The organism is Streptomyces sp. VTCC 41912, from assembly GCF_045799175.1.
GTDB lineage: Bacteria > Actinomycetota > Actinomycetes > Streptomycetales > Streptomycetaceae > Streptomyces > Streptomyces albulus_C.
The window spans coordinates 210,533-263,036 of sequence record NZ_JBJMAB010000005.1 but is presented as its reverse complement, the minus strand read 5'-3'; the positions used below and the strand labels follow the sequence as shown (position 1 = coordinate 263,036).

General features: G+C 69.1%; 63 protein-coding genes, 10 other RNA genes and 1 pseudogene (2 of these 74 cut by a window edge). 47 read left to right on the top strand and 27 right to left on the bottom strand.

All coding sequences use genetic code 11. The annotated features are described in order from the left end of the window. A protein-coding gene (locus tag ACJ6WD_RS10765) for a hypothetical protein (protein ID WP_366408047.1) crosses the window boundary here: on the bottom strand, nt 1-1,180 show its 5' portion. The gene continues 377 nt to the left of window position 1, outside the view; the window shows 1,180 of its 1,557 coding nt (coding positions 1-1,180); its start codon is at nt 1,178-1,180; its stop codon lies off the left edge, out of view. A gap of 131 nt (nt 1,181-1,311) precedes the next feature. Between ACJ6WD_RS10765 and ACJ6WD_RS10760 the strand changes: the two genes are divergently transcribed. Continuing rightward, nucleotides 1,312-1,779: a hypothetical protein gene (locus ACJ6WD_RS10760; RefSeq protein ID WP_407615654.1), complete on the top strand. Its 468-nt coding sequence runs from the start codon at nt 1,312-1,314 to the stop codon at nt 1,777-1,779. Nucleotides 1,780-1,826: 47 nt separating this feature from the next. Here ACJ6WD_RS10760 and ACJ6WD_RS10755 read toward each other — a convergent pair whose 3' ends face one another. The 11 genes from ACJ6WD_RS10755 to ACJ6WD_RS10705 all read right to left on the bottom strand — a co-directional run bounded on the left by ACJ6WD_RS10755 (nt 1,827) and on the right by ACJ6WD_RS10705 (nt 7,924). Then, nucleotides 1,827-2,075 (bottom strand): hypothetical protein, encoded by a 249-nt coding sequence (locus ACJ6WD_RS10755; protein ID WP_366408045.1) that lies wholly within the window; start codon nt 2,073-2,075, stop codon nt 1,827-1,829. A 369-nt stretch (nt 2,076-2,444) separates the two neighbouring features. Next, a complete protein-coding gene (locus ACJ6WD_RS10750) occupies nt 2,445-2,768 on the bottom strand; it encodes a KTSC domain-containing protein (protein WP_407615731.1) in 324 nt (107 codons plus the stop codon). Between the two features lie 419 nt (nt 2,769-3,187). Beyond that, a complete protein-coding gene (locus tag ACJ6WD_RS10745; protein WP_407615653.1) occupies nt 3,188-3,376 on the bottom strand; it encodes a hypothetical protein in 189 nt (62 codons plus the stop codon). Between the two features lie 11 nt (nt 3,377-3,387). Further along, complete coding sequence (locus ACJ6WD_RS10740) at nt 3,388-3,693, bottom strand: hypothetical protein (RefSeq protein WP_407615652.1); 306 nt, start codon at nt 3,691-3,693, stop codon at nt 3,388-3,390. Nucleotides 3,694-3,761: 68 nt separating this feature from the next. After that, nucleotides 3,762-4,220 (bottom strand): MazG nucleotide pyrophosphohydrolase domain-containing protein, encoded by a 459-nt coding sequence (locus tag ACJ6WD_RS10735; RefSeq protein WP_407615651.1) that lies wholly within the window; start codon nt 4,218-4,220, stop codon nt 3,762-3,764. Continuing rightward, nucleotides 4,213-4,425: a hypothetical protein gene (locus tag ACJ6WD_RS10730; protein WP_407615650.1), complete on the bottom strand. Its 213-nt coding sequence runs from the start codon at nt 4,423-4,425 to the stop codon at nt 4,213-4,215. The genes ACJ6WD_RS10735 and ACJ6WD_RS10730 overlap by 8 nt, the downstream gene beginning before the upstream one ends. Further along, the gene (locus ACJ6WD_RS10725; protein ID WP_407615649.1) at nt 4,415-5,182 is read right to left on the bottom strand and encodes an exonuclease domain-containing protein; all 768 of its coding nucleotides are present in this window, start codon (nt 5,180-5,182) and stop codon (nt 4,415-4,417) included. Before ACJ6WD_RS10725 ends, ACJ6WD_RS10730 begins: the two co-directional genes overlap by 11 nt. Then, a complete protein-coding gene (locus ACJ6WD_RS10720; protein ID WP_407615648.1) occupies nt 5,179-5,619 on the bottom strand; it encodes a hypothetical protein in 441 nt (146 codons plus the stop codon). Before ACJ6WD_RS10720 ends, ACJ6WD_RS10725 begins: the two co-directional genes overlap by 4 nt. A gap of 97 nt (nt 5,620-5,716) precedes the next feature. Further along, nucleotides 5,717-6,712 carry a tyrosine-type recombinase/integrase gene (locus ACJ6WD_RS10715; protein WP_407615647.1) on the bottom strand — a complete coding sequence of 332 codons (996 nt, stop codon included), beginning with the start codon at nt 6,710-6,712 and terminating at the stop codon, nt 5,717-5,719. Between the two features lie 166 nt (nt 6,713-6,878). Continuing rightward, a complete protein-coding gene (locus ACJ6WD_RS10710; protein ID WP_407615646.1) occupies nt 6,879-7,151 on the bottom strand; it encodes a hypothetical protein in 273 nt (90 codons plus the stop codon). Between the two features lie 152 nt (nt 7,152-7,303). Further along, nucleotides 7,304-7,924 (bottom strand): hypothetical protein, encoded by a 621-nt coding sequence (locus ACJ6WD_RS10705; protein WP_407615645.1) that lies wholly within the window; start codon nt 7,922-7,924, stop codon nt 7,304-7,306. Between the two features lie 3,195 nt (nt 7,925-11,119). On the opposite strand from ACJ6WD_RS10705, the gene ACJ6WD_RS10700 reads away from it, so the two are divergent. From ACJ6WD_RS10700 to ACJ6WD_RS10560, 29 genes are all read left to right on the top strand, one after another. Then, entirely contained in the window at nt 11,120-11,767 is a 648-nt protein-coding gene (locus tag ACJ6WD_RS10700) for a hypothetical protein (protein WP_407615644.1), read from the top strand. 101 nt (nt 11,768-11,868) lie between these two features. After that, entirely contained in the window at nt 11,869-12,126 is a 258-nt protein-coding gene (locus tag ACJ6WD_RS10695; protein WP_407615643.1) for a hypothetical protein, read from the top strand. Between the two features lie 6 nt (nt 12,127-12,132). Next, complete coding sequence (locus ACJ6WD_RS10690) at nt 12,133-12,378, top strand: hypothetical protein (protein ID WP_407615642.1); 246 nt, start codon at nt 12,133-12,135, stop codon at nt 12,376-12,378. A 7-nt stretch (nt 12,379-12,385) separates the two neighbouring features. Next, nucleotides 12,386-12,448, top strand: an RNA gene (locus ACJ6WD_RS10685) — hammerhead ribozyme type II. Between the two features lie 27 nt (nt 12,449-12,475). After that, complete coding sequence (locus ACJ6WD_RS10680) at nt 12,476-13,186, top strand: hypothetical protein (RefSeq protein WP_407615641.1); 711 nt, start codon at nt 12,476-12,478, stop codon at nt 13,184-13,186. 7 nt (nt 13,187-13,193) lie between these two features. Next, nucleotides 13,194-13,255: hammerhead ribozyme type II (locus tag ACJ6WD_RS10675), an RNA gene on the top strand. Nucleotides 13,256-13,282: 27 nt separating this feature from the next. Continuing rightward, the gene (locus ACJ6WD_RS10670; protein WP_407615640.1) at nt 13,283-14,239 is read left to right on the top strand and encodes a hypothetical protein; all 957 of its coding nucleotides are present in this window, start codon (nt 13,283-13,285) and stop codon (nt 14,237-14,239) included. Between the two features lie 5 nt (nt 14,240-14,244). Next, nucleotides 14,245-14,310, top strand: an RNA gene (locus tag ACJ6WD_RS10665) — hammerhead ribozyme type II. Between the two features lie 29 nt (nt 14,311-14,339). Beyond that, complete coding sequence (locus ACJ6WD_RS10660) at nt 14,340-14,969, top strand: hypothetical protein (protein ID WP_407615639.1); 630 nt, start codon at nt 14,340-14,342, stop codon at nt 14,967-14,969. 13 nt (nt 14,970-14,982) lie between these two features. Next, nucleotides 14,983-15,045: hammerhead ribozyme type II (locus ACJ6WD_RS10655), an RNA gene on the top strand. Nucleotides 15,046-15,071: 26 nt separating this feature from the next. Beyond that, nucleotides 15,072-15,452: a hypothetical protein gene (locus ACJ6WD_RS10650; RefSeq protein ID WP_407615638.1), complete on the top strand. Its 381-nt coding sequence runs from the start codon at nt 15,072-15,074 to the stop codon at nt 15,450-15,452. A 60-nt stretch (nt 15,453-15,512) separates the two neighbouring features. Next, an RNA gene (locus ACJ6WD_RS10645) (hammerhead ribozyme type II) lies at nt 15,513-15,575 on the top strand. Nucleotides 15,576-15,604: 29 nt separating this feature from the next. Then, nucleotides 15,605-16,345, top strand: coding sequence for a hypothetical protein (locus ACJ6WD_RS10640; RefSeq protein ID WP_407615637.1), 741 nt, complete (start codon nt 15,605-15,607; stop codon nt 16,343-16,345). A gap of 7 nt (nt 16,346-16,352) precedes the next feature. After that, an RNA gene (locus ACJ6WD_RS10635) (hammerhead ribozyme type II) lies at nt 16,353-16,418 on the top strand. Between the two features lie 31 nt (nt 16,419-16,449). After that, entirely contained in the window at nt 16,450-16,797 is a 348-nt protein-coding gene (locus ACJ6WD_RS10630) for a hypothetical protein (protein WP_407615636.1), read from the top strand. 9 nt (nt 16,798-16,806) lie between these two features. Beyond that, nucleotides 16,807-16,869: hammerhead ribozyme type II (locus tag ACJ6WD_RS10625), an RNA gene on the top strand. A 28-nt stretch (nt 16,870-16,897) separates the two neighbouring features. Next, nucleotides 16,898-17,467 carry a hypothetical protein gene (locus tag ACJ6WD_RS10620; RefSeq protein ID WP_407615635.1) on the top strand — a complete coding sequence of 190 codons (570 nt, stop codon included), beginning with the start codon at nt 16,898-16,900 and terminating at the stop codon, nt 17,465-17,467. A gap of 9 nt (nt 17,468-17,476) precedes the next feature. Continuing rightward, an RNA gene (locus ACJ6WD_RS10615) (hammerhead ribozyme type II) lies at nt 17,477-17,542 on the top strand. A 27-nt stretch (nt 17,543-17,569) separates the two neighbouring features. Then, nucleotides 17,570-18,493 carry a hypothetical protein gene (locus ACJ6WD_RS10610; RefSeq protein WP_407615634.1) on the top strand — a complete coding sequence of 308 codons (924 nt, stop codon included), beginning with the start codon at nt 17,570-17,572 and terminating at the stop codon, nt 18,491-18,493. Between the two features lie 7 nt (nt 18,494-18,500). Next, an RNA gene (locus ACJ6WD_RS10605) (hammerhead ribozyme type II) lies at nt 18,501-18,566 on the top strand. Nucleotides 18,567-18,591: 25 nt separating this feature from the next. Continuing rightward, nucleotides 18,592-19,086 (top strand): hypothetical protein, encoded by a 495-nt coding sequence (locus tag ACJ6WD_RS10600; RefSeq protein ID WP_407615633.1) that lies wholly within the window; start codon nt 18,592-18,594, stop codon nt 19,084-19,086. A 130-nt stretch (nt 19,087-19,216) separates the two neighbouring features. Next, nucleotides 19,217-19,281: hammerhead ribozyme type II (locus tag ACJ6WD_RS10595), an RNA gene on the top strand. Nucleotides 19,282-19,557: 276 nt separating this feature from the next. Beyond that, the gene (locus ACJ6WD_RS10590; protein ID WP_407615632.1) at nt 19,558-20,034 is read left to right on the top strand and encodes a hypothetical protein; all 477 of its coding nucleotides are present in this window, start codon (nt 19,558-19,560) and stop codon (nt 20,032-20,034) included. Nucleotides 20,035-20,355: 321 nt separating this feature from the next. Further along, nucleotides 20,356-20,691 (top strand): Lsr2 family protein, encoded by a 336-nt coding sequence (locus ACJ6WD_RS10585; RefSeq protein ID WP_407615631.1) that lies wholly within the window; start codon nt 20,356-20,358, stop codon nt 20,689-20,691. A 70-nt stretch (nt 20,692-20,761) separates the two neighbouring features. Then, nucleotides 20,762-21,799, top strand: a complete 1,038-nt coding sequence (locus ACJ6WD_RS10580; protein ID WP_407615630.1) for a hypothetical protein — start codon at nt 20,762-20,764, stop codon at nt 21,797-21,799. A 64-nt stretch (nt 21,800-21,863) separates the two neighbouring features. Continuing rightward, nucleotides 21,864-22,199 carry a hypothetical protein gene (locus tag ACJ6WD_RS10575; protein WP_407615629.1) on the top strand — a complete coding sequence of 112 codons (336 nt, stop codon included), beginning with the start codon at nt 21,864-21,866 and terminating at the stop codon, nt 22,197-22,199. A gap of 41 nt (nt 22,200-22,240) precedes the next feature. Then, nucleotides 22,241-22,672 carry a hypothetical protein gene (locus ACJ6WD_RS10570; protein ID WP_407615628.1) on the top strand — a complete coding sequence of 144 codons (432 nt, stop codon included), beginning with the start codon at nt 22,241-22,243 and terminating at the stop codon, nt 22,670-22,672. An 86-nt stretch (nt 22,673-22,758) separates the two neighbouring features. Continuing rightward, nucleotides 22,759-22,890 (top strand): hypothetical protein, encoded by a 132-nt coding sequence (locus ACJ6WD_RS10565; protein WP_407615627.1) that lies wholly within the window; start codon nt 22,759-22,761, stop codon nt 22,888-22,890. Further along, nucleotides 22,887-23,318, top strand: coding sequence for a recombinase family protein (locus tag ACJ6WD_RS10560; protein ID WP_407615626.1), 432 nt, complete (start codon nt 22,887-22,889; stop codon nt 23,316-23,318). The genes ACJ6WD_RS10565 and ACJ6WD_RS10560 overlap by 4 nt, the downstream gene beginning before the upstream one ends. Before the next feature lie 30 nt (nt 23,319-23,348). Here ACJ6WD_RS10560 and ACJ6WD_RS10555 read toward each other — a convergent pair whose 3' ends face one another. Beyond that, the gene (locus ACJ6WD_RS10555; RefSeq protein WP_407615625.1) at nt 23,349-24,722 is read right to left on the bottom strand and encodes an alpha/beta fold hydrolase; all 1,374 of its coding nucleotides are present in this window, start codon (nt 24,720-24,722) and stop codon (nt 23,349-23,351) included. A gap of 428 nt (nt 24,723-25,150) precedes the next feature. Between ACJ6WD_RS10555 and ACJ6WD_RS10550 the strand changes: the two genes are divergently transcribed. From ACJ6WD_RS10550 to ACJ6WD_RS10535, 4 genes are all read left to right on the top strand, one after another. Next, the gene (locus ACJ6WD_RS10550; protein ID WP_038523905.1) at nt 25,151-25,534 is read left to right on the top strand and encodes a hypothetical protein; all 384 of its coding nucleotides are present in this window, start codon (nt 25,151-25,153) and stop codon (nt 25,532-25,534) included. A gap of 9 nt (nt 25,535-25,543) precedes the next feature. Beyond that, complete coding sequence (locus ACJ6WD_RS10545) at nt 25,544-26,413, top strand: hypothetical protein (RefSeq protein WP_376557410.1); 870 nt, start codon at nt 25,544-25,546, stop codon at nt 26,411-26,413. A 70-nt stretch (nt 26,414-26,483) separates the two neighbouring features. Then, a complete protein-coding gene (locus ACJ6WD_RS10540) occupies nt 26,484-26,879 on the top strand; it encodes a roadblock/LC7 domain-containing protein (RefSeq protein WP_407615624.1) in 396 nt (131 codons plus the stop codon). Between the two features lie 134 nt (nt 26,880-27,013). Beyond that, entirely contained in the window at nt 27,014-27,388 is a 375-nt protein-coding gene (locus tag ACJ6WD_RS10535) for a hypothetical protein (protein WP_016578824.1), read from the top strand. Nucleotides 27,389-27,392: 4 nt separating this feature from the next. On the opposite strand, the gene ACJ6WD_RS10530 is transcribed toward ACJ6WD_RS10535, so the two are convergent. From ACJ6WD_RS10530 to ACJ6WD_RS10505, 6 genes are read right to left on the bottom strand one after another with little or no spacing between them, the layout of a single operon-like run. Further along, entirely contained in the window at nt 27,393-28,214 is an 822-nt protein-coding gene (locus ACJ6WD_RS10530; protein ID WP_233659051.1) for an urease accessory protein UreD, read from the bottom strand. After that, the gene (gene ureG, locus ACJ6WD_RS10525; RefSeq protein ID WP_016578826.1) at nt 28,211-28,906 is read right to left on the bottom strand and encodes an urease accessory protein UreG; all 696 of its coding nucleotides are present in this window, start codon (nt 28,904-28,906) and stop codon (nt 28,211-28,213) included. The genes ACJ6WD_RS10530 and ureG overlap by 4 nt, the downstream gene beginning before the upstream one ends. A gap of 58 nt (nt 28,907-28,964) precedes the next feature. Then, complete coding sequence (locus ACJ6WD_RS10520; protein ID WP_233659050.1) at nt 28,965-29,639, bottom strand: urease accessory protein UreF; 675 nt, start codon at nt 29,637-29,639, stop codon at nt 28,965-28,967. 33 nt (nt 29,640-29,672) lie between these two features. After that, nucleotides 29,673-31,394 (bottom strand): urease subunit alpha, encoded by a 1,722-nt coding sequence (locus tag ACJ6WD_RS10515; protein ID WP_331246514.1) that lies wholly within the window; start codon nt 31,392-31,394, stop codon nt 29,673-29,675. Next, nucleotides 31,387-31,698 carry an urease subunit beta gene (locus ACJ6WD_RS10510; protein ID WP_016572109.1) on the bottom strand — a complete coding sequence of 104 codons (312 nt, stop codon included), beginning with the start codon at nt 31,696-31,698 and terminating at the stop codon, nt 31,387-31,389. Before ACJ6WD_RS10510 ends, ACJ6WD_RS10515 begins: the two co-directional genes overlap by 8 nt. A 17-nt stretch (nt 31,699-31,715) precedes the next feature. Continuing rightward, nucleotides 31,716-32,018, bottom strand: a complete 303-nt coding sequence (locus ACJ6WD_RS10505; RefSeq protein WP_016572110.1) for an urease subunit gamma — start codon at nt 32,016-32,018, stop codon at nt 31,716-31,718. A 549-nt stretch (nt 32,019-32,567) separates the two neighbouring features. On the opposite strand from ACJ6WD_RS10505, the gene ACJ6WD_RS10500 reads away from it, so the two are divergent. After that, nucleotides 32,568-33,497 carry a M28 family metallopeptidase gene (locus ACJ6WD_RS10500; protein WP_233659079.1) on the top strand — a complete coding sequence of 310 codons (930 nt, stop codon included), beginning with the start codon at nt 32,568-32,570 and terminating at the stop codon, nt 33,495-33,497. Nucleotides 33,498-33,551: 54 nt separating this feature from the next. Here the strand turns inward: ACJ6WD_RS10500 and ACJ6WD_RS10495 are convergent, their stop codons facing one another. Beyond that, complete coding sequence (locus tag ACJ6WD_RS10495) at nt 33,552-33,866, bottom strand: type II toxin-antitoxin system Phd/YefM family antitoxin (RefSeq protein ID WP_016572112.1); 315 nt, start codon at nt 33,864-33,866, stop codon at nt 33,552-33,554. Nucleotides 33,867-33,924: 58 nt separating this feature from the next. On the opposite strand from ACJ6WD_RS10495, the gene ACJ6WD_RS10490 reads away from it, so the two are divergent. The 3 genes from ACJ6WD_RS10490 (at nt 33,925) to ACJ6WD_RS10480 (ending at nt 35,793) form a co-directional block, all read left to right on the top strand. Beyond that, on the top strand, nt 33,925-34,560 hold the full coding sequence (locus tag ACJ6WD_RS10490) for an ATP-dependent Clp protease proteolytic subunit (protein ID WP_331246515.1): 636 nt from the start codon (nt 33,925-33,927) through the stop codon (nt 34,558-34,560). A 6-nt stretch (nt 34,561-34,566) separates the two neighbouring features. Then, nucleotides 34,567-34,875 (top strand): hypothetical protein, encoded by a 309-nt coding sequence (locus ACJ6WD_RS10485; RefSeq protein WP_233659047.1) that lies wholly within the window; start codon nt 34,567-34,569, stop codon nt 34,873-34,875. Nucleotides 34,876-35,304: 429 nt separating this feature from the next. Continuing rightward, nucleotides 35,305-35,793 carry a C40 family peptidase gene (locus ACJ6WD_RS10480; protein ID WP_233659046.1) on the top strand — a complete coding sequence of 163 codons (489 nt, stop codon included), beginning with the start codon at nt 35,305-35,307 and terminating at the stop codon, nt 35,791-35,793. A gap of 13 nt (nt 35,794-35,806) precedes the next feature. On the opposite strand, the gene ACJ6WD_RS10475 is transcribed toward ACJ6WD_RS10480, so the two are convergent. Then, complete coding sequence (locus ACJ6WD_RS10475) at nt 35,807-36,253, bottom strand: ATP-binding protein (RefSeq protein ID WP_331246516.1); 447 nt, start codon at nt 36,251-36,253, stop codon at nt 35,807-35,809. A gap of 279 nt (nt 36,254-36,532) precedes the next feature. Next, entirely contained in the window at nt 36,533-37,726 is a 1,194-nt protein-coding gene (locus ACJ6WD_RS10470) for an 8-amino-7-oxononanoate synthase (RefSeq protein ID WP_331246517.1), read from the bottom strand. A 215-nt stretch (nt 37,727-37,941) separates the two neighbouring features. On the opposite strand from ACJ6WD_RS10470, the gene bioB reads away from it, so the two are divergent. The 3 genes from bioB to bioD all read left to right on the top strand — a co-directional run bounded on the left by bioB (nt 37,942) and on the right by bioD (nt 41,224). Next, nucleotides 37,942-39,093: a biotin synthase BioB gene (gene bioB, locus ACJ6WD_RS10465; RefSeq protein WP_376440745.1), complete on the top strand. Its 1,152-nt coding sequence runs from the start codon at nt 37,942-37,944 to the stop codon at nt 39,091-39,093. After that, entirely contained in the window at nt 39,086-40,390 is a 1,305-nt protein-coding gene (locus tag ACJ6WD_RS10460; RefSeq protein ID WP_233659042.1) for an adenosylmethionine--8-amino-7-oxononanoate transaminase, read from the top strand. The genes bioB and ACJ6WD_RS10460 overlap by 8 nt, the downstream gene beginning before the upstream one ends. Before the next feature lie 102 nt (nt 40,391-40,492). Beyond that, nucleotides 40,493-41,224 carry a dethiobiotin synthase gene (bioD, locus tag ACJ6WD_RS10455; protein WP_233659041.1) on the top strand — a complete coding sequence of 244 codons (732 nt, stop codon included), beginning with the start codon at nt 40,493-40,495 and terminating at the stop codon, nt 41,222-41,224. A gap of 105 nt (nt 41,225-41,329) precedes the next feature. Here the strand turns inward: bioD and ACJ6WD_RS10450 are convergent, their stop codons facing one another. From ACJ6WD_RS10450 to ACJ6WD_RS10440, 3 genes are read right to left on the bottom strand one after another with little or no spacing between them, the layout of a single operon-like run. After that, complete coding sequence (locus ACJ6WD_RS10450) at nt 41,330-41,701, bottom strand: hypothetical protein (protein ID WP_038523872.1); 372 nt, start codon at nt 41,699-41,701, stop codon at nt 41,330-41,332. Next, the gene (locus ACJ6WD_RS10445; RefSeq protein ID WP_037632307.1) at nt 41,698-41,985 is read right to left on the bottom strand and encodes a hypothetical protein; all 288 of its coding nucleotides are present in this window, start codon (nt 41,983-41,985) and stop codon (nt 41,698-41,700) included. Before ACJ6WD_RS10445 ends, ACJ6WD_RS10450 begins: the two co-directional genes overlap by 4 nt. Before the next feature lie 23 nt (nt 41,986-42,008). Then, complete coding sequence (locus tag ACJ6WD_RS10440; RefSeq protein ID WP_331246519.1) at nt 42,009-42,965, bottom strand: LysR family transcriptional regulator; 957 nt, start codon at nt 42,963-42,965, stop codon at nt 42,009-42,011. Between the two features lie 245 nt (nt 42,966-43,210). On the opposite strand from ACJ6WD_RS10440, the gene ACJ6WD_RS10435 reads away from it, so the two are divergent. Beyond that, nucleotides 43,211-44,692, top strand: coding sequence for an APC family permease (locus ACJ6WD_RS10435; protein WP_376440735.1), 1,482 nt, complete (start codon nt 43,211-43,213; stop codon nt 44,690-44,692). 9 nt (nt 44,693-44,701) lie between these two features. Here the strand turns inward: ACJ6WD_RS10435 and ACJ6WD_RS10430 are convergent. Beyond that, nucleotides 44,702-45,388 (bottom strand): annotated as a pseudogene (locus tag ACJ6WD_RS10430) (multidrug resistance efflux transporter family protein); the annotation flags it as partial. A 341-nt stretch (nt 45,389-45,729) separates the two neighbouring features. Between ACJ6WD_RS10430 and ACJ6WD_RS10425 the strand changes: the two are divergent. From ACJ6WD_RS10425 to ACJ6WD_RS10410, 4 genes are all read left to right on the top strand, one after another. Next, a complete protein-coding gene (locus ACJ6WD_RS10425; RefSeq protein ID WP_331246521.1) occupies nt 45,730-46,437 on the top strand; it encodes a GntR family transcriptional regulator in 708 nt (235 codons plus the stop codon). Between the two features lie 138 nt (nt 46,438-46,575). Next, the gene (gene phnA / locus ACJ6WD_RS10420; RefSeq protein WP_016577182.1) at nt 46,576-47,841 is read left to right on the top strand and encodes a phosphonoacetate hydrolase; all 1,266 of its coding nucleotides are present in this window, start codon (nt 46,576-46,578) and stop codon (nt 47,839-47,841) included. A 162-nt stretch (nt 47,842-48,003) separates the two neighbouring features. Further along, the gene (locus ACJ6WD_RS10415; protein WP_407615623.1) at nt 48,004-49,365 is read left to right on the top strand and encodes an MFS transporter; all 1,362 of its coding nucleotides are present in this window, start codon (nt 48,004-48,006) and stop codon (nt 49,363-49,365) included. 74 nt (nt 49,366-49,439) lie between these two features. Next, nucleotides 49,440-50,633, top strand: a complete 1,194-nt coding sequence (locus ACJ6WD_RS10410; protein WP_407615622.1) for a TIGR03364 family FAD-dependent oxidoreductase — start codon at nt 49,440-49,442, stop codon at nt 50,631-50,633. 68 nt (nt 50,634-50,701) lie between these two features. On the opposite strand, the gene ACJ6WD_RS10405 is transcribed toward ACJ6WD_RS10410, so the two are convergent. Further along, nucleotides 50,702-52,180 (bottom strand): aldehyde dehydrogenase family protein, encoded by a 1,479-nt coding sequence (locus ACJ6WD_RS10405; protein WP_407615621.1) that lies wholly within the window; start codon nt 52,178-52,180, stop codon nt 50,702-50,704. A 258-nt stretch (nt 52,181-52,438) separates the two neighbouring features. Between ACJ6WD_RS10405 and ACJ6WD_RS10400 the strand changes: the two genes are divergently transcribed. Further along, nucleotides 52,439-52,504, top strand: the beginning of a protein-coding gene (locus tag ACJ6WD_RS10400; RefSeq protein ID WP_407615620.1) for a phage tail protein. The gene runs 354 nt beyond the window's last position; only the first 66 of its 420 coding nucleotides appear in the window; it begins with the start codon at nt 52,439-52,441; its stop codon lies off the right edge, out of view.

Sequence of the window (52,504 nt, the reverse complement as noted above, 5' to 3'; positions counted from 1 at the left end):
CGTCGATGCCGATGGCGAGGACGCTGTAGTTCGCCAGCGCGTCACAGATGCGGTAATACTGCTCCTCCCATCCCAGGCCGGACAGATCGAACCAGTTCAGGATGCGGTGCTCGTACTGGCCAAACTCGTCCGGGTAGTCCCAGTTCACCCACACGACCGTGACGATCGTCGAGTCCTGCTTGCGGGCGGGGTCGATCCCGACGATGACCGGGGTCTTGTGCCAGGCCGGCACGAGCTGCATCGACTTGTCCCCCAGGTCCTCCATGCGCTCGGAGGTGGTGAACATGCCTCGGTCGAGGAGCCACTGGAGCCGGTAGGAGAGGCGGAACTCGTCACTGTCCTCACCGATGGTCAGCATCTCGCCGCGGATGTAGATGCCGTAGTCGGGGTGGGCCTTCGCGACGTCCTTCCAGGTGGCCTCGAAGTGATTCGCCCGTGCGCCCCGCTTGGTGGCGAACCGCTTGTTCTGCTGGATGATCTTGAAGAAGATCCCCTTGGTGTAGGTGGGGGTCCCGGTCAGGATCATGGAACCTCGGGTCGAGGCCAGCATGGGCGAGATGCTCTTGTTGACGACCTTCTCATCCGCCACCTGCGCTTCGTCGATCAGAACAACGTGGTACGTGCGGCCCTCGATCTGGGCCCTCGGATGGCAAGTCTGTCTGCGGACGAGGGAGCCGCACTTGACCAGGCGCAGCTCCTTGCCCTTGCCGACGACCTTTTCGTCGATCTCAGGGTCGGCCATCAGCTCCTGGGCGCGCTCAGAGCACAATCGGCTGACGATGCGGCCGTAGATGTTGTCGGCCATGTCCTCGACTGGCGCGAAGGCGCCGAGCCAGACGCCCTCACGGAAGCGGTCGAGCAGGTTGGGGAAGATCGGCGCGAGCCGCGGGAACATGATCAGCACGGCTGCGAGGGTGTTCGCGAGGGTCTCCGACTTCCCGGACTGGCGGGCCCAGCAGGCGGTGATCTTGGCTGTGTCGCCGAGGATCATCGACTCCAGAATCCGGCGCGCGAGCGGCACCTGGTAGTCGCGCAGCGGGTGCCCGCTCAACTCGTCGATGACGAGCAGCATCTTCTCGATGATGCGGTCGACGGTGTCCTGGGATATCTCAAGATTGGCAGGGAGCAGATGCTCCTCGTCTTCATCTGTCCGAACCCCATCTGCAACCGACAATGTCATGCATTACCCCACATTGCACCAATTGGTTTCAATCAGGGTAAGAAGTGACTTCGAGATTGTGTTAGCACCGAAAAGCACACCGCAGCGATACCATCGCTCCACATAACACACACATGCGCAGGGGGCGGCAGATGGGTATCAACTGGGGGGCTGAGGACGATTTCGCACAGGCCGTCACACAGCAGGCCGACCGAGTCAGGTCCGTGCCGGGGCACGGACTCACCGACGGTCAGGCGTACCTGGTGGCCGCCGGCAACGTCGTCGAGCGGCGCATCGTGCGCATCTACCGCCTCGCCGTCTGGTTCGTCACTGCGCTAACCATCTACGTCGGCGTCCAGACCTGGTACGCCTCGGGCAGTCTCGCGGACTCCCTCGCCCCCATGGCGCTCGTCATGCTGGTCTCGACCGCGCTCGCGTTCCGTCTGACCCGCCGCAGGCGCTGGGCGGGCTTCAGCGTCGGCCCTTATGCCCGAGAGGTCGAAGCGTCACTGCGCCGCGCTCAGGCCGGCGTTCATCTCCTGACGACCTCCGGCGTCATTGCCGGCGCCTGCCTGGTCCTCTCCATCGCCTGCACGGCATGGGCCATCCCCACCGCCTGACCCGCGCAGCACGAAGCCCCAGCCCGTGAAGGTGGGTTGGGGCTTCGTCACGCCGTGCGGCGCTCCTGAAGCTCGCGGACGATGACCGCAAGGGCGACCACTCCGTCCACGGCCTCGGCCAGGGCGTCCTCGCTCGGCTGCTTGCGGTGTCGGTACAACGCCGCGGCGATCGTCGAGCCGGAGACGTCGGCCGCGTCCAGCAACTCGACGGCCGGCAGCAGCTTGACCCGCCGCTCCGCTCTGTCCAGCAACCGATGCGCCGGCCACAGTCGCTCCAGCAGTCTTCGTAGCTTCATCCGTCCAGCCCCAGCATCTGTAGCAGCTCCCATTCCTCGTCCGCGTCCTCGCTCCTGCGGGCCACCTGCCGGCGGGCGAGGGCGAGGTCCTCGTCAGTCATCGCGGCCGGGGATGTACGGCGTCGGCGTACCCAGGACCGCCACCAGGGCGTGGTCCTCGCTGGGCAGCTTCTCAGCCCACCGGCCGTAGCTGATGCCTTTGCTGAAGGGGAGCCGGACGACACGTGCATCGCCTCTACGAAAGGGCTCGACCATCTCCTGGGTCCAGGTCCTGTAGGTGAACGGGAAACCTTTGAGGGTGCGAACGCAGCGTATAAAGAACGGGAGTCTGAGCATGCGCCGTACCCTAATGCCCTTTTCCGTAACGTGTTAGCGGATGCGCCGGTAGGGGTGACCTTCGAGAGCCTTATTGATGATATTCCGGCCTTCCGATCCCGTACGCCGGACGTTTTTCCACGTGTTCGGAGAGACTCGGTAGTACTCATATATTGGACCGCCGTGGCTTCCTCGCCCGTGTTCGCCGTTGCGGAATTCGACTCGGAGAGTGTGGCTTTTGGAGTCATAGCCAGCGGCCACAGTACGCGGCCGGTCGCGGTTGATCGTGTGGTTCGGCCAGGTACTGAACGTCAGGAGCTTGTCGGTGGTTCCGGTCGCCCGGAACTCTTCCAGTGCCGAGCGGGTCCTGGGGCGCATGTCCCGCTCGTCGTACGCCTGGAGGCGGTCGACCTGGCGCTTGGAGTACCGGCCGCCGCCGAGTGCCGGCTCGGGTAGCCCCCTGACCGGGGGCGGCTTCCAACCGCGGTTAGGCATCCTTGCCCCCTGGGTGCTGGACAGTCCATCCGACAGGGTGCTCCTGGCCCTCGGGGTCGATGTCGACCCCAGGATGGTGCGGGCAGAAGCGGCCGGCCTGGACGTGCCGGCCCTGCCACCACACACACGTCGAGACCTGCATCAGCGCCTCCCCGACGCTCGGGCGCAGTCCTCGCACAGGTGGATCTGGCTGTGGGCGCCCCCGCTGGTCGTGGACAAGGCCGCCACGCGATCGGGATGGTTGTCGCAGTGGTGACGCAGCTGGACTTGCTCCGGCTTGGCGGTGGACTTGCGGCTGGTGGTCATGCTGCTCCCTGATGGTTCACGATCTGGGTCTCGACGCGGGCGCCGAACTGCTGGGCGGCGCTGGTGGCATGGCGTGCCTTTATGACGGTCAGGCGCAGTGAGGCTGCTGCGCTCTTCATGCGAGCTGAGGCGTCCGCGTAGTCGATCGAGTTGTGCGGTGGACGCTTGGTGCTCCAGAAAGCCACGGTGCCCCCTTTCAGCCCTTGTGGCGGGGGTCGGCCCAGGTGTTGATGACGCGGTCCATGACGTCAGTGATACGGGTTGTCGCCGTGACCATTTCCTGCGCGGTCGTCGTCATCGACTCCGCGAGCGGGATGACTTGCTCCACGAGATCTCTCAGTCTCGCGTTCTCGTCGACCTCCCGGCGATAGGTCTTTCCAGGGACGACGACTTCACTGACGAAGATCGCGAAGACAAACGCAGCGAGCGGCCCCAGAATGAGCGGGTTGTCGAAAGTGACACCGCTGGTCGGGGCCGCTACTGCGATCAGTTGGTGAAGCATTCAGACCGCCTTCAGCGTCAAGGACTCATGCCCTCAATGCTAGGCGGGAGCAGTGGAATTGTGTTATCTCAGCACTTCTGGGCGAAGTAATTCGCGAGAATTTCTACACCGACGTCGTGCATGTTCGCCGGCTGGTAGTTCGCTCCCTTCAAGACCTTGCCGTCACCGCGGAGAACCGGTCGGCCATCCTCCCCTAGCTTCGACATGTTGCTGCGGTGAACCTCCTCGAACGCCTTGCCCAGAGGTATACCGAGCAAGTCAGCGCTACCAAAGACGACGTACGCCAAGTCCGACAGCTCCTTGGCCAGGTGCTCGAACTGCTCGACCGGGAAGTCCTTGCTGCCAGCCCGCTCCAGTGCGGCGCTGATGGCGTCGAGGACCTCCTCGCACTCCTCGCGGATCAGTGTGGCTCGGCGCCCCAGCAGCGCGCGGAGGCTCTCAGGGGTGGTGATGCTGTTGTCGACACCGAAGGCACGGTGGAACTGAGCGACCACGCCTTCGAAGTCGACCAGTGCGGTGTCAGCCATGGCCTTGCTCCTTGTTCCTTCGCCGTCGCAGGTAGGCGCCGAGCACTTCGTGCAGTTCGTGTACGTCCTCGTCGAGCATCTGGGCGTCGCAGTCACAACCGCGGATCCAGACACCACGTTTCTCGCTCACCAGGACGGCGTGGTGGCCGGCCTCGGCACGCAGCACCGCGCCCTCGACGAGCAACTCCATTGCGCTACGCGGCATTTGCCAGCACCTCCGGCAGGGGGATGATGGGCCAGGTGCCGTTGACGCTGGCGCCAGGGGTCCTGGCTCGGCGCAACCAGTTCTCGTAGCTCGCGGACTGGGCGGCAAACCACAGCTTCTGCTTGCCGTAAAGCTCGACGAGGTCTTGGCCGTGCACCTCGTGGTGGTAGGTGCTGCGGCCAAAGGCGCGGGGGTCGTCGGCCGTCCCCAGGATCACTTGTGTGACCTGGACGGCGGCCAGGGCGTCGGCGCCGGCCTCGTGCGCTCCGTCCAGCGTCACGCCGTAGTAATCGCAGAGAGCCGTCAACCGGCGCTTGCCTGGGCGGAAGGGGTCGACGCGGCGGTCCAGGACATAAGGGTCGAGGATGACAGCATCCTTGGCGGAAGCGATCATCTCCGAGATGGGAGTGACGTCGTAGCGCCGGCACTCGCGGTCGAGCAGCGTCAGGTCGTACGGGGCGTTCATGATGACCAGCGGGAAGCCCTCGCTCAGCGCGGCCCAGATGCGGCCAGCGATCTGGGCAGTTGCCCTGATGGGGTTCATGCCCTCCGCCTGGGCCATCTCCGTCGTGATCGTGTGGACCGCTGTCGCCTCAGCGGGGATTGGGATGCCGGGGTCGACGAGCCACTTCCGGGATCGGCGCAGCGAGCCGTGCAGGACCTCAACCCACGCACCCGTGACGATGCGGTCGGTCTCGACATCAATGCCTGTTGTCTCCAGGTCGAACCCGATGAATGTGTCCGGGAACTGGCTCACGCGACCTCCTGCATGGGAACGACAACTCCGGACTGAGTGGCATCCTGCTCGTGCAGCAGCCGGCGGTAGGCGCCGATGAGCGCGGGCATGGCCATGCGGGCGACGAGGTAGAAGGTCAGGTCTTCACCCTCCTCGTCGTCGAACAGTTCCAGGCCGCGGAACTCACGGACGTCGCCCGCCCGGAGCTGGCCGCCGTACAGCGGACCGCTGGCGTCGCAGACGCTCTGAAGGAAGTCCAGGTCCGACTCAGTCATCCGCTCCATCGGAGGCTCGTCCTCGTGCGGGATGTGGCAGTCGGCGCAGACCACCGAGCCATACTTCGTCCGTTCCCAGACGTGGTGCTGGGAGGGGGCGTCGATGGCCTTGGCCGAGCAGGTGCCCGACAGCGGGTAGTCGTCTCGGAAGAGCCGGATCGCATCCGGCGAGATCTCGGGCATGCTTTCTCCTCTCAAGGGGTGAGGGTGCGCTGAACGACAGCGCCGGCAGGTCCTCGTAGGCACGCATCAGGTTCGCCAGGAGCAGCCGGCGTGCCAGTTAGGCAACTACGAGTTCCGCGGCGGCGAGCACCTCGCGGAGGGCCTCGTCCACCAGCACCTCGACAGCCTCGTCCAGGACCACTTCGGCCTGGCGGCGGGTGGCGACGGCGCGGAGTTGTTTGTCCAGCGCGTAGGACGGGGACGCGTCGAGGTTGTTGCGGGCACGGTCGTACCGGCGAGTGGTGCGCGGATCCGCGTGGCCGGCCATGTCCTGGACTGACTCCAGCGACTTGCCGGTCTCCAGCGCCAGGGTGATGGCGGTGTGGCGGAGGTCGTGGGTGCGAATCTTGCGGACGCCGACTCGTCGGCACAGGCGCTGGATCATGTCCCAGATGCCCTGCCGTGTGATGCGGCGACCAGTGGAGGTGACGATCAGCGCCTTGCTGGTGCGGTCGCCGAGGTACGCCTTCAGGGCCGCCCAGGCGCTGGGCGGGATGACGATGGTCTGGGTGCGACCACCTTTGCGGGTGATGCGTAGGACCTTGTGGTCGCGTTCCTCGCCCAGGTCCTCGATGTCGGCGTTGACCAACTCACTGACGCGCATGCCGGTCAGGAGCAGGACGTGGACGACGGCGGAGCACCGGGGGCTGTACGCCTCGGCGCCGCGCAGGAGCTGCTCGGCCTCCTCGAACGTCAGGCCAGTGGCCTGGCTGATGGTGGAGGCGGGCTGGCGGTCAACAAGGGCGGCCGGATTGCGGAAGATGAAGTCCTCCAGCTCGGCCATGGCGTACTTGAAAAAGCCCGACACGACGGAGAGGTGGCGGTTCACCGAGCCGTTTCCGTAGTGGTCGAGGAGCCAGTTCTTGAAGGCGTCCATCTGGGCGCGCTTCTGGTTGAGGGGGTCGAGCCGGTACTCGGAGCACCAGGTGAGGTAGTGGCGCAGGTCGCGCCGGTACTCCTCGCGGGTGCGGCCGTTCTTGGTCAGCAGGAAGGCGCCGGCAACGGCGATCGGCTGTATGCGGCCGTTCTCCACCAGAGCGAGATGAGCGCTCATATCTGCCGTCCTTCACCGTTGTTGGGAAGGCCGTCCGCTTGGTGCCCACCAAGCAAGAAGGCCCGGATCGTCGCTCGTTGGCGTTACCCGACGCCTCGTGATTGAGCGACAAACCGAGCCTACTTGACGAACAACTTGTGGCACAAGTTGTTGTTCAAGTTGTTTCTCACGTGACCCAAACTTCGGTGGCGCTGACGATCTTCAGCCGACTGGCATCACCGTCCGCCGCCTTCAGGGCCGCCCTCAGCACCTCCGGCAACACCTTCACCTCAGTACGCGCACGGTCGTTGCGCGAGGCCCGCCGGATCGAGTCAGCACGATCCCGAAGCGACCTCCGCCGTCGGGCCGCATCCTCCTCACGCTCCAACTGGCGCCAGGAGTCCGCGCCGTGGCGGATCACTCTGTCGAACGCAGAAGCGTGGTCCGCGAAGTCGCCCACCTGAACATCTCCTCACATGCCGGCAAAACGCTTAGAGGGGCCAGCCTCGGCATCCCCGAGCGCTAGGCCCCTCTAGAGTTAGGTCGTCTCCTGATCCGGAAGGCCGCGTGCGCGGCACAGTCATAAGGTCACTGCCCTACCGCCGACTTCGGTCATGACAGCCCCAGGTCCTCACGCCGCAGCCGGGCGTACATCGTCATCAGCGACTGCGACGGCATGCCCGACTCCGGCATCATCACGATCAGACGCATGTCCTGCGGGGACAGCCGCGGGTCCTTCTGCTCGAACGCTGCATTGAGGTACTCACGCACCCTGACGGGAGTGATCTCCTCCCAGTCATCTCCGTTGAGCGCATCCTCGCGCCGTCGAACCTCCTTGAAAAGGTCCTCGACAGCGAAGCTGAGCTTGCCCTTGTCCTGGAGCGACTCAACCAGCTCACGCTCCTGCGGGTCCTTGAACAGCTCATCCCGCTCACGCAACTTACCGCGCAGGTAGTCACGGATTTGAGATGTTGTGAAGAGGTTGCCCTGATGGTCTTCGAAAAGCTTGTACAGGGCCACCTTCGCGGCCTCGGCGCGGGTGAACCACGGAGCGTTTGTCTCGTACCACTCCGTTTTGTGCTGGTCGCAGAGAAACAAATTCATTGCTCGCGCCCCGTTGATCATCACGTACGTCGGCGAGCCCTGGATCACCTTGCCGCAGACGATCTCGCGCCCGGACTCGTCGTGCCCAGTCACCCGGTTGCAATGCTTCGCGGCCGGCATCTCAGCCATGGCGCGCTCCTTCCCTGCCGCCCAAGCCCAGCGGCGCAATCATCAAGGTGACCCGCTCCTGGCGGACCTCACAAACATGCAGCGACGCCGTCACTATAAACCAGGAGTTGGTCAACTTGTGGGCCTACTTGTTTCACAAGACTAAGGGCTTTGAGTCACAAACCACTCACATGTTCGAATCAACGGGTTCGAACGCTCAGCACCGTCTCCCCCGTTCGCAGGTTGATAGACCATCGCAGCCGACCACTCTCAACGGCCTCCTCCAAAGCCTCGTCGACCGCTAGCTCACGCAGAGGCTCACGCGGGTCCGGAAGGGCTCCATCAAGGCAAATAACCTCGTCTGCCCGCACCAACGGCCACCGCCGGCTCACCTCATCGGCCTTCAGGACCGGGATCTCCCCCGAGCCCTCCATACGGGCGACCATCACCATGGCGCACACTCCCCGGGTCACGAACACGCTTCACGTGATCGAACGCTGCTGCTACGCCGCCACAAGTCAACATCCTGAGCGGCGGGTTCCACATCTATCACCGCCACAACTTGTTCACCATCTTGTGGTTCTTGTAATGGGTCACGCGCGAAAATGATCAACACATGCCGCACAAGGTGGATGTGACCGCCAGTAACAGGCTGCTGACATGGGAATATGCCACCGACAGTATTAAACAAGCCACCACACAGTGACGGCGGCGACAAGCAAGTAGACGAAGGGTTGCTGTGACGAGGGTCACTCCCTTAACGCGACCAGGTTACTCATCCGTGCGCCTGTCACCACCTGCGACTTCACACGACCCACACAGAGGTCTGACCCCTAGCTCCCTGACGGTCCCTCACCCTGCCCGCACCCGCTGGCGATACGCCTCGACCAGGCACCGGGATCAGCCCGCCGACGATCAGGTCCTCACGCAACGCAGCCTCGCCCGCGGCGACCCGGATCGGTATCCACTGGTGCCGGCCCGAGCCCAGAACCCCCTCCTGGTACTTCAGCAGCTCTACCGCCACCTCGACCTCCGCGTGGCACTCCTCGCGACTGACCGCTTCCCACGCCACACGGCAACCGCGAGCCACCCGGCCGCCGGCGAAGCGACCAGCGCCGGGTGCTCCAGGACGAACTCCTCTCGGGGCGCGAGCACCTCGACCACGCAGCTCGGCTCCTCGACATCGTCGACCACCACCGAGGTAGCACTCGTCCGTATCCGCGACTGGACGTACCACTGCCGGCCCTGCTCCTGGACTACTGCGCTCGATGTCTTCAGTGGCTTGTCCGCGGCCAGTTCGCCGAGCACTCCCCCCGCTGCGACGCATCGCTCACGCAGGGGAAAGTACGTCGCGGACGGCCGTCTGCGCCTCAACTCGACTTATTCGCCTATTCGTTGTGTGACCAAGGCCGCAATGACGCTCCGTGATAGCCGGCTTGCCTGCCCTTGCATGCCGAACCACTGCGAGGCTGCCGAGCGTGACCATCTAGGGCACTTCCGTGGCTCTCTGTCTACAAAAATGCGAAACCCGCCCCGATCACGCACGGCTACTGTCCGAATTGATCGACCTGGTGGCTACATGACTCATCAGGGGGCACTAACCGGCTTTGCCCATTTAAGGGTGGGGGTATCCGTTTCGCACCTTTGCGCACACGTGAATATTATGCTTACGGCTGCATATCATTCCACGCAGGCGCGCATGCCCGTTTCACCCCCTACATCGCTTATGGCGGCATGCGCACTAAAAGGGTTACTCCCAAATTCCCATTTGGGTACGCCCCCAACAGGGGAAACGTCGTCGGGTCAACTGAGAAAGTGTCACCAGGTCGCGCGTCAACCCTTTTGCAACACCTTTTTCTGCATAAAGTCGACAGTTACAGCCCGTGAACGGATACTGTCAACGCAGGGTTGCGGGGTCGTGGGGCCACCCCCTGACAAACGGACCATCAGATACGCAAAGAGTTACTCAACGTGTATATGCGCAGGTCACAGGCATGGGTCGGTCGTGGGGGCGCACTATACCAATGAGGCATCAGCTACTTAGGCTTACCTATGTCAGCAGTTACAGAGAGCCGGCATAGCAGAAAGTAGCGAAAGTGCCTTTCTTGGCTACCGAGTGTGCGCACGGCGCAGCATGGCACAACGTAGCTACCTACCCACTGTGCGTATAGGGAGGGTGCCGAGACTCCCCCTCCATCCCCCGAATCTCCCTGTGCGCCGCCGCGAGCCGCTATAGGCGCCAGTAGGTGGCGCGCATCGCACGTGAGCCGCTACGCGCCACCGTGAGCCGCTACGGGGTGCTGAGTGACGCCACTGTGGGCGTAGCGAGCATGAGCCCCCCGTGAGTCGCACCCGCACCCCTAGGTGCGCATGACGAAGGGAGCACGCTGCCCCTTCCCCCTAAGAGCTGTCGCGCACCAGCATCCCCGGATAGGCAAGAGGGACATTGCCGGCTGAAACGGGGCAAGCAAGTCAGCGACGAGGGTGGCAGGCAGGGTATGTGACGCGCGTCACAATAGTCGCATAAGCGCAGATCAAATGGGGCGCCAAGCGCCTGGCACGCCTTGCATGCCAACCGATTGGCACTAGGGGGTAGCGCCAGACGTCTGGCACCCCATAGAGTCTTCCTTGTCAGCAGGAAGGACCGCCGGAAACGGGGGGACTGACTGAGGGCAACGGCTCGGACGAAAGCCCTACGGGGTCGGTAGAAAGAAAGCCGTCGTTCCTTGAGAACTCAACAGTGGATATAGACGCACGGGAACGGTAACAACGTTTCTGCGAGGGGAATGAGAATTCCCCACTATCGGTCAACGAGCCGATAGGGCGCGCAAGCAACAGGGGTGCTGTTTGCCTACTGTCGCCGAACCCTTAGAGGGGTGGACCTATTGCGCGTGGCTGAACGTCCGGTCGCTTTGTCAGGGCTGGAGACAGACAGTCAGTTGAAACGTGGTGGCAAGAGCAGTAAGAGGTACCGCCACCGTTACCCGTAGCGTCACTCTCTCTCATATCGCGCCGGATTTATCTGCGCGCGATTCGGGGAGCGTTGCTCTCACAGGGCGCTCCCCCACCCTCTCTGTTTGGTCCGTTTACCAACGGACAATGCAATCTCATGCACTACGGTGCAGCAGGGCGCTAGGTCTCATTAGCCGAATTCCCTGCTGTAGCCGAGAGCCAACGGATGTGGTGTCCGTTGGTCACCCATGAGAGGAGAGAGCAATGAATCGCGACAGCCTCAAGGACTTCTTTTACGAGAAAGTCTGGAAGGTGAACAGCGATGTCAACGGACAGGGTCGGTCCTACGGCTGGACTAACTGTCATTGGAATGACCTCTTGAAGGCCATCGATGAGTACGCCGATACCCGTAGGGATCAGCCCAAGTCCGCCGGTCAGGAACTGACTAGTGAGAACTACCTGTCTGCCCTGGCTGATGCTCGTTTCGGTGACGTCGCTCCGTTTCTGGGGCAGCGTTGCCCGGACTGCCAGGGAGCGGCCGAGTCTGATGCTGAGTTCGAGCACGTCAAGTTCGGCGGCAGCATCGTGATTGGCTGCGATTCGACTCTCCTTGTGAATCCCGGATTGCTGGGTTTCGCTGAGGAAATCTGGTTCGACTCACGTTACGAGGAATCCGAGATCGTGCGGGAGGACGCCTCTGTCTGGGGTGACCACACCGGATCGGTCTGGAGGACCGGTGCAAAGGTGCGCCCGGCACGGCCGGAGGAGCACGCGGACGGTCTGGCCGGAACGCTTGAGCGCATTGAGCTGGAGCACGACTACGGGTTCACCCGTGCGACATTCTGGGTCCAGTGGGAGAACAACACAAGCGGTCCGGACAGTCACCAAAGCGGTGACATCGTTCTGATCTGAACGTCGTCACGGCGACTCTAAATAGGCGTTAGGCCGTGAGCGTCCGCGCGGAACATCGCGCGGGGTCGCAGGGGTGGTTCCCTGCCTGAGAGGAGAGAACTATGTCGACCGCGGTGCGAGAGCAGTGCGCCCCTTCCGAGGCTGACTGGTACGTCGAGGTCATCTACGGAAAGACGTTCTGCGACGAACACGGTTTCAAGTGCCGCCGCGATGCGTGTGAGCGTCGGTACGGCACGGAGACCGACTACAACTACGGCTATTTCAAGGGTGTGGAGCGTCCGTCCATTCAGGACCGGGACAGCCTCGTGCCCGATGGGTACGTCCGTCGGGAGTCGACCGTCAAGCCCTGCGGGAGGTGATCACAAATGTGTGAATACCTCGTGTGGTGTGAGAACGGTGATCTGGTCTCCGGTCCGCACCGTAAGCGCGACGTCGCCGAACGCAAAGAGCGTGAAGCGCGCGAAGAGTGCGCGAAGAACGGATGTGGTAACGGGCATCCGGAGTCCTCCGACGACCCCGATTACGGGACGACCTGCGGAGTCCTGAACCCCCACGGATTCAGTATCCAGGTGGCCGAGGACGGTCGCGACATCACTGGGCACGACTACTGATCCAACATGCCGAAACGCCGGGAGGCGTCGTCCACGGGTGGTGCCGTGGGCCTGATGAAGGCAGCCAAGTCTGAATCAGCTTTGAGAGGAGAGAGCTATGTCTGCGCAGACCCTTGAGATGGCTGCGTCCGACTTTCTGTACGACTCCACCGAGGAGGCGCTGAACGAACTGTTCGCGTCCCCGCCGGCTATGGAGGCGCATGTCGACGCGCTCTTCGACAAGGGCAACGACACCATCGTTCTCGACGGTGTGAAGTTCTACGCCAAGCGCGTGGACTACCACCGGGAGTTGGACGAGAGGTTCGTCCAGTGGATCATGGACAACCACCAGAACTTTCCGGTCTACGGTGACCCGTCCTCTGGGGACGGAGAATCGTTGGAAGTCTGGGCGAAGTCCATCACGGACGAGTACTTCGGATCCCCCTACGTCTCCGGCATCGACACGGACGGCTATGAGTCGTTCATGCCTAACGGCGTCAAGGGCCAGTTCTTCCGATACGAGGACGAGACGTACGTCGCCCTGTGGCAGCAGTGCACGGGATACCGAGCGCGTACGCGTCCGATGGTGTTCCACGTGTCCTGTCACGACGCTGACTACTTGCTGGACGACGACAAGGCCACGGCGTACTGCCTCGAATGCGAGGACGTCGTGTTCGACATCGAGTCCGGCGGGCAGCACGTCAAGCGCATCAACCGTGATGGCGAGGAGGTCGACGACGCCCCGGAGGTGTCGTTCGACGACCTGGTCGCCAATCCCGTCTGCCCCAACTGCCATGCCGGCCTGCGTGTCGACGCGTGGCAGTTCTGATCCAACATGCCGAAACGCCGTGAGGCGTCGTCCCGGAGTGGTGTCCGGGGCCTGACGAGGCAGCCAATCGCTGAGTCAGCGTTGAGAGGAGAGAGCATGCGAACCTACAAGATCGTGCGAGAGCAGGCCATGGGTACGTTCCTGTGCCCGCCCGGCTTCCACGGCTTCACGTACTCGGTTAACGAGTTCGCGGGGCCGCGCGGTCGGAAGGTCATCGGCGAGCACTCCCTGGAGTACCTGCTGTCCGACGAGGCCGACGCCTCGGAGTACGTCCGTAAGGAGGCCGCGCGACTCATCGGCTTGGTGAAGCCCACCGAGTCCGAAGGCTGGGTGCGGTCTGTCTACGGGTACTACAAGCACTGCTACGTGCCGGAGTCGGAATCCCGCAACGGCGACGATCTGATCATCCACAACCCGACAGAAATCGTTGTGGACAGGGCGTTCAAGGCTCTGGATTCCGGTGTCGCCCACGTACGCGAAGAGGCCAATGCCCGAGCGCGTTTGGGCGCCCCCGACGACGAAAGCCTTCCCCGCGGAAAGAACCCGATGAACTACCGCCGGGGGGTAACACCGGTCTACGGCAGGCGCCGTGGGTACGAGGTCACGGCGCGGCGGGACGGGTCCACTGTCTACGTGTACGCCTTGGCGGACGACGGGGTGCGTTACGACGCTGACCACCTTTCCGACTACGCCGACGCTCTGCGGGGCAACGAACAGTTCGACAACGTCCGTCACCAGCCCATGTGCGACGAGCACGCTGGGCGAATCGTGGCTGACGTACGAGACGTGCCCGCGCGGATGGATCCCGAACGTCACGCAGCAGTGTCCTGCGTCCGGCAGTACTTCCCGGGGCACCAACCGCGCCTCGACCTGATCGAGAATCCTACGAAGGGCTACGGCAGTTGGCCGTGCTCGAAGTGCGGTGAACGTGTCCAATACGAGGCGAAGTTCGACAAGCACGCCGTCGTCACGACCCGAATCGACGGGCGCGGCATGACGCACTGGTCGTACGGCCTGGAGTGCGCCGACGGTGAGCCGCACGAAGTGAAGTGATCCGAAGCCGAAACCTCCTGAAGGGAGGTCGTCCACGGGTGGTGCCGTGGGCCTGACGACGGCAGCCAATCGCTGAGTCAGTTCTGAGAGGAGAGAGCACATGCACGAGTCCATGAAGGACAAGAAGCTCACGATCCCCTTCGTCGGTGTCCTGGAGGTCACCGTCGGGCTGAACGGCTGCGACGAGGACATGGTCCGCAGCGCAGCAATCAGCGGGATGCAGGAGTACTTGTCAAAGGACATGGCGGCCAAGTGGACGTCCGGCCGCCAGAGCGCGATGACTCCGACGGCGGTGGCGGTCCCGACTCTGTTCGAGACCTTCCCCCGCTACATCCCGTCGGCTCCAAGCCGACGAGAGTGGACGAAGCGGCAGTTCGACTTCTCGCACGCCTGGGCCGAGTTCCAGGAGTCCGTCCCGGACTCCGTGGACGGCCAGGTCGAGCGCGAGGACGACGTCGCCTCGCTGATCCGGGAACTGAAGACGCACGACGTCAAGGCCGACCCGTACCACACGGGGGGCAACTGCATGGTTGCCCAGATCGAAATGGAGGCGGGCTACTTCCTGTGGTCTTCCGCTCCGGACGGCACCGACGTCGGATACGTCTGGGAGATCGTGAGAAACGATCAGGAGAGCGTCTTCGGCGGCACGTGGCCGAAGACCGGTGCGGCTCAGGCCGCGCAGAACATCGCCTCGCTGCTCAGGCTCGTCGGGGAAATCTACGTCCCCTGATCCGTTCCAACATCGCCGAAACGCCGGGAGGCGTCGTCGTGGGGTGGTGCCCACGGCCTGATGACGGCAGCCGCTGAAGTCAGCGTTGAGAGGAGAGAGCACATGTTCGTTAAGACGGATTTCCAGCCCGGTGACCGTGTCCTGATCGACTGGTACGGCACCGAGAAGTCGGGGATGTTCGTCACCTACGGCGACCCTCGGCACGCGTGCCCTGATACGCACATCACGCACCCCGGAATGCGCATTGCCTACTTCCTGGTCGACGGTCAGGAGAGTCCGCAGACGTTGTGGGAGGAGAAGCTGTCTCCGCTGACGCACGACCCGCGTCAGAGAGAGGTCGAGCGTCTGGAGTTCCAGATCCGGAGCAAGCGCGAGGAGATCGTCTGCCTGAAGAGGGAGATCAGCTCGCGTGAGGAACGAATCGGGCTGATCCGCAAGGACATCGAAGCATCTCCGTTCCACATCGAGAACGTCGGGGACTGAGCCGCAGTCGCGAACTCGCGAGCTGTGTGTGACCACAAGCCGACGCGATCTGATCCCAATTGCCGAAACGCCGGGAGGCGTCGTCGCGGGGTGGTGCCCGTGGCCTGACGACGGCAGCCAAACGCTCAAGTCAGCTTTGAGAGGAGAGAGCTATGGACAGCACGAATGAGGCGTACCTGAGCGCAGTTCGTCAGGCGCCCCTCGCGCTCATCGAGCGGTACCTGACGTCTGTCTGCACAGAATGCGACGAGCACGTCGTCCCGTCCGATCTGGATGGACACGTGCTGATCGGCTCCAGCGTGGTGATCGGTTGCGAGGGTTACTGGCTGGTCGATCCCAACGTGGTCGGCATCTCGAACCCGAACTGGTCTGACTGGACGACGCCCACCGAGGTGGAGTCCAAGCCCACGGCCCTGTACGTGCAGGGTGCGGCTCTGGCGCACTTCGCCGAGAGCCTGGGGCTGATGCGCGAGCCGCGCTCTGTGTCCCCTCTGGGCCTGTTCTACGACCAGAAGCTCATCGGCCATGCCGTCGCTGCAATGTGGGCGTGGCTGGAGTCGAGGCGAGGCCCGGTATCGGTGCGGGCGGCCCAGAAGGAGGCGATGTACTTCACCGAGGACGAGGGGTGCATCGGCAAGGTTCCCACGTTCACCTACGGTGGCGTCACGCTGTCCGTGGGTGACGAGGTGGACGTGCAGAACCGCGGTCTGAGGGGCGAAAAGTTGAACATTTTTCGCGCCGTAATCAAGGCGATCGAACCAACGTACTGGGGGTCCGAACTCTGCCCGACCGGTGTCGAGTTGGTAGGTCCAGATGTGCCTGAGGCCAGCACGTGGAGCTGGCAGGACATGACCAAGGTCACCGAGACGGACCCATTCGTCGCGTTGCCATGATCCAACATGCCGAAACCTCCCGGAGGGAGGTCGTCACAGGGTGGTGCCTGTGGCCTGACGAAGGCAGCCGCTGAGTCAGTTTTGAGAGGAGAGAGCACATGGTCATGAGCGAACGACCCAAGGTCGCCCCCGCCACGCACGAGTTGGTGCAGGAGAACGGGGTGCTCATCGCGAAGGTCACCGTTACCTATCCGATGGACGGTAGCGGGATCGCCGCCAAGCTCTACGCCACGTACAGCAAGCCCTTCGAGTGTGGTACTCCGCTTCCGGAGGAACTGACGGTCGAGGACGTCATGCGCACTCTTGCGCAAGAGTCCGCCGACTGTGCTGAGGGTTGGCACTTCTGGCACGCCGAGCCGGGCCAGGAGGCGTGGGACACAGTCCACCCCTGGGCCGAGGCACAGGTGCGTCGGCTGCTCCCGACGCTGACGTGGGACCTTCGCGACGTCTGAACCAACACTTGCCGAAACGCCGGGAGGCGTCGTCGTGGGGTGGTGCCCACGGCCTGATGACGGCAGCCAAACGCTGAGTCAGCTTTGAGAGGAGAGAGCTATGGACAGCTACGTGGAGGCGCAGTTCGCTGCGCTCGGGTCCGCCGAGTCGTACCAGATGAAGGTCCGGTCCGAGTACGGCGAGACGAAGTGGTTGAACATCGGACCGGCTGACGTCGGCTTGATCAGCGAGATAGTCGACCGTCGTGTTAAGTCGAGCGAGGAAGTCCACTGGCCCACCTTCGTCGAGGAGTTCGCCGAGTGCGCGCTCCAGGAGGCGCTGTGGTGGGAGGGGAGTCCCAACGACCGGGGTGTGGGCGGCTTCGAGTGGGAGACCGCCAAGCAGTACGTAGTGGCGGACATCGCCAGCCCTGGCGCGCGTACGCGCTGGATGCAGATGTGCCGGGAGTACGTCGCGATCAACATGGAGTACCTCGCGGACCTGCCATCCGATAGGGCGGGCCAGATGTTCTGGCAGTCCAAGCGGGGCGGTCGCGGGGTGCCCGAGCGGGATTTCCTCCACGCGGAGTGGATCCCGGAATCGGCGCGACACCCGCTGCACACGACCGCGGGTCGGTGGCCGGTCGGCTACCTGTTCATCCGCGACGAGAAGATCTACTTCGACCTGTGATCCAACACGTGCCGAAACCTCCTGCAAGGAGGTTGTCGTGGGGTGGTGCCCACGGCCTGACGAAGGCAGCCGCTCAAGTCAGCGTTGAGAGGAGAGAGTTCTATGTCAATGCAGCCTGTGCGCGTCCGGCTTGACGACTCGCCGGTCTTCGAGGCGGTTGCCGATCTGGGCAACACGTGGGACCGGTTCCTCCGGCCCCGGTTCACTCTGGACCAACTCCGCGAGGTCGCTGAGTACACGCAGGCCATGCACCGTGAGCACGGTGTCGACTGGGAGACGGTGCATATCGTCGAGCAGTCGTCCGCGAACCGGTTCGCCGAGGACGGCAGGCCGGCTGCGGAGAAGTCCGCGCTCGTGCTGTGGGTCTCCTGGGAGTTCACGCTTGGCTCCGAGGGGCCGTCCAAGTACGTGACGGTAGTCGACCCCGACGAGGACGGTCTCTACGACGTCGGCGGCGGTGCATGGGCGTGGAACCACGTCCCGGAGCCCGAGCGAATTCGGGTCGGGGAGCTGAAGTCGATGGCCGGGGCTCGCGTTCGGTTCGTCGGCGAGTACGACGACCCGTGTGAGATCGCCAAGGGCAAGCTGACCTTGCCTGACTGGCAGGAGGCGTACGTCGTGTACGGCGGCGGTCTGCCGGCCGAGAATGCCTACTTCTGCTTCTTCGACGAAGTGATTGAGAGGTTCGACCGGCCCCAGGAGGCGGCGCAGTTGCTGGTCGATCTCCCGGTATGCCTCGTACAGACACGCGCTGACCTGGAGTACGGCATCTGCCCCACGAGTCTCGACCGCGGGTGGCAGTGGTCCGTCGCGGAGGCGTTCACGCGCCTGGGGATCCTCCCGCCGGTCGACGAGATGTCCCTGCCGGACAAGTCCGACGTCCGCCGCTCCCCCGAGTTGGTGCGGTATCTGGTCGAAGCCTTCGAGGCTGGCATCTGGGACTCGATTTCCCGGAAGCAGAGTTACGCCAGCAAGGTCATCAGCCGCCTCGCCGATGCCGAAGCCACGGTGAACGCGCGCGCCTGATCACCAACGCCGAAACCTCCTGGAAGGAGGTCGTCGTGGGGTGGTGCCCACGGCCTGACGAAGGCAGCCGCTCAAGTCAGTGTTGAGAGGAGAGAGTCATGGGTGTTGAGAATCTGCCGGTGGAGCAGCGGGCGTCGAACGGGTTCGAGTTCCTGAACCTGCGAGGGCCCGAGGGTTGGCGCGAGCGGATCAACCTCGATCTGCTCGACATCGACCATGAGTATTTCTGCATCCTCGGGCAGGTCTACAGCGAGATGGCTGGTGACGAAGCCTACGGCTACGAGTACGCCGTTGCCGAGTTCGGGTTCGACAACTTCGGCAACAACGAAGATCTGATCTTCCATGGGTTCTACGCCATCGAGGACGGATCCGCGCTCACCGCTGCGTGGAGGCACCTGCTTCGCGGAGAGGTGGAGCCGCTCAAGGCTCCGGTCGTCGACTCCGAGGACCGCGTAAAGGAGGGCCAGTGCGGGTACCAGTCGGCCTACGGGCTGCCCTGGTCTGAGTACTGCGTCTTCCCCAAGGGCGAGTACACGCAGCTGTGCCCCGGCCACGCGCGCGACCACTACGAGCACTACGGTCGGCGCGCGTAATGCCGGTCCGCTTCAAGATCGTGTACCGGTCCTGGTGGCACCGTGGTGCGGTCCACTCAAGCAGCGAGTTGTGGCGCTCGGCCGACGGCGAAACGTGGATCCGTCTTGGATCCCGTCCCTGACCCCAGCAAGCCGAAACCCCTGGAAAGGGGTCGTTCCGGAGTGGTGTCCGGGGCCTGACGATGGCAGTCAGCTGGTGAGAGGAGAGTTCATGCAAGAACTAACCAGGCTCCGTCCTGTCGCGATCGGCGAGGACGGGGTAAGCCCGCGGGCAGGGGCTGCGATCCTGTTGCCCGAAGATGGTCAGTCTTTGCTGCTGGACGTCACTTCCCTTCACCCTGACGTAGCGGTGTCCGCCGACGTGGGCGACGAACTGCCCGAGGGAGTGCAGTGGCAGGTCCGCTGAGCTGTTCAGCGTTCTCTCAGCACGGGGGTAGGTTTATGCCTGCCGCCGTCGCTGAGAGGAGTGCTGTGAAAGAGCAGGTCGAGTGGCACCGGGCTGAATTTCGGGGGCGGGAGGCTGAGCTGTCTTCTGTTACCGAACTGGCCCGTCGCGCAGGCGTCGATCCCAGCACGGTCAGCACGTGGGCCAGGCGGCATGCAAGTTTCCCGAAGATCGTCATGACGAAGCGGGGAGCGGTGACGTCGAAGTTCTACGTCACCACAGAGTTCGACGACTACCGGCGGATACAGAAAGAGGTCGCCCGGCAGGCCCGCACGAGCAAGTCTGCCCCGCCTCGATCACCTGCTACCCGTGCGCAGGAGCGTCTCCAGGAGCTGAACGAGCAGGACGCGAGGCTGGCGGCGGAAGAAAACGAGCTTTCGGAGAAGCTGGCGGCCGTGCTCCGCCGTCGGCATCAGCTCGATGAGGAGCGCGGCAATCTACTCCGATTCGTGCAGCAGGAGCTAGCCAAGTTGAAAGATGCTCTGGGGACCGAGCAGCCCTGACTGTGTAGTCGGGTGCGATTCCCAGCCTTTCACGACAAAGCGCTGAACACGGTCCTCATGCAGAGGAGCGACAACTAGTACGTCCGCCGGGCCCCGCGTTCTCTTGGGGTGACCCCAGATACTGGGGCGGTAGCAGCGGGGTTCGATCCCCCGCTCCGGCACTCAGGGGCCTTCGGTCACCACACTTCTCCTGATCCGTTCAGGCCCTCCCAGCGGTCACCGCAGCGCGCTCTCCTTGCGGGGAGAGCCTGAAGGGGCCAGGAGTGTGCAGCCCCAGGCAAGGTAGTTGCCCTGCAACGAAGCGCGAGGAGAGGTAAGTCAGTGGCACAGAAGGTTCAGGTCCTCCTGGTCGACGACCTGGAAGGTGGGGAAGCCGACGAGACTGTCGCCTTCGCGCTGGACGGGAAGACCTACGAGATCGATCTCACCGCGACCAACGCGGACAGGCTCCGGGGGATCCTGGAGCCGTACGCCAAGGCTGGGCGGAAGGTCTCGGGCCGTCGAAAGGCGGTCGTCGTGAAGCGTACCGAGGTCGCCTCCGGATCGGCGGCGATCCGGGCGTGGGCCAAGTCCAACGGTTGGCCCGACATGGGGAACCGCGGTCGCGTGCCGGCCGAGGTCCAGGACGCCTTTGAGAAGGCGAACAAGGGCAAGTAGCCCAGCACAGCAGAGAGAGGGTCCTGCCGGGTGGCCGGCGGGGCCCTCTGCTGTTTTGAGAGGAGAGGGAATGGAAGAGCGCAGCGACAGGAAGACACTGGAGTTGGCCAGAGAGATGGTCAAGGCCATGAAGTCGCACGTCCAGGGAGGTGTGAGTCAGTACCCGAGTCTGCGGGCTCTGGTGCCGTACCTGATGGCTGGCATTAAGCAGGTGCCGAACGAGTTGATCCCGCTGCTTCCGGCGGATCAGCGCGAGATGTCTGCGATGGCGCGTGACGCCGCAGTCCACGAGTTGTGGCGGGGTGGCAGGTCGGTTCTCGCGATGGATGAGTGTCTCCTGTCGGCCCTGTCGGAATCGTCGGCTGAGTTGCCGAAGGCTGTCGTAAGGGGGCTGCGGTACAGGAATCCGCTCATCGTCCTCACGACTCCGGACTTCTCGGACGAGGACACGGACTACTACCGGGAGCATGTTGGCATCCCTCTGGTCGCGTACACCTTCGGGCGGTGGGACAACGCGCAGCTCATGTGCTCGATGCACGACGACCGGTTCGAGGACCTGGGCGTGATGTTCGTCGGGTACATCTCGACCCCGAAAGGGCTGGTCCTTCAGATGCTGCGGTGCACGGTCCCGCTCGACAGGCAGTCCACGACGGTCGCCGAGGCGGTCGCGCGGACAGTGAGTGGCTTCCACTTCAACGACGACTTGGGCGAGCGGGACATCACTCGGCTGGCGACGTGGCTGCGCAAGTACCTGACGCAGGTGCTGCACACCGTGTCGTACGCCGGCAGCAACCCGCAGGACGCCGAGTTGTACCGTCCGCCGGTCAAGCGGGCCGGCAAAGGCAAGAAGACCCGGCGCCCGCGGCAGGAGGACGTGACCGAGTTCGTGAAGCTCGGTTCCCTGCTCAGCCGTGAGCTGCGAGAGCTGCGGACGGTCAAGCCCTCCGAGGTGCTCAAGGAGATCGACGACTGCACTTGCGTCGAGTTCTGCGACGAGGATCCGAATTCGGCTTGCAGCCTCTCCGGAATTCCGCACGTCCATCCGGCCGCCCAGGGGCTCGGGTTCGGGCCGTGCCCCGAGCACCCCGATCGCCCCGGCGACCACTGAGATCGAACACCGGAGGAGCCTGTCAGAGGTGTCTGGCAGGCTCCTCCTCATTTAGAGGAGAGGCATGCACGAGCAGAAGCCGGGTCTCCGGCTGACCGAGGATGAGATGGAAACGATCCAGATCATGGTGAAGCACAGTTGGCGCTTCACTCCCGACCCTCGATTCATCCGCAACGTGCTGGAGGATGACTCGCCGTCGAGGACGACCATCCGAGGCGCCCGCCATTACGACTGGCTCACCAGCGGGGTGCCGGACATCGTCCTGGCGGACTTCGCTAACGCGCTGATCGGCGAGGGCATTCCGACGACGCTTCTCACGTACGAGGCGTGGCAGGAGTGGAAGGCGCGTGTCGCGGAGGCTCACGCAGAGTGGGTTCGCAAGAAAGAGGCCGGCGAGTGAGTGAGTCGGGTCGACGGCGACGGCTCACTTCGGTTGTCTCCATGAACGGTATTCCCGCCACGGCCGCCGTGCCGACTGGGGCTCCCGGTGTTGATGGGATTTTGGAACTGGCGCTGGCCCTCGTGGGCACGGCACAGGATTCTCGTGGAGAAGTCGACGCGTTTCTGAAGCGGCACTGCTTCGCTCCGAGCGACGAGACTGCGAGGGCGAAAGACTCGCAGGCGCGGTGGACGATCGAGCCGGATGGCCGTGTCACGGTGACGTTCCTGGCCGACGACGGCACCGCCCACATCGCTCTGGCCCCCGACGAAAACATTCGCCGGTGGGCGGCCCTGACCCTGGCGTGCGGCGGGACGTTGGCCGTGTGGTTTCTCCCGGAGATGACGTCGTTCACGCCTAGGGACATCAGCCAACGGATTTCGCCTGGGGGCGGCAAATGGTGGCGGCTGAGTGCTGGGCATGTGCCCGCATAACGCCGACGGCTGTTATCACGCCGTGGCAAGCTTTCGATGCAACGAGAGGAGAGAGCGTGCACGATAGTGGGTCCTGGACCCCTACGGTGACGTTGTCGTACGACGGTCCGGATGGTGAGCCTATCGAGGTCACCATGACGCTCACTGAAGTCGGCCTGAGCGAAGTCCTCATCGCCATGGAGAACGGGGCGGCAGATGATCAGGGGGTGGCGACGTGAATGAGAAGCCGCAGGTGGCCGTCTACACGAGAGTGGCAAAGGCCGGCAATCCGGTGGCCCAGGATTTGCAGCACTTTCAGTGCTGGGACTGGGCGGAATCGCGGGGCATGGAGATCACCCAGGTCTATCACTCGGCTGGGGAGAACGATCTCTTTCTGGACCTTCTGAACGATGTCTCGGCTGGCGAGTACGACGCGGTCGTGGCTACGGAGCACAGCCGGTACAACCGGCGAGCGGAGAGGCTGCGGGCCCTGACAGACCTCGCGCGGCAGCACGGGATCCAGGTCTACACCGTTGCCGCGGACGACCTTGACCTCGCTTCCCCGGCAGGGACACTGACGCTGGAGATGCTGAGTGGGTCCGAGGCTGCCGAAGAGCAGGCCATCGCCCGAAGGCAGGTAGAGAGGTCTTGGAAGGACCGCTCGTAAGGTCATAGAAAGTGCTGAAGCCCCCGGCTCCTATGTGGAGTGCGGGGGCTTCGTCGTACCTGGACCCGTATTTTGCCTGGTCAGGCAGCTATAGAGCGATCTTCCAGGTTGATGACGTAGGTGAACGATCCGCCAGGCGTTGGCCCAGGTCATGAAGGGGGCCTGCCGGTGCAGTCGGGTGTTGTCGCGGTCCCACTTCGCCCAACTGGTGGGCCACTTGGTGTCGGTGCACTCGATGGCGGTGTAGACCGCGTTGCCGTTCTCGGCCTGGGCGTTGCCGGCCTTGTCGTCGAGGTGCGGACCGGCGTTGTCGATCAGCGGCTTGGCGTCGCCGGCCAGGTACGCGCTCCACGCCTGGGCGACCTCGGCCCATGCGCTGTCGTAGTAGGGCGCGTTCTGGAAGAAGCCGGTGAGTTCGGCCGGGCCGACCACGCCGCCGATGGGCTGCTTCTTGGCGGTGGCCCGCAGCTTCTCCCAGGCTGCCTGGACCTTCTGCGGGGTGTTGCCGATGTGGTAGGCGGCGTCGTTCTTGGCGACCCACTTCGTCCAGTCGCCCCAACGGGTCTCGAAGGCGACGTCCTGGTCGAGGTTGGCCTGGTACCAGACCTTCTCGCGGGAGGGGTCGATGACGCTGTCGACGAGCATCCGGCGGACGTGGCCCGGGAAGAGCGTGCCGTAGACGGCGCCGAGGTAGGTGCCGTAGGAGACGCCGAGGTAGTTGAGCTTCTTCTCGCCCAGCGCGGCGCGGATCACGTCGAGGTCGCGGGCCGTGTTCGCCGTGGTCATCTGCGACAGGACCGCGCGGCCGGTGCGCTCCAGGCAGCCCTGGGCGTACTGCTTCGCGTGCGCGCGCTGGGCGCGCTTGTCCGCCTCGTTGTCCGGCACCGGGTCGGCCTTGGGGGCCTTGACGAACTCCTGCGGGTCCACGCAGGAGATGGGCGCGGAGTGGCCGACGCCCCGAGGGTCGAAGCCCACGAAGTCGTACGCCTGGGCGGTCTTGGCCCACAGCGGGTTCTTGGTGGTGACGCGGGACGGGAAGCGCATGCCCGAGCCGCCGGGGCCGCCGGGGTTGTAGACGAGGGCGCCCTGCCGCTGCTGCGGGCCTCCGGTGGCGACGGCGCGGTCGACCGCGATCTTGAGGGTCCGGCCGTCGGGCCGGGCGTAGTCGAGCGGGACGGTGACGTAGCCGCACTGGATCGGGGCCTTCAGGCCCCAGTCGGCGGGGCAGTCCTGCCAGGCGACACCCGCCTTGGCGGCCCGGTCGGCGGCCAGCGCGACGCCGCGCGCCTCGGCCGTGCCACCAGGGTGCCGCTCACCGGCGGTGGCCGGCGTGGCTATCGCGCCGGCGAGGAGCGCGCCGGTCACCAAGGTGCCGGCAGCGCCGAGCGCTACTGTTCGTTTCACGTGGTTGATCCCCCAGCATGGTGCGCCGCTTGTGGCGGCGGCGATCACGGAGCTACGGGGGGATCCTGTCGTGTACGGACCACACTTGAACAGATTTGGCCACAATTTCTTTACCAAGCCGTAGGAATTGAACGGTTGTCCGCGTGCCCCGTGACGTGTCGGGCGCTCGCCGTCGGGACCCTGGTGGCGGGCTCGGTCGGGGCCCGTCGAACGGGGCGGCGGACCGCGGTCAACAGGGCACCGACAACGGGCCGCGGAGTGACGAGAACCAGTCAATTGCCACTGACATACCGCATATGCCGGTGCGGGCCGTAGCGACTTCACTAACCTTCCGTGCAGGCTCTCCTACACACCGCAACGTGGGAGGGCCTCCGCGTTGTGCCCGTGTGCTGCGTCGTGCAGCGTGTTCCGCCGGAGGGAGACGTCAGGTGCCCGGTATCGACCAGGTGTTGGCCCGCGCGATGGAGATACCCGGAGTGCTGGGGGCCGGACTGACCGACTGGACCAGCGGGTTGACGCTGGGCACGGCCGGCCGGGCCCCGCACGGCGACCACGACGCGGCTGCCGCGGACACCGCCGAGGTGGTGCAGGCGGTGGCCCGGAACGCCACGTTCGACACCGCCGGCGGGAACGGGGAGCCGTTGGAGGACCTGATCGTCACGACGGGGAGCAGCTACCACCTGATCCGCCGGGTGCCCACCGCCTTCGACAGTCAGACCTGCCTGCACCTCTGGCTGGACCGGGGGCAGGCCAACCTCGCCATCGCCCGGTTACGCCTGCGCGACCTGGCCACGGAGTTGGTCGGCGACTGACGCCCCGTCATGACGTCGACGCCATCCTCCCGTTCGGGCGGCACCGGCGGTGCCGGCCGGCCCGGTCCGCTCGACCGGTACGCCGCGCAGCGCGCCACCGGTGCGCTGCGCGGTCCGGACGGTTGCGTCTACCTCCACCAGGGCGCGGTCTACTGCGTCGAGTGCCCCGCGGTCGCCGACGTCGGCGACCGACTGGCGACGGCCGGACGGCTGCCCGCGGAGCGCTGGCGGCGCGCGGTGGACGCCGCGGGAGCGGACCACAGCGGCGGCCAGTTCCTCCTCCGCCAGGGCTGGTTGACCCGCGGCGAGCTGGAGTTGTGTCAGCTCGCCGCACTGCTCGACGCGGCGTGCTTCGTCCTGCCGCCCCGGTCCGCGGCCACCTCCTTCACGCCGGGCGACGCGCACTGGCTGGGCGTGGTGCGTCCGGTCGCCGCCGCCGTCCTGCTGGCGGCGGTGGCCCGGCGCCGGGCCCAACTCGACCGGTTGGGGTCCTGGGCGGCGGTCGACGGCGCCCCGGTCGTCCCGGTCGTCCCCGATGCCCGGGACCGCCCGCCGCTCACCGGTCGCCAGCGGTGGCTGCTCGCGCACGCCGACGGCGTCCGCACCCCGGGCGAACTCGCCCGCGCGCTCGGGCAGTCGACGTTCCTGACGCTGCTGGAGGTCCGGCGGCTCGCCGCGGCCGGGCGGGTGCGGCTGCCGCCGGCGGTGGGGCTGCCCCGGCGGCGCCCCGGGGCCAGCCGGTCGGAGCCGCGCGGTCCGGCAGCAGCGGGGACGAACGCCCCGGTCTGGCACCTGCCGGACCCGGGCGCGCTGGAGACCGCCGATCCGGACGTCGCCCTCCTCGTCCGCCTGCGCACCGCCCTGGAGGAGAACCTGTGAACCCCTGTGAACCCCGGCCATGAGGCCCGTGTTCGGCAAGCGTGTCAGAAGAAGGAGCATCAGGAGACCGATGACGAGCGACACCGAAGCGATCACGGCCGGGATCCGGGAGGAACTGCGGGCCCTGCGCGCGCACGTACGGCAGTTGCACGGCGGCATGGTGGCGAGTGCGGACGGCATGGTGATCGCACACGACCTGGCGGACATCGAACCCGACGGCCTGGCCGCGCTCACCGCCGCCGCCATCGGCGTCGCCAAACGGCTGACCGACGCCACCGGGCAGGGCGGCTTCGAGGAGACCCTGACCCGCGGCAGCCGCGGCTACGTCGCGGCGTACGCGGCCGGGAACCGCGCCGTGCTCACCGCCGTGGCGGGCCCGGACACCAACGTCGGGCGGCTCCACCTCCAGGCCCGGCGCGCCGCCGCACGCATCGCGACGCTGCTCGACGCACCGCCGGGCCACTGATCCGACCGAGCCCGACCGGCGGCCTCCCCCGCCGGTCGACGCCCCCGGCCCCGGCCTCCGGCCGGCAGACCGACCACCCCGCACGACGGACATCCAGCGAAACCAAGCGAACCCATGGAAAGGCCCGACCCCTCATGACGCAGATGGAAACCGCTCTCGGCGAAGCGATGTCGACGATCGAGGGCGCGATAGGTGTCGCCCTGGTCGATTACACCAGCGGCATGGCGTTGGCCACGTTGGGCGATCCGCAGTCGTTCGACCTCAACGTCGCGGCGGCCGGCAACACCGACGTGGTGCGCGCCAAACTGCGCACGATGGAGATGCTGGAACTCCAGGGCACCATCGAGGACATGCTGATCACCCTGACCTCGCAGTACCACATCATCCGGCCGGTGACGGGCAAGAACGGCAGCGGTCTCTTCCTGTACCTGGTGTTGGACCGCAAGCGCGCCAATCTCGCGCTGGCGCGCCACCGCCTTGCCCGTCTGGAGGCCGAACTGGAGGTGTGAGGACTCAGCCGGCGGCGGCCTCGTCCAGCAGCCGCCGCAGCGACAGGCCGTCCGGGGCGATCGCGGTGACCAGCGCCGCGGGTCCGGCGATCGGCGCCACGACGGCCTGGCCCACGCTCGGATCGGCGCCGGCCGCGCCGCCGAGCAGTCGGACCTCGACCGGCTTGTCGGCGAACTCCGGTCCGGCGAGCAGGAGTTGGCCGACGGCCCGGTTGCCACCGAGGACCGCGGAGGTGTCCCACCCCGGGGCGCCGGGCCCGTAGGCGGTCTCCTGGTCCAGCAGCGTACGCCCCGCCTGACGAATCGTCAGACGGCTGCGCAGTGCGCCGGTCCGCTCACCGGTGCGGCCCAGGACCTGCTCCTCGCGGAACACCAACCGGGCGGTGGGGGCGAGGTCCACGGTGGTGGTCATCCGCAGGTCGCTGCCCTCGGCGGAGATCAGCGGCTCCGGCAGCCATTCCAGCCGGGCGCCGTCGCCGACCGTCAGGTGGACGTCGTAGGTGGCCAGGTCGCCGGTGCGGCCCGGCAGCGCGACGGTCGCCGCGGCCGCGGTGATCCGCAGCGACGTGCCGGCCTCGGCGGTGGCTTCGATGCGCAGCCGGTCGCCGCCGAGCGGGGCGCTCATGGCCCCGATCAGACAGACCCGGGTCTGGTCGGCGTGCGACTGGATGCGACGGATCGCGAACGGGCCGCCGCCGTCCAGGACCGGCAGCCGGGTGACCCCGTGCGCGTCGGCCCGGGCGACGATGCGGGCGGTGGCCCGCAGACCGCCCGCCGGGAGGGCGGTGGCCTGCGGTGCCGCGGGGCGGGGAACGGTGCGGGTCATGCCTGGGCCGCGGTCCAGTTCGCCAGCTGCGCCCGGACCCACTCGGCGACCGGCTGCACGCCGCCCGGCTGCTTCAGGGCGGTGAAGGCGACGGGGAGTTCGCCGCGCTGGGCCTTGGCGTCGCGGGCCATGCCTTCGAGGTCGACGCCGACGTACGGGGCGAGGTCGGTCTTGTTGATGACCAGCAGGTCGGCGGTGGTGACGCCGGGGCCGCCCTTGCGGGGGATGTCGTCGCCGCCGGCCACGTCGATGACGAAGATCTGGGCGTCGACCAGGCCCTTGGAGAAGGTCGCGGTGAGGTTGTCGCCGCCGGACTCGACCAGGATGAGGTCGAGCGGGCCGACGGTCTCCTCCAGGTCCTCGACGGCTTCGAGGTTGGCGGAGATGTCGTCGCGGATGGCGGTGTGCGGGCAGGCGCCGGTCTCCACGGCGGCGATCCGCTCGGTGGGCAGCACCGCTTCCCGGCGCAGGAACTCGGCGTCCTCGCGGGTGTAGATGTCGTTGGTGACGACCGCGATGGACAGTTCGTCGCGCAGTGCGCGGCACAGGGCGGCGACGGTGGCGGTCTTGCCGGTGCCGACCGGGCCGCCGAGCCCGATCCGCAGCGCGCGGCGGGTGCCGTCGTGACGTACCGGGTCGGCGGCGCTGTAGGTGTGGCGCTCGGGGAAGCCGTCCTGGTGGTCGAGGTGCATGGTGACTCCAGTGGTTCGTGCGGCCGCGGGGTACGCGGCACGGTGGGTGGACGGAAGGTCAGGACGCGAACAGCCGGACCGGCCAGGCGGCGTGTGCTTCGGCGGTGATGTCGAGCAACGGCGCGGAGGCGGCGGGCAGCACGCCCGGACCTTCGGTGACGGCGCGCTGCGCGGCGGCCGCACCCGCTTCCGCGACCTGTTCCAGGTCGACGGTGAGACGGGCGAGGACGGCGGTGGCGTCGAAGGGGTCCAGGCTCAACAGGCGGACCACGGCGGTGGCCGGGCCGCTGATGTTCTCGTAGGCGACCGCGTGCGCGGCGTCCAGCGGCGTCAGACCGGCCGACCGGGCGGCCAGGCCGAGGACGATCGGCTGGTGGGCGCCGCGCGGGCGGGCCGCGGCCAGTGCGTCCAGCTCGGCGCTCGGCCAGGTGGCCCGGGCGGCCCGCATCATCTGCCGGCCGAGCCGGCGGGCGACCTGGCGCAGCGCCGGGACCGGGGTGCGGGCGTCCGCGGCGTCGTCCAGCAGGAGCGGGTCCAGGCCGGCCGCGGCCGCGGCGGCGAGGCCCGCGGCGACCAGTCCGGCGGTGTGCAGCCGCCCCCGGCAGAATGCCTCCAGGGTTGCGGCGTCCTTGATGTGCCCCGCGGTGACGGCCGGTTCGGCGCCGCCCGAGTGGGCGTGCCCTCCGGCGGGGAACCGGCCGTCGGCGAGGACGAGCAGCGCAGCGCGGCTCATCGATGGTGCTCCGGATCTTTCATCGACGGTACATCAGAAGAGGAAGTACCGCTGGGCCATGGGCAGTTCGGCGGCGGGGGCGGGTTCGACCGCCTCGCCGTCGATGGTCACGGTGAAGGTGTCGGGGTCGACGTGGACGCGCGGCAGGGCGTCGTTGTTGCGCATGTCGGCCTTCTTGACGCCGCGGGTGGAGCGGATCGGCTCGAAGGACTTGTCCAGCGGGAGGCGCTCGGAGAGGTTGTCCTCGATGGCCTGCTGGGAGACGAAGTTGAGCGAGTTGCTGCCCGGGGCCTTGCCCATGGCGCCGAACATCGGGCGCGGCAGGACCGGCTGCGGGGTGGGGATGGACGCGTTGGCGTCACCCATCTGCGCGTAGGCGATCTGACCGCCCTTGATGACCAGCTGCGGCTTGACGCCGAAGAACGCCGGGTCCCACAGGACGAGGTCGGCGAGCTTGCCGCTCTCGACCGAGCCGACGACGTGGTCGATGCCCTGGGCGAGGGCCGGGTTGATGGTGTACTTCGCCACGTAGCGCTGGGCGCGGAGGTTGTCCGCGGCACCGTCGCCGGGCAGGGCGCCGCGGCGGCGCTTCATGACGTGCGCGGTCTGCCAGGTCCGCATCACGACCTCGCCGATCCGGCCCATGGCCTGGGCGTCGGAGGACATCATCGAGATGGCGCCGAGGTCGTGCAGGATGTCCTCGGCCGCGATGGTGGAGGGCCGGATCCGGGACTCGGCGAAGGCCAGGTCCTCCGGGACCGCGGGGTTGAGGTGGTGGCAGACCATCAGCATGTCGAGGTGTTCCTCGACGGTGTTGACGGTGTGCGGCCGCGTGGGGTTGGTGGACGCGGGGAGCACGTTGGGCTCGGAGACCATCGCGATCATGTCGGGGGCGTGACCGCCACCGGCGCCCTCGACGTGGAACGCGTGGAGGGAGCGGCCGGCGATGGCGGCGATGGTGTCGCCGAGGAAGCCGGCCTCGTTCAGGGTGTCGGTGTGGATCGCGAGCTGGGCGCCGCTCTCCTCGCACACCCGCAGACAGGCGTCGAGGACGGCGGGGGTGGCGCCCCAGTCCTCGTGGATCTTGAAGCCGAGGACGCCGGCGCGCAGCTGGTCGCGCATCGACGGCAGGGACATGGTGTTGCCCTTGCCGAGGAGACCGACGTTGACCGGCAGGTTGTCCATCGCCTCGAAGAGCCGGGCGATGTGCCAGGAACCGGGGGTGATGGTGGTGGCCTTGCTGCCCTCGGCGGGACCGGTGCCACCGCCGATCATGGTGGTGATGCCCGCGGCGAGCGCCTCGTCCGCCTGCTGGGGGCAGATGAAGTGGACGTGGGTGTCGATGCCGCCGGCGGTGAGGATCTTGCCGTTGCCGGCGATGATCTCGGTCTCCGGGCCGATCACCAGGTCGGGGTGGACGCCGTCCATGGTGTCGGGGTTGCCGGCCTTGCCCAGCGCGGTGATCTTGCCGTCGCGGATGCCGACGTCGGTCTTGACGATGCCCCAGTGGTCGAGGACCACGGCACCGGTGATCACGGTGTCCGGGGCGCCCTCGGCGCGCGTGACGCGGGACTGGCCCATCGACTCGCGGATCACCTTGCCGCCGCCGAAGACCGCCTCGTCACCGGCGCGGCCGGGACCGCCGGAGCGGTCCTCGCTGATCTCGATGACCAGGTCGGTGTCGGCGAGCCGGATCCGGTCGCCGGCCGTGGGGCCGAACAGGTCGGCGTACTCCTGGCGGGTCAGTTCAGCCATCGAGGGGACCTCCGGTCTCACCGCGCAGGCCCACGACGATCCGCTTGCCCCCGATGGGGACCAGCTCGACCTCGGTGGGGATGCCGGGCTCGAAGCGCACGGCGGAGCCGGCGGCGACGTTCAAGCGCTTGCCTTGCGCGGCCGCGCGGTCGAAGTCGAGGCCGGGATTGGCCTCGGCGAAGTGGTAGTGGGAACCGACCTGGACGGGGCGGTCGGCGGAGTTGAGGACGGTCATGCGCGTGAGGGGGAGGCCTTCGTTGAGGCGCACCGGCTCGTCGGCGTAGAGGATCTGTCCCGGGATCATTGTCTGCTCTCCCGTGGTCAGTTGATGGGTTCGTGAACGGTGACGAGCTTGGTGCCGTCGGGGAAGGTCGCCTCGACCTGGACGTCGTGGATCATCTCCGGGACGCCTTCCATGACGTCGTCGCGCGCGAGCACCTTGCGCCCGGAGGACATGAGCTCGGCGACGGTACGCCCGTCCCGCGCCCCTTCAAGGATGTGCACAGTCAGCAGGGCGATGGCCTCGGGGTGGTTGAGCTTCAACCCCCGGGCCCGCCGCTTTTCGGCCACGTCTGCCGCCACATGAATCAACAACCGTTCCTGCTCATGCGGGGTCAGTTGCATACGTTCCACCTCACAGGTTTTCACCCGGGCGCATTTGCCCAGGTCACAGGCATCGACACACCTGTGTCGTTAGATGTACCACACAGTGTTTAAAGGCGAAGCAAACCGACTTCCAGTAATTGACCATCAACTTCCCCATCGCGGAAGGCTAGTTCGGCGAGATTTCGACGCCGTTACGTCCGCCGACACATTCCGTGACCCCTGTCGCGCCTGAGGCAACACAACGGAAATCACTGCGCGTTACGGGGTGGCGACCGGATTCGGGGGCATCGTCACTGGTCCGGGGCCCGAAGGTTGTACGGAATCATGGTGGCGAATTCCACACCCTCAACCCCCTTCCGGAATACGGAAAAAGGAGCGGGCGCGAGGTAATCAATCGGTATTAACTCCCCAAATCAGACGCACATTCCGATGCACGAACGCGGGTGTCCGGTATCCGCTCTTGACGAAATTCAAACGGGCTCGTAATCCTCATGCACGCGTCAAGATTTCCGCTGCGCTTCACCCCCCACAACAGCATCGGAGCCCCCAGTGACTCGTTCGTCCCGTATGCGCCGCGCCGCGCTCGCCGCCGGCGCCTGCACCGCCGTCGCCGCCCTGTTGGGCACCGCCGCGGTCGCCCAGGCCACCTCCCCCACGACGCAGGCCGCACCGGACATCCCGGTCGCCGCCGTCAAGGCGCACCTGGACAAGCTCCAGTCCATAGCCGACGCCAACGGCGGCAACCGCGCCCACGGCCAGGCCGGCTACCAGGCGTCGGTCGACTACATCAAGGGCACGTTGGACGCGGCGGGCTTCACCACCAGCGTCCAGGAGTTCAGCAGCGGCGGCGCGAAGGGCTACAACCTCGTCGCCGACTGGCCCGGCGGCGCCGAGGACGCAACGGTGATGGCCGGCGCACACCTCGACTCGGTCGACGCGGGCCCCGGCATCAACGACAACGGCTCCGGCTCGGCCGGCATCCTGGAGGTCGCACTGGCGGTCTCCCGGGAACACCTCAAGCCCACCAAGCACCTGCGGTTCGCCTGGTGGGGCGACGAGGAGGACGGCATGGTCGGCTCCCGCCACTACGTCGACGCCCTCGGCGCCGACCGGTCGAAGATCTCCGCGTACCTCAACTTCGACATGATCGGGTCGCCCAACCCCGGCTACTTCGTCTACGACGACGACGCCAAGCTGGAGAAGGTCTTCAAGGACTGGTTCGCCGCGAAGAACATCGCCACCGAGCGGGAGACCGAGGGCGACGGCCGGTCCGACCACGCCTCCTTCAAGGACGCCGGCATCCCGGTCGGCGGACTCTTCTCCGGCGCCGACTACATCAAGACCGACGCCCAGGCGAAGGCGTGGGGCGGCACCGCGGGCAAGGCGTTCGACGCCTGCTACCACCGGTCCTGCGACACGTCCAAGAACATCGACGACACCGCCCTGCACAACCACACCGACGCCATCGCCAACGCCATCTGGCAGCTCAGCTCCTGACGCCGGACCCGCGCTGACGGCCGCCGCACCGCGCGGCCGTCGGCCTTCCGCGCCTCACGTCTCCCGACCCGGTCGCCGATCCCCGGCGGCCGGGTCGCGGTGTTCCGCCGCGATGCCGAAGCGCCGCTGTTCGCCCGCAGCGGACTCCGGGTGCCGCACGGACGACACCGTGCTGATCACCTCCGCCTGCTCCGCGGCCGCCTCCTGCCGCCCCAGTTCCTCAAGTCGCTCCAGGTCAGCGGCGGACACCAGCGCCACGAGGGGCTTGCCGTGCCGGGTCACGACCACCCGCTCACCGCCGTAGACGACGCGGTTGATCAGATCCGCGAGTTCGGCCCGGGCTTGCGTCACCGGAATTTCGTAGGCCATGCTCCCATTCTAACGGGATGTACGTCCTGTACATTTTTTACAGAGGAAGGGGCCAGTCATGCTGCCGACGACGGCGCGCCACGTCCTGCCGGAATTCACCGAGCGCGACAGCTCGGGGACACGGACGTCGGACCCGTACTCCAAGCTGCTCGGCGAGCGGATCGTCTTCCTGGGGACGCCGATCGACGACGCCTGTGCCAACGACGTGATGGCCCAGCTCGTCCACCTCGAACACGCCGCGCCGGAGCGGGACATCTCGCTCTACATCAACTCGCCCGGCGGCTCGTTCACCGCGGTGTGCGCGATCTACGACACGATGCGCTACGTCTCGTGCGACGTGGAGACGGTCTGCCTGGGACAGGCGGTCTCGGGGGCCGCGGTCCTCCTGGCCGCCGGCACGCCGGGCAAGCGCCTGGCCCTCCCGCACGCCCGGATGATGATCCATCAGCCGTCGTTGGGCGAGCCGGTCCAGGGCCAGGCCGACGACCTGCGGATCCGGGCCGAGGAGTTGCTGCGCACCCGCGACAGGCTGACCGAGATGCTGGCCGAACACACCGGCCGGAGCCGCGAACGGATCGCCGCGGACATCGAACGGGACACCTTCTTCGACGCACCCGCCGCCCAGGAGTACGGCCTGATCGACGCCCTCACCCGCGGGCGCAAGCGCACGCCCCTGCTCCCCGCCGGGCGGTGATTTGCGGTGCTGCCGCCGGAACTGCCGCCGCTGCCCGCGCTGACCCGGGCCGAGGGCGCACTGATCGACAGCTACTTGGAGATCCTCGACCTGTTGGGGCGCATCAACCCGGCCCGCGGCGGCACGACGTACGGCGGACTGCGCGCGGCCCAGGCGCTGGTCGGCAAGTCCGCCGAACTGCGGGACGCGCTGGCGCTGATGCACGACCGCGGGGAGAGCGAACTGCACACCGCGCCCCTGGGCCGGGCGCTGCGGGTCCTGGACGGGGAGCGCCGGGCGCGGCGGGTGACGGTGCCGCCGCAGGACGCCGTCTGACCCGGCCCCCGACCGGCGCGCGCGGGAGCCGGACGGGCCCCGGCACGGGGTGCGTCGCGGGGTGCGTCGCGGCGGCGGGCGGCGGGCGCGAGGGGGACACGTACGGCTCCGAAGTGCGCATACGGCGTAGTGCGCGCGGCTGCGGTAAGGGGGCGAGGAATTGCGCGGGTCGGCGAGATTTCCCGCCCCCCTTGGGTTTCGGCGCTGGTCCCGGCCCCGGCCTCACGGCCGAAACTGGCGTATATGACATAGAACCACTCATTAGGGTCAAGCGTGACCAATGTCACACACTGCAATTTCAGCTCGGAAATCGGGTGGGCGGTGCGTGACGATCCCTTTCGACGACAAGCCCCCGCCACAGCGACGGGGCGGTCCGGACGACCCGTTATTCCGCCGTCATCCGGATCACCGGCTGACGAAGGGTTGCGCATGACCATGCGCGAGCAGCTGCCGCACCTCCTGGTGCGCGCCGGCACCGTCTCCGCCCTCACCCTGGCCACCCTGGGCGGCCCCGCGGCGGCCCCGGGGGCCGCTGCCCCGGGGGCCGCCGCGGAGGCCCAATTGGCGGCCGTCTCCGCCAAGGCCCTGCGGATCGCCGCCTCCAAGCAGGGCGCACCGTACAAGTGGGGCGCCCAGGGGCCCGACAGCTTCGACTGCTCGGGGCTGACGCTCTACTCGTACCGGCGCGCCGGGCGGGCCCTGCCCCGCACCGCGGCGCAGCAGTACCGCCACACCGAGCACGTCTCGCGCTCCTCGCGGCGGGGCGGCGACCTGGTCTTCTTCCATTCCGGAAAAGGGGTTTACCACGTCGGCATCTACGCCGGCGACGACCGGATCTGGCATGCGCCGAAGGCCGGCACGGTGGTGCGGCTGGAGCGGATCTGGAGCCGCGCCGTCTGGTACGGGCGGGTGCGCTGACCCGCGGCGGCGATCAGGCGCCGGCGGGCCGGCCGGGCTCCGACCCGGGCCACGGCACGGTCACCCAGACCGTCTTGCCGCCGGCCGCGACCGGCTCGACCCAGAGCCGGCCGCCCCGTTCGGCCGCCAGCGAGCGGATGATGACCAGGCCCCGGCCGTTGTCCTGCTGCACCGCGGCGGGCAGTCGGCGCGGCGGGCGGGAGAGGCCGTCGGTCACGCCCAGGCACAGGTGTTCCTCGCGCTCCAGGCGGAGCTCGACGGTGAAGGCCGGGGACCTGCCGCGGGTGTGCTGGACGGCGTTGGTGGCGAGTTCGGAGACGATCAGCAGCAGATCGTCGGTGGCGGCCGATCCGGGCGGCAGGCCCCATCGGGCGAGGACCTGTCGGACGTGTCCGCGGGCGGCGGCGACCGAGTCGGCCAGGCTCGGCAGGGTGCGGGTGGACTCCTGGTGGTCTGCCATGACGACGCCGTCCCTTTCCCACCGAGGCGCCGCTGCGGTCCGCTGGTCGGCCGGGATGCCGGCCGGGGTGCCGACGGCGTCGGATGTGTACTGTGCGCCAGACTGCCACCCATGCTGCCGGTGTGGTGGGTGATCGCCCAACATATACGGAGTTCTGTCGCGAATCCCTCCCCCGATGCGGTGAACTGTGCTGCGGCAGACGGCGTTTGGGGTGTATGGGGCGTGCGGTGCGGCGCCACGGCCCGAAGGGTGCGGCGCCGCCGGCGTCGGGTGACGGCTTCAGGCCACCGGCGCGGTCGCCACGACGATGCCCACCGCCGTGGCGATCTGGGCGTCCGTCAGGTCCGCCCGCGCGGTGAGCCGGAGCCGGGAGATCCCGTCGGGCACCGACGGCGGGCGGAAGCAGCCGACCGCCAGCCCGGCCGCCCGGCAGTCCGCGGCCCAGCGGACCGCCGCCTCCGGGGAGGGCGCGCGCACCGCGATCACCGCGGCGTCCGGACGGACCGCGGTCAGGCCCGCCGCGGTGAGCCGGGCGTGCAGCTCCCGCGCCACCTGCCGGACCCGGGCGGGCCGGTGCGGTTCGCGCCGCAGCAGCCGCAGGGCGGCGAGCGCGGCACCGGTCGACGCCGGGGCCAGCCCGGTGTCGAAGATGAACGAGCGGGCGGTGTTGACCAGGTGTTCGATGACCCGGGCCGGGCCGAGGACCGCGCCGCCCTGCGCGCCGAGGGACTTGGAGAGGGTCACGGTCGCCACCACGTCGGCGTCCCCGGACAGCCCGGCCGCCCACAGCGCGCCCCGGCCCCCGTCGCCCAACACGCCGAGCCCGTGCGCGTCGTCGACCAGCAGCGCGGCGTCCCGGGTCCGGCAGGCTTCGGCGAGTGCGGGCAGCGGCGCGGCGTCACCGTCGACGGAGAAGACCGCGTCGGTGAGCACCAGCGCCCGGCCGTGGTGCCCGGCCAGCGCGGTGCGCACAGCTGTCGGATCGGCGTGCGGGACGACGGTGGTGCGGGCCCGGGAGAGCCGGCAGCCGTCGATGAGGGAGGCGTGGTTGCCGGCGTCGGAGACCACCAGGGTGCCGGGGGCGGTCAGCGCGGTGACCGCGGCGAGGTTGGCGGTGTAGCCGGAGGACAGCACCAGGGCCGCCTCGAATCCGCAGAACTCGGCGAGTTCGTACTCCAGTTGGGCGTGGAGTTCGGTGCTGCCGGTCACCAGCCGGGAGCCGGTCGCGCCGGCACCCCACCCTTCGGCCGCCTCGGCCGCGGCGCGCGTCACCTCGGGGTGCCGGGCCAGTCCGAGGTAGTCGTTGCCGGCCAGGTCGAGCACCGGCGAGTCGGCGGGCCGGGGCCGCAGGGTGCGGACCAGGCCGGCGCGGTGGCGTGCGGCGCGGGCGTCGTCGATCCAGTCGAACGCCGCGCCGGAGGCCGGCCGGGGGGCCGCGGCGGACGGCAGCGGTGGGGCGGGGTCCTGCAGCATCGGCGTCCTTCGTCGGTGGGTGGCGGGAGCGGGCCCGGCAACGCGCCGGGCGCCCGCTCCCGGCAACGGGCCGGTAGCGCCTCGATTGTGGGCTGTCGATAGACGTTAGCGGTCGTTCCGCACCCAGACGGTGTGGTGATGCACACACCCCGATCACCGGGCATTGTGGGAATCCTCCTTGGCCGGGGGCCGGGACGTACGCCAGGATCATCGCCATGGACCTGCTGAACACACTGGTGGACAAGGGACTGCGGCGCGAGGTGCCGACCCGTGACGAGGCGCTCGCCGTACTGGCGACGACCGACGACGAACTGCTCGACGTGGTGGCCGCGGCGGGGAAGGTCCGCCGCGCGTGGTTCGGGCGGCGGGTCAAGCTCAACTACCTCGTCAACCTCAAGTCGGGCCTGTGCCCGGAGGACTGCTCGTACTGCTCCCAACGGCTGGGCTCGAAGGCGGAGATCCTCAAGTACACCTGGCTCAAGCCCGACGACGCCTCGAAGGCGGCCGCGGCCGGGGTGGCCGGCGGTGCCAAGCGGGTCTGCCTGGTCGCCAGTGGCCGGGGGCCCACCGACAAGGACGTGGACCGGGTCTCGGAGACCATCGCCGCCATCAAGGAGCAGAACGAGGGCGTCGAGGTCTGCGCCTGCCTGGGCCTGTTGAACGACGGCCAGGCGGAGCGGCTGCGCGCGGCGGGCGCCGACGCCTACAACCACAATCTCAACACCTCGGAAGCCACCTACGGCGACATCTGCACCACGCACGACTTCTCCGACCGGGTGGAGACCGTCCAGCAGGCCCAGGCGGCGGGGATGTCCGCCTGCTCCGGACTGATCGCGGGCATGGGCGAGAGCGACGCCGACCTGGTCGACGTGGTGTTCGCGCTGCGCGAGTTGGACCCGGACTCGGTGCCGGTGAACTTCCTGATCCCGTTCGAGGGCACCCCGCTGGCCAAGGAGTGGAACCTCACCCCGCAGCGCTGCCTGCGGATCCTGGCGATGGTCCGCTTCGTCTGCCCGGACGTGGAGGTCCGGCTGGCCGGCGGCCGCGAGGTGCACCTGCGCAGCCTCCAGCCGCTCGCCCTGCACCTGGTCAACTCCATCTTCCTGGGCGACTACCTGACCAGCGAGGGCCAGGCCGGCAAGGACGACCTGGCGATGATCGCGGACGCCGGGTTCGAGGTGGAGGGCGCCGACACCACCACGCTGCCGGCGCACCGCAGGCCGGCGGAGGACGGCGCGGACGCCGTGGACGCGGAGCCGGAGGCCACCGCGGAGGCCGCCGTCCCCGCCCCCGCCGAGGAGGCCCGTCGCGATCTGGTCGCGGTGCGCCGCCGCGGCGCCGGCACCGACCTGCCGCCCAATGCCTGAGCCGCTCACCCCCGACGCGCTGCTGGCACTGGACCGGCAGCACGTCTGGCACCCGTACGGGCCGATGCCCGGCCGGAGCGAGCCGCTGCTGGTCGAGTCGGCCAGCGGCGTGCGGCTGCGGCTGGGCCGGCCGGCCGAGGGCCACTCCGAGCTGGTGGACGGGATGTCGTCGTGGTGGTCGGCGGTGCACGGCTACAACCACCCGGTGCTCAACGACGCGGCCCGCGGCCAGTTGGGGCGGATGAGCCACGTGATGTTCGGCGGGCTCACCCACGAGCCCGCGGTGCGGCTGGCCAAGCGGCTGGTGGACATCACGCCCGATGCGCTCCAGCACGTCTTCCTCGCCGACTCCGGTTCGGTGTCGGTCGAGGTGGCGGTCAAGATGTGCCTGCAGTACTGGCGTTCACGCGGCGAACCGGGCAAGCAGCGGCTGCTGACCTGGCGCGGCGGCTACCACGGCGACACCTGGCAGCCGATGTCGGTGTGCGACCCGGACGGCGGGATGCACCACCTGTGGCAGGGCGTACTGCCCCAACAGGTCTTCGCCGAGGCGCCGCCGGCCGGATTCGACGCCCCGCCGGACGCCGGGTACGCGGCGCACCTGCGGGAGCTGATCGGCCGGCACGCCGACGAGTTGGCGGCGGTGGTCGTGGAGCCGGTGGTGCAGGGCGCGGGCGGGATGTCCTTCCACTCCCCCGCCTACCTGCGGGTGCTGCGGGAAGCCTGTGACGCCCACGGCGTGCTGCTGGTCTTCGACGAGATCGCCACCGGATTCGGCCGTACGGGCCGCCTGTTCGCGGCCGGGCACGCCGGCGTCACACCGGACGTGATGTGCGTGGGCAAGGCCCTGACCGGCGGATACCTCACCCTCGCGGCGACGCTGTGCACCGCGGAGGTGGCCGAGGGGATCTCCCGCGGCGAACTTCCGGTGCTGGCGCACGGCCCCACGTTCATGGGCAATCCGCTGGCCGCCGCGGTCGCCGAGGCGTCGATCGAACTGCTGCTGTCCCAGGACTGGGCGCAGGAGGTCACCCGGATCGAGACCGGGCTGCGGGCCGGGTTGGCACCCGCCGCGGAGCTGCCCGGGGTGCGCGACGTGCGCGTCCTGGGCGCCATCGGCGTGGTCCAGCTGGACCACGAGGTGGACATGGCCGCCGCGACCCGGGCCGCCGTCCGGGAGGGCGTCTGGCTGCGCCCGTTCCGGGACCTGATCTACACCATGCCGCCGTACATCACCGGCGACGAGGACGTGGCGCGGATCTGCGCCGCGGTGCGCGCGGCCGCCCGCGAGGGCTGAACCCCGCCCGGGCGGTGGGGTGGGGGCGGATCACGGTTCCGCCCCCACCCCGTCCCACCGCCTGCACCCCCCACCACCAGCGCAGAGTTCGGAGGCACACCCATGGCGGTGTTGTTCGTGACCGGTACCGGCACCGAGGTCGGCAAGACCGTGACCACCGCGGCGGTCGCCGCGGCGGCGCTCCGGCAGGGCCGCTCGGTCGCGGTGCTCAAGGCCGCGCAGACCGGTGTCGCCCCGGCCGAGCCGGGCGACGCCGCCGAGGTCGAGCGGCTGGCGGGTGCGCTCACCGTCGCCGAACTCGCCCGGTTCCCCGAGCCGTTGGCGCCCGAGACCGCGGCCCGGCGGGCGGGGCTGCCGCCGGTGCGTCCGGCGGAGATCGCCGAGGCCGCGGCGAAGCTGGCCGCCTCGCACGACCTGGTCCTGGTCGAGGGCGCCGGCGGGCTGCTGGTCCGCTTCGACGACGAAGGGAACACCCTCGCCGACGCCGCGCGCCTGGCCGGCGCGCCCGTCCTGGTCGTCGTGCAGGCCGGCCTCGGTACCCTCAACACCACGGCGCTGACCGCGCTGGCGCTGCGCACGCACGGCCTCGACTGCCCCGGCGTCGTCGTCGGCAGCTGGCCGGCCGAGCCCGACCTCGCGGCCCGCTGCAACCTGCACGACCTGCCGACGGCGGCGGGCGCCCCGCTGCTGGGCCTGGTGCCCGAGGGCGCCGGCGCCCTGCCTCCGCACGCCTTCCGCGCCGCCGCCCCCGCCTGGCTGGCACCGGAACTGGGCGGCACGGGCGCCTTCGCCGAACCGGCCACCGCCGCCGAAGCGGCTGCCGGCGCCCGGTGATTCCCGCACCGGCGCGGGAGGACGGGCCGCTGCCGGCGCGGGGGCTGCACCCGGCACCGTCACGCGGCGCGCGGGCTGAGCGGTGGGGGGGCGGTGGTGGGCGGGTCAGACCGTCCAGGTGCGGAGTTCGTCGGCGATGGCGCGGACGTCGGTGGTGCCGTCCTTGACCATCCGGGCGAGATCACGGACCTGCTCGGGCGAGGTGGTGACCTTCAGCCCGCTGGCGACCAGGAAGCCATAGGCGACGGCGCTCGCGAACATGGCGTTGGAGCGCTCCAACGCCGGGACGTGGAGCAGGAGTTGCAGCAGGGCCGCGGCGCGGTCCTGGGGCTCGGGGTAGACGGGGACGCCGAATATCTCGGCTTCGTGGCGGCCGACCGCGGCCATCAGGGCGCCCCAGTCGGTGACCTGGGGATCGCCGGGGGTGTGCTGTTCGGCGACGAGGAGGAGCCAGGCGAGATCGATGCGCAATGTCACGTTGTGCCCGGCTGTCCTTCCCGGTGGGGTGCGGCCTCCTGGTCGGGGGCGGATCGGAGGCGGTCCGGGCCGGGGTCGAGGCCGAACTCCTCGGCGAAGACCCGCTCGTACTGCCGCATGAAGTCCGCGGCGGCCTCGACGAAGGTCTGGCCGACCTCGCCGGCGTCCTTGAGGACCAGTTCCTCGATATAGCGGTTCACGCTGACTCCCCGCTGGAGGGCGCGCTCCCGCGCCGCTTCGGCGGTGGCTTCGTCCACCCGGACGTTCAACTGCGTTTTCGCCACCCCTCCACGCTAGCGCGGATCCGCTAGCACCGGCAAGGGTCGTCGTCCTCGGTGTCCCCGGCGCCACCGTCGGGCTCCCCCGGCCAGTGCCGCACTTCGCGCAGCAGCTCCAGGAACGCCCGTTCCGCGGGGGACAGCAGGCGGTCGCGGCGGCGCACGAGGCTGATCGGGCGGGGCTGCGGGGCGGGGGTGACCGGCAGCGCGGCGAGGGTGCCGGCGCGCAGTTCGTCGACGACGGCGTGTTCGGAGATCAGGGCCAGGCCCGTCCCGGCCGCGACGCACCGCTTGACCGCTTCCGGCCCCCAGATGTCGGCGTGCGGGGCGGCGGCCAGCCCCCAGTCGGCGAGCACCCGCTCCTGGAGGGCGCGGGTCTGCGAGCCCGGTTCGCGGAGCAGGAAGCGCGGGCCGTCGGCGGACAGGTCGGCCGGGGTGACGGTGGTGCGGTCGGCGAGCGGGTGGCCCGGGGCGGCGATCAGCACCAGGTGCTCGTCGAGGACCGACTCCACGACCAGGCGGTCGCCGAGCGGGGTGCCGGCCACCACCGCGATGCCGATGCCGCCGGCCAGCAGTCGTTCCTGGACGGCCTCGTAGTTGCCGACGAAGACGTCGCAGTCGATGGCGGGATGACGCCGCTGGTAGCGGGCGAGGAGGGCGGGCAGCAGATAGGTGCCCACCGTCGTCGAACCGCCGACCAGGAGCCGTCCGGTGACCAGCCCGCTGACCTGCCGGACGGCGGCCACCGCCTCCTCCGCCAGCAGGAAGACCCGCTTGCCGTACTCGGCGAGCACCTCGCCCTCGGCGGTGGGCCGGGCGCGGGTGCCGGAGCGGTCGATGAGGGTGACCCGGAGCGACTGTTCGAGCCGGCGCACCTGGTTGGAGACCGAGGGCTGGCTCATGTAGAGCTTCTGGGCCGCGGCGGAGAAGCCCTGGTGCTCGACCACCTGCATGAAGATCCACAGCCGGTGGAGGTTGAGTTCCACGGCCCTCCCTCGGTACGCGGTGCGGGGCGCGCCGGGCGCCGTGGGGAAGCGCCATGATCGACTACCCGTCGACCCTAACCGGGTGCGCCCATCGGGGACAGGGGCCGGGCGACCCGGGCCATCGGGGCGACCGGCGCGTTCCGCCCGTCGCGCCGCCACCGGGCGGGCCGGGCGGATGCCGCACGATGTGATCCGCCGGGCGGCCGGACCGGTCGCCCGCCCCGCCCTCCGGAGGTGCGCCGCCCGTGTCCGTCCCCGCCCCCGTCCCGCACCTGCGGCGCAGCCTGCGCCGGTTCGACATCATGGCGATGGGCGTCGCCGCGGTGGTCTCGTTCGACGTGATCGGGCAGATCGCGGCGGGCGGCGGGCAGGCCGTCGTGTGGATCGCGGCGCTGGCGGTGGTGTTCCTGCTGCCGTACGCGCTGCTGTTCGCCGAGACCGGGGCCGCCTTCCCGCAGGAGGGCGGCCCGTACGTGTGGGTGGACGTGGCGTTCGGGCGGCTGCCGGCCGCGCTGACGACGATGTTCTACTGGGTCACCAACCCGGTCTGGTTGGGCGGTTCGCTGGTGTTCCTGGCCGCCCAGGCGTGGAACGGCTTCGTCTTCCCGCTGGGTTCCGGCACCGTCGCGGACTACCTCTTCAAACTGGTCTTCATCTGGGCCGCCATCCTCACCGCGGTGATCTCGCTGCGCCGCGGCAAGTGGATCACCACCGCGGGGGCCGCGGCCAAGGTCCTGGCGCTGGCCTTCTTCACCGCCACGGCGGTCGCCTACGGCGTCCAGCACGGTTTCCGCGGGCTGGCGGAGGCGCACTTCTCCCCCACCGCGGTCGGGTTCCTGGCGCTGGTGCCGGTGTTGCTCTTCGCCTACGTCGGCTTCGAGGCGCCGAACGCGGCCGGTGACGAGATGGTCGATCCGCAGCACGACGTGCCGGCGGCGATCGGGGTGTCCGGCGCCATCGCCGCCGCCTGCTACCTGCTGCCGGTGGCGGCGATCCTGTCGGCCGCGCCGCCGGGCCGGATCACCGGGATCGGCGGGTTCATGGACGCCGCGGAGCTGGTCTTCGGGGTGTACGGGAGCTGGCGCGGGCCGCTGTTGACCGGCGTCGCGGTGCTGTTCGCGGTGGCGCTGCTGACCCAGGGCAGCGCCTGGATGATCGTCGCCGACCGGATGCAGGCGATGGCGGCGGCCGACGGCGGGTTCTTCACCCGGGCGCTGGGCGCCTTCCACCCACGGCTGGGCACCCCGGTCCGGATGAACCTGCTGTCCGGTGTGACCGCCACCGCCTTCATGCTCGCCGCCATGCACCTGGCGCACGGTGACGCCTCGGCCGTCTTCGGGGTGGTGCTGTCGGTGGCGATCACCACGCTGCTGCTGTCGTACCTGGCGGTGATCCCCGCGCTGTTGGCGCTCCGGCTGCGCCACCGCGAGGTGCCCCGCCCCTACGAGGTCCCGTTCGGCACCCGGGGCTTCACTCTCGCCGCGCTGGTGGTCTACGCCTGGATCGTGCTGGGCTCATGGGTGGCGCTGTTCCCCGGCACGCTGGAGGCTGCGGTCGGGATCCCGTACCGCTTCCGGGCGGTGTGGGGCGTCTCGCGGCTCACCTTCGAGGCGTTCACCCTGGGCACCGTCGTCCTGCTGCTGGCGGTCGCCGGGGCGGGGTACGTGGCCCAGCGCGTGCGCGCACAGCCCGGCGACGATCAGCGCCAGTCCGGTCCAGCCGGCTAGCCCGGGCGCCGCGAGTCCGGTCAGCAGCGCCTCGCCGAGCAGGGTGAACGGCACCTCGGCCGCCTGGGTGGCCTCGACGGCGCCGAGGGCGGCGGGGTGGTGCCGCACCTGGTCGGTGGCTCGGAAGAAGAGCGTGGTGGCCACCACGCCGGAGAGCAGCGCGACGATCAACGACTGCACCAACTGCCCTTCGGAGGGCGGGCGTTGGGTGACCGCGGCGGTGCCGGCGAGCGCCAGCCACAGCGGTAGCGAGCCGAGCGTCATCGCGAGGGTGCGCTGCACCCCGTCCAGACCGTCCAGGCCGAGCAGCCGGCGGTTGCCGAGGGGGTAGGCGATCGCGGCGAGCAGTACCGGCAGCACCACCCGCAGCCCGTCCCCGACCCCGGTGCCGCCGGCCTGCCCGAGCTGGCTGAGGACCACGCCCACCACGATCAGCACCGAGACGCCGAGGGTGCGCAGCGGGACCCGGCCGCCGCCCAGCGCGCCGAGGGCGATGCCGGTGACGATCACCAGCTGCCAGGTGGCGGCCACCAGCCAACCGGCGCCGTGCTCGCCGGCCCAGGTCAGCGGCGCGTAGAAGAGTCCGAAGCCGATCGTCGACCAGAGCAGCCAGTGTCCCGGGCGGGCCCGCAGGCTGCGGAACACCGCGGGGAGTCCGCCGCGCAGGGCGACGAGGGCGAGCAGCGGCACGGTCATGAGCAGGTAGCGCAGGCTCGCGCTCCACATCCAGGAGCCGCCGGCCACGCTCATCGTGCGGTTGAGCACGAAGGTGGTGGCGAAGCAGGCCGCGGCGAGGAGGCCGAGGCCCATGGGGAGCGCGACGCCGCTCCGGGCCCGGCGGGCGGATGGGGACACGTGGTTCTCCTTCGTCCGTAACACCGTCACAGGACCTCGCACCACCCGTCGGCGAAGCCCTCTTCCCCGCTGCCATCTGCGGTTTTCCGGGTTCGACGAACTCCGGCGCAGATTGACATCTGAAATGTTAGTGCGCCCGGGGTCGGCCTCGACGGCCGGGTCCGGCCGCTTAGGATCAGGGGGTGACCGCACTGGAACCGGTGCCGAGAAGGCTGCTGCGCGACAAGGCGTACGACGCCCTGCTGGAAGCGATCGTCTCCGGCGAGCTGCCGCCCGGACAGAAGCTCCACGACGGGGAGCTCGCCGAGCGACTGGGACTGTCCCGCGCCCCCGTCCGACAGGCGCTGGCCCGCCTCACCGCCGAACGGCTGGTGGTCTCCAAACCGCAGAGCTACACCCGGGTCGCCCCGGTGGTGGCCCGCGAGATCCGGGACGCGCTGGCGGTCGTCCAGGCGATGCACGCCCTCGCGGTCCGCGCCGCGGTGCCCCGCCTGACCGGCGACGACCTGGCGCGGATGCGGGCGGCCAACGACGCGTTCGTCCGGGCCCTGGACGCGGAGGACCCGGCCGCCGCGGTCGCCGCCGACGACGCGCTGCACGCCGTGCCGATCGTCGCGTGCGGCAACGAGGCACTGGCCGAGACCGTCCGCCGGTACACCCCGCTGCTGCGGCGGCTGGAGCGCCGCCGGTTCTCCAGCACCGCGGCGCGCGCCTCCGCCGCCCGCCACGACGCCCTGATCGACGCCTGCGCGGCGGGCGACACCGAGACCGCGGTGGCGCTGTCCGGCGCGATCTGGGGCGGCCTCGAAGCGGAGGCCGCGGCCGAGGAGGAAGCGGCGGGCACCGGCGCCGCGCGGGACGGAACACCGGCGCGGACCGCCGGGTCGTGAGCGGCGGCGCGGGCGCGGGGCTATGGCGCGTATAGCGATTTCGGTGGTTCTGCGGCGCTGAACTGCGGTGCTACCCATGAGGGGTGGGGCGGCACCGACCGCCGTCCCGACCTACCGACCTCAGGGGTGGATCCGCAGATGACCCAAGCCGGTGCCCAGCAGCTGACCGTGAACGGCCGCGACTACGCCTGGCCGGCCCGGCCGGTCGTGGTGGTGTGCATCGACGGCAGCGAGGACGCCTACCACGAACGGGCCGTCGCCGACGGCCGGATGCCGTTCCTGGCGGAGATGCTGCGGCGCGGCAGCGACCTGCGCGCCGACTGCACGATGCCGTCCTTCACCAATCCCAACAACCTCTCGATCGCCACCGGCGCACCGCCCTCGGTACACGGGATCTGCGGCAACTACTTCTACGACCCGGAAACCGGCGGCGAGGTCATGATGAACGACCCGGCGCTGCTGCGCGCCCCGACGCTGTTCGCCGCCTTCTCCGCCCGCGGCGCCCGGGTCGCGGTGATCACCGCCAAGGACAAGCTGCGCCGACTGCTGGGCCACGGCCTGGTCGACGGCATCTGCTTCTCCGCCGAACAGGCCGACCGCGCCACCGAGGCGGAGCACGGCATCGACAAGGTGCTGGAGCGCACCGGGATGGCGCTGCCGCCGGTCTACAGCGCCGAGCTGAGCGAACTGGTGCTGGCCGCGGGCGTGGACGTGCTGGAGCGGGAGCGCCCGGAACTGACGTACCTGTCGCTGACCGACTACATCCAGCACAAGCACGCCCCCGGTTCGCCGGTGGCCAACGACTTCTACGCCATGCTCGACGGCTACTTCGCGCGGCTGGACGCACTCGGCGCGGTGCTGGTGATCACCGCCGACCACGGCATGAACGCCAAGAGCGACGGCGCGGGGCGGGCTCGCGTGGTCTTCCTCCAAGACGCCCTCGACCAACGGCTGGGCGCCGGGCGGGCCCGGGTGGTGCTGCCGATCACCGACCCGTACACGGTCCACCACGGCGCGCTCGGCTCGTACGCCACGGTGCACCTGCCGGCCGGGACCGGCCCCGCGGACACCGCAGCGCTGGCCGCCGAGTTGACCGCGCTCGACGGGGTCGACGCGGTGCTGACCCGGGACGCCGCCTGCGCGCGCTTCGAGTTGCCGGGCGACCGGATCGGCGAACTCGTCGTGCTCGCCGAGCGCAACACCGCGCTGGGCACCACTCCGGCCCGGCACGACCTGAGCGGCTTCACCGAACCGCTGCGCTCGCACGGCGGGTTGACCGAGCAACGGGTCCCGTTCCTCGTCAACGCCCCGGTCGGTCCGCTGCCGGACGGGCACCGGCTGCGGAACTTCGACAGCTACTGGATCGGCACGGCCCTGGCCGCCGGACGGCCGCTCACCGCCTGACCGCCCCCGCTCGTCCCCTCCCCTCTCCCCTCCTCTCCCCTCTCCTCCCCCACACCCGGCCCCGGCGCGCCGCCGAGGCACGCGCCGGGGCCCCGCCGTGCCCGGCCCCATCTGCCGCTCTCCTCCCCTCCCCCTGGTTCACGTCGAGGACAGGACACCGCCATGGCCGACCTCGCACCGCAGTCCGTTCCCCACGAGCCACCCCTCCCCCCGGGCAGCACCCGCGCCGCGCTGCGCACCGCGGCCCGCTGGCGACGGCAGATCTTCGCCGTCACCTGGCTCGCCTACGCGGGCTTCTACTTCGTCCGCCAGGCGTTCGCGGTCGCCAAGCTCGGCATCCTGGACGATCCGACGCTGCACGGCGTGCTCACCGAGCGGGTGCTCGGGGTGCTCGACGCGGTCTACCTCGCGGCCTACGCCGTCGGCCAGTTCCTGTGGGGGATGTGGGCCGACCGGTTCGGGCCGCGGGTGGTGGTGACCGTGGGCATGCTCGGCGCCATCGCCGCGGCCTGCACGATGGGGGTGAGCAGCGCCCTGCTGGTGTTCGGCGGGGCGATGGTCGTCCAGGGGCTCTCGCAGTCGGCCGGCTGGGCCCCGCTGTGCAAGAACATGGGGAACTTCTTCCCCGTGCACACCCGGGGGCGGGTGCTCGGCCTGTGGAGCACCAACTACGCCTTCGGCGGCCTGGCCGCCCCGCCGTTCCTGGCCTGGTGGGCGTACCAGGTCCTCGACAGCTGGCACGCCGCGTTCCTGGTCGGGGCGGCCACGCTGGCGGTGGTGCTGGTGGTGTTCCTGCTCTTCCAGCGCGACGCGCCGCCGGACGCCGCCCCCACCGCGTCGAAGACCGCCGCATCGAAGGCCGCCGCTTCGACGGCCGCCGCGTCGACGTCCGCCCCTCCGGCGGCCGCGCGCCGGGCTCCGTTCGCGCCCTACCGCGCCGCGTTGCAGGACCGGATGGTGCTCACCCTCGGCGCCGCCTACTTCCTGCTCAAACCGGCCCGGTACGCGATCCTGCTGTGGGGCCCGGTGCTGGTCAGCGAACGGCTGCCGGCGGTCGGCAAGGTGGGGGCCACCGTCATCCCGATCTCCTTCGGGGCGGCCGGGGTGCTGGCGCCGATGCTGATCGGCTGGCTCTCCGACACCCTCTTCCGGTCCCGCCGGGTGCCGCCGTGCGTACTGGCGCTGGCCGTGCTGACCGGGGCGCTGGCACTGTTCATGCCGTTGACCGCGACCGGCAGCGCGGTCGTGATGATGGCCGTGCTGGCGGTGATCGGGCTGGCCGTCTACGCCGCGGACGCGATGATCTCGTGCGTCGCCGCGGTCGACTTCGGCTCCGCCGGCGGCGCCGGCACCGCGGCCGGCCTGGTCAACGGCTGCGGTTCGATCGGCGCGGTGCTCGGCGGGCTGCTGCCCGGCTTCCTGTCCGGCACCGCGCTGTTCCACGGATTCGCCGGCGCCGCCCTGGTGGCCGGTCTGCTGCTGCTCCCGCACTGGAACCGCCGCCCGGCGACCCCCTCATCCTGACATGGCGTCAGAAACGCGCCGGGCACCTGCATGGCACCTCCTCGTGACCCGTCCCGCCCCCAGAGAGGCACCCCATGACGACCCCTTCGCACCCCTCGCACCCCACACGCACCCCGCACCGCGCCTCCGACCGCACCGCCGACCGCGTCGCCGACACCGCGATCGTCGGCGGCGGGATCGTCGGCCTGGCGCACGCCCTGGCCGCCGCCCGGCGCGGCGACCGGGTGGTGCTCTTCGAACGCGACGCGTACGCGGTCGGCGCCTCCATCCGCAACTTCGGGATGATCTGGGCGATCGGCCAGCAGCGCGGCGCGGTCTACCAACGGGCCCTGCGCAGCCGGGAGATCTGGTTGGAACTCAGCGCGAAGACCGGGATGTGGGCGGAACCGTCCGGCTCGCTGCACCTGGCGCACCGGCCCGACGAGCTCGCCGTCCTGGAGGAGTTCGTGGCCACCACCCCGGCCGCCCGAGAGCGCGGCACCACGCTGCTCACGGCGGCGGAGGCGGTCCGGCGCGGCCCCGCGGTGCGCGCCGAAGGACTGCTCGGCGCGATGTGGAGCCCCACCGAGGTCAACGTCGATCCCCGGCGGGCGGTGCCCGCCGTCGCGGCCCACCTGGCCGAGGAGTACGGCGTGGACGTCCGGTTCGGCACGACGGTGCGGCAGATCGCGGCGCCGCTGCTGTCCACCACCGACGGCACGTGGCGGGCGGACCGCATCGTGGTGTGCAGCGGCAACGACTTCGCCACCCTCTACCCGGAGGTGTTCCGGGAGAGCGGGCTGGTGCGCTGCAAGCTCCAGATGCTGCGGACCGGTGTGCAGCCGGACGGCTGGCAGCTCGGGCCGATGCTCTGCGGCGGGCTGACCCTGCTGCACTACGCGGCGTTCGAGGACTGCACGGCCCGGGCGGCCCTGGACGCCCGGATGCGCGCCGAGCTGCCGTTCCACCGCGAGCACGGCATCCACGTCCTGCTGTCGCAGACCGCGGACGGCCGGCTGACGATCGGCGACAGCCACGCGTACGCGGCCACCCACGACCCGTTCGCCAGTGAGGAGATCGACCGGGCCATCCTGGACTCGCTCGGCGGGTTCGCGCGGATCCCGCAGCCGCGGATCACCGAGCGCTGGACCGGCTACTACCCGTCGCTGCGAGACGGCCGCACCGAGTTGGTGACCGACCCCGAGCCCGGGGTGACGGTCGTCAACGGCGTGGGGGGCGCCGGGATGACGCTGTCGTTCGGGCTGGCGGAGGAGGTGCTGGGGCGGTAGCGCCGCCCGCTGCCGGCCCCGGCCGCCGCGGAGGCGACGGCCGGGGCCGCGGTGCGTGCCGGGGACGGTCAGTAGCTGATGCAGGCCGAGTGCCATGCCGTGTAGAAGTCCCAGACCTGCGGGGAGCATTCGGGCGGGCCGTACTGGGACGCCTTGGCGCCGACGTGCGGCAGGTGCGCGTAGGCGCCCACCCCCGGCCGGTTCACGTGCAGCATGCCCGCCTCGAAGCGTTCCACGGCCTCGAAGGCGCGGGCCTGGGACGCGGTGAAGACGGTGCCGGACATCCCGTACTTGACGGAGTTGGCGATCCGCAGGGCGTCGTCGAAGCCGTCCGCGTCCAGCACCGCGAGGACCGGTCCGAAGACCTCCTCCTGGGCCAGTTCGCTGTCCCAGGGCACGTCGCGGATGACCGTGGGCTGGACGTAGCAGCCCTCCGGGAGGCCGGGCCGGTCGACCGGGCCGCCGCCGCACAGGACCGTGCCGCCGTCCCGCCGGGCACCCGCGACGGCGTCCAGCGCGGCCCGCATCCGGGCCGGGTCGACGACCGGGCAGACCTCGGAGTCCGGATCGTCGCCCGGACCGACCCGCAGCGCCGCGACCCGGGCCACCAGCCGCTCCAGGAACGCGTCCCGTATGCCGCGGTCGACGACCGCGCGGCTGGTGGCGCTGCACCGCTGCCCGGCCTGGCCGAAGGCGCCCTGCACCACCGCGTCCACCGCCCGGTCCAGATCGGCGTCGGCCAGCACGATCACCGCGTTCTTCCCGCCGAGCTCGAGCTGGGTGCGCAGCAGGCGGGGCGCGCCGGCGGTGTGGATGGCGGTGCCGACCGCGAGCGACCCGGTGAAGCTGACGCCGGCGACCTGGGGGTTCGCGACCAGGGCGGCACCGGCGGCCGCGTCGCCCTGGACGAGGTTGAGCACGCCGTCGGGGACCCCGGCCCGCCGTGCCGCGTCGGTCAGCAGCGCGGCGGTCAGCGGGGTCAACGGGGAGGGCTTGAGGACCGCGGTGCAGCCGGAGAGCAGCGCCGGGGCGACCTTCCAGACCGGGATGGCGAGCGGGAAGTTCCAGGGCGAGACCAGTCCGACGACGCCCAGCGGCCGGCGGAAGGTGTAGGCGAAGGTGCGGTCCTCCTCGGCGGGCGCGGTGACCCCGCCGAGGAGCCTGGCCTGGCCCGCGGTGAACTCCAGCACCGCGCGGGCGCGCGCCACCTCGGCCCGGGCCTCGGTCCGCAGCTTGCCCTGTTCGCGGGTGATGGCCTCGGTGAACTCCGCTTCGTGGTCGGCGAGTTCCCGGCCGAGGGCGGTGAGGTGGGCGGCCCGCCGGATCGGTCCCAGCGCCCGCCAGGCGGGCAGTGCGGCGGCCGCCGCGGCCACCGCGCGCTCCGCGTCCGCGCCGTCGGACTCGGCGAACTCCCCGAGGTGGTCACGGAGGTCGGCCGGGTTGCGGTTGGTCCGGGTGCGGCCCGACGCGGCGGGGGTCCACCGGCCGTCGATGAAGTTCAGCAGATGGTGCGCCGCCACGGAACGCCGCTGCGGAACGTCGGTCATGTCCTGCCCCTTCGTCGCACGTCTGGATGCCGCCAGGCTGGCCCAGGGCGCGGCCGGGCACCATCCACGGCTTGCGAATGCGGCCGATAGCCGGGGCCTATCGCGGCGTCGGCGGGGACGGCGTCCGTTCGAGCGAGCCGAATCGTTCTTCCTGCCGCCGTTCGAGCGAGCCCCGGAATGCGCCCGGACCGGCTCGGGCAACGGTCGGTCTACCGACGCGGGGTCGGCCGGCCCCGTTCCTGTGCACGGAGGAGGCCCATGTCCAGCGAAGAGACCCCCGACCCCCGGCATCCGGCGGCGGTCACCGTCGAGCTCGGCGCCTTC

Coding starts and splice junctions, on each gene's coding strand:
- ACJ6WD_RS10700 (WP_407615644.1), top strand. CDS start 11,120: ATGAATCGCGACAGCCTCAAGGACTTCTTTTACGAGAAAGTCTGGAAG.
- ACJ6WD_RS10715 (WP_407615647.1), bottom strand. CDS start 6,712: ATGAGCGCTCATCTCGCTCTGGTGGAGAACGGCCGCATACAGCCGATC.
- ACJ6WD_RS10750 (WP_407615731.1), bottom strand. CDS start 2,768: ATGCGCCCCAGGACCCGCTCGGCACTGGAAGAGTTCCGGGCGACCGGA.
- ACJ6WD_RS10760 (WP_407615654.1), top strand. CDS start 1,312: ATGGGTATCAACTGGGGGGCTGAGGACGATTTCGCACAGGCCGTCACA.
- ACJ6WD_RS10580 (WP_407615630.1), top strand. CDS start 20,762: ATGGAAGAGCGCAGCGACAGGAAGACACTGGAGTTGGCCAGAGAGATG.
- ACJ6WD_RS10515 (WP_331246514.1), bottom strand. CDS start 31,394: ATGGCTGAACTGACCCGCCAGGAGTACGCCGACCTGTTCGGCCCCACG.
- ACJ6WD_RS10520 (WP_233659050.1), bottom strand. CDS start 29,639: ATGAGCCGCGCTGCGCTGCTCGTCCTCGCCGACGGCCGGTTCCCCGCC.
- ACJ6WD_RS10530 (WP_233659051.1), bottom strand. CDS start 28,214: ATGACCCGCACCGTTCCCCGCCCCGCGGCACCGCAGGCCACCGCCCTC.
- ACJ6WD_RS10545 (WP_376557410.1), top strand. CDS start 25,544: ATGACGTCGACGCCATCCTCCCGTTCGGGCGGCACCGGCGGTGCCGGC.
- ureG (WP_016578826.1), bottom strand. CDS start 28,906: ATGCACCTCGACCACCAGGACGGCTTCCCCGAGCGCCACACCTACAGC.
- bioD (WP_233659041.1), top strand. CDS start 40,493: ATGGCGGTGTTGTTCGTGACCGGTACCGGCACCGAGGTCGGCAAGACC.
- ACJ6WD_RS10620 (WP_407615635.1), top strand. CDS start 16,898: ATGGACAGCTACGTGGAGGCGCAGTTCGCTGCGCTCGGGTCCGCCGAG.
- phnA (WP_016577182.1), top strand. CDS start 46,576: ATGACCCAAGCCGGTGCCCAGCAGCTGACCGTGAACGGCCGCGACTAC.
- ACJ6WD_RS10740 (WP_407615652.1), bottom strand. CDS start 3,693: ATGCTTCACCAACTGATCGCAGTAGCGGCCCCGACCAGCGGTGTCACT.
- ACJ6WD_RS10670 (WP_407615640.1), top strand. CDS start 13,283: ATGCGAACCTACAAGATCGTGCGAGAGCAGGCCATGGGTACGTTCCTG.
- ACJ6WD_RS10410 (WP_407615622.1), top strand. CDS start 49,440: ATGACGACCCCTTCGCACCCCTCGCACCCCACACGCACCCCGCACCGC.
- ACJ6WD_RS10690 (WP_407615642.1), top strand. CDS start 12,133: ATGTGTGAATACCTCGTGTGGTGTGAGAACGGTGATCTGGTCTCCGGT.
- ACJ6WD_RS10735 (WP_407615651.1), bottom strand. CDS start 4,220: ATGGCTGACACCGCACTGGTCGACTTCGAAGGCGTGGTCGCTCAGTTC.
- ACJ6WD_RS10705 (WP_407615645.1), bottom strand. CDS start 7,924: ATGGCTGAGATGCCGGCCGCGAAGCATTGCAACCGGGTGACTGGGCAC.
- ACJ6WD_RS10610 (WP_407615634.1), top strand. CDS start 17,570: ATGTCAATGCAGCCTGTGCGCGTCCGGCTTGACGACTCGCCGGTCTTC.
- ACJ6WD_RS10570 (WP_407615628.1), top strand. CDS start 22,241: ATGAACGGTATTCCCGCCACGGCCGCCGTGCCGACTGGGGCTCCCGGT.
- ACJ6WD_RS10720 (WP_407615648.1), bottom strand. CDS start 5,619: ATGCCCGAGATCTCGCCGGATGCGATCCGGCTCTTCCGAGACGACTAC.
- ACJ6WD_RS10490 (WP_331246515.1), top strand. CDS start 33,925: ATGCTGCCGACGACGGCGCGCCACGTCCTGCCGGAATTCACCGAGCGC.
- ACJ6WD_RS10470 (WP_331246517.1), bottom strand. CDS start 37,726: ATGCTGCAGGACCCCGCCCCACCGCTGCCGTCCGCCGCGGCCCCCCGG.
- ACJ6WD_RS10535 (WP_016578824.1), top strand. CDS start 27,014: ATGACGCAGATGGAAACCGCTCTCGGCGAAGCGATGTCGACGATCGAG.
- ACJ6WD_RS10755 (WP_366408045.1), bottom strand. CDS start 2,075: ATGAAGCTACGAAGACTGCTGGAGCGACTGTGGCCGGCGCATCGGTTG.
- ACJ6WD_RS10405 (WP_407615621.1), bottom strand. CDS start 52,180: ATGACCGACGTTCCGCAGCGGCGTTCCGTGGCGGCGCACCATCTGCTG.
- ACJ6WD_RS10500 (WP_233659079.1), top strand. CDS start 32,568: ATGCGCCGCGCCGCGCTCGCCGCCGGCGCCTGCACCGCCGTCGCCGCC.
- ACJ6WD_RS10575 (WP_407615629.1), top strand. CDS start 21,864: ATGCACGAGCAGAAGCCGGGTCTCCGGCTGACCGAGGATGAGATGGAA.
- ACJ6WD_RS10460 (WP_233659042.1), top strand. CDS start 39,086: ATGCCTGAGCCGCTCACCCCCGACGCGCTGCTGGCACTGGACCGGCAG.
- ACJ6WD_RS10415 (WP_407615623.1), top strand. CDS start 48,004: ATGGCCGACCTCGCACCGCAGTCCGTTCCCCACGAGCCACCCCTCCCC.
- ACJ6WD_RS10640 (WP_407615637.1), top strand. CDS start 15,605: ATGGACAGCACGAATGAGGCGTACCTGAGCGCAGTTCGTCAGGCGCCC.
- ACJ6WD_RS10660 (WP_407615639.1), top strand. CDS start 14,340: ATGCACGAGTCCATGAAGGACAAGAAGCTCACGATCCCCTTCGTCGGT.
- ACJ6WD_RS10600 (WP_407615633.1), top strand. CDS start 18,592: ATGGGTGTTGAGAATCTGCCGGTGGAGCAGCGGGCGTCGAACGGGTTC.
- ACJ6WD_RS10495 (WP_016572112.1), bottom strand. CDS start 33,866: ATGGCCTACGAAATTCCGGTGACGCAAGCCCGGGCCGAACTCGCGGAT.
- ACJ6WD_RS10480 (WP_233659046.1), top strand. CDS start 35,305: ATGACCATGCGCGAGCAGCTGCCGCACCTCCTGGTGCGCGCCGGCACC.
- ACJ6WD_RS10695 (WP_407615643.1), top strand. CDS start 11,869: ATGTCGACCGCGGTGCGAGAGCAGTGCGCCCCTTCCGAGGCTGACTGG.
- ACJ6WD_RS10680 (WP_407615641.1), top strand. CDS start 12,476: ATGTCTGCGCAGACCCTTGAGATGGCTGCGTCCGACTTTCTGTACGAC.
- ACJ6WD_RS10650 (WP_407615638.1), top strand. CDS start 15,072: ATGTTCGTTAAGACGGATTTCCAGCCCGGTGACCGTGTCCTGATCGAC.
- ACJ6WD_RS10475 (WP_331246516.1), bottom strand. CDS start 36,253: ATGGCAGACCACCAGGAGTCCACCCGCACCCTGCCGAGCCTGGCCGAC.
- ACJ6WD_RS10730 (WP_407615650.1), bottom strand. CDS start 4,425: ATGCCGCGTAGCGCAATGGAGTTGCTCGTCGAGGGCGCGGTGCTGCGT.
- ACJ6WD_RS10505 (WP_016572110.1), bottom strand. CDS start 32,018: ATGCAACTGACCCCGCATGAGCAGGAACGGTTGTTGATTCATGTGGCG.
- ACJ6WD_RS10540 (WP_407615624.1), top strand. CDS start 26,484: ATGACGAGCGACACCGAAGCGATCACGGCCGGGATCCGGGAGGAACTG.
- ACJ6WD_RS10510 (WP_016572109.1), bottom strand. CDS start 31,698: ATGATCCCGGGACAGATCCTCTACGCCGACGAGCCGGTGCGCCTCAAC.
- ACJ6WD_RS10630 (WP_407615636.1), top strand. CDS start 16,450: ATGAGCGAACGACCCAAGGTCGCCCCCGCCACGCACGAGTTGGTGCAG.
- bioB (WP_376440745.1), top strand. CDS start 37,942: ATGGACCTGCTGAACACACTGGTGGACAAGGGACTGCGGCGCGAGGTG.